General features: G+C 70.4%; 46 protein-coding genes, 1 tRNA gene and 4 pseudogenes. 16 read left to right on the top strand and 35 right to left on the bottom strand.

Annotated elements, in window-relative coordinates:
• Nucleotides 1-1,036: 1,036 nt before the first annotated feature.
• From ABD794_RS19010 to ABD794_RS14750, 3 genes are all read right to left on the bottom strand, one after another.
• Nucleotides 1,037-1,270, bottom strand: coding sequence for a DUF397 domain-containing protein (locus ABD794_RS19010; RefSeq protein ID WP_425586026.1), 234 nt, complete (start codon nt 1,268-1,270; stop codon nt 1,037-1,039).
• Between the two features lie 160 nt (nt 1,271-1,430).
• Nucleotides 1,431-2,303 (bottom strand): NAD(P)-dependent oxidoreductase, encoded by an 873-nt coding sequence (locus tag ABD794_RS14755; RefSeq protein ID WP_344963722.1) that lies wholly within the window; start codon nt 2,301-2,303, stop codon nt 1,431-1,433.
• 8 nt (nt 2,304-2,311) lie between these two features.
• Nucleotides 2,312-3,874, bottom strand: coding sequence for an FAD-dependent monooxygenase (locus ABD794_RS14750; RefSeq protein WP_344963720.1), 1,563 nt, complete (start codon nt 3,872-3,874; stop codon nt 2,312-2,314).
• 661 nt (nt 3,875-4,535) lie between these two features.
• Between ABD794_RS14750 and ABD794_RS14745 the strand changes: the two genes are divergently transcribed.
• Entirely contained in the window at nt 4,536-5,573 is a 1,038-nt protein-coding gene (locus tag ABD794_RS14745; RefSeq protein ID WP_344963718.1) for a rod shape-determining protein, read from the top strand.
• A 78-nt stretch (nt 5,574-5,651) separates the two neighbouring features.
• Entirely contained in the window at nt 5,652-6,107 is a 456-nt protein-coding gene (locus tag ABD794_RS14740) for a tellurite resistance TerB family protein (protein WP_344963716.1), read from the top strand.
• A 76-nt stretch (nt 6,108-6,183) separates the two neighbouring features.
• Here ABD794_RS14740 and ABD794_RS14735 read toward each other — a convergent pair whose 3' ends face one another.
• The 7 genes from ABD794_RS14735 to ABD794_RS14705 form a co-directional block, all read right to left on the bottom strand.
• Complete coding sequence (locus ABD794_RS14735) at nt 6,184-7,329, bottom strand: type III polyketide synthase (protein WP_344963726.1); 1,146 nt, start codon at nt 7,327-7,329, stop codon at nt 6,184-6,186.
• A gap of 3 nt (nt 7,330-7,332) precedes the next feature.
• A complete protein-coding gene (locus ABD794_RS14730) occupies nt 7,333-8,541 on the bottom strand; it encodes a cytochrome P450 (protein WP_344963714.1) in 1,209 nt (402 codons plus the stop codon).
• A gap of 345 nt (nt 8,542-8,886) precedes the next feature.
• Entirely contained in the window at nt 8,887-9,168 is a 282-nt protein-coding gene (locus ABD794_RS14725; protein WP_344963712.1) for a DUF1876 domain-containing protein, read from the bottom strand.
• Nucleotides 9,169-9,810: 642 nt separating this feature from the next.
• Nucleotides 9,811-10,293: a DUF1453 domain-containing protein gene (locus ABD794_RS14720; RefSeq protein WP_344963710.1), complete on the bottom strand. Its 483-nt coding sequence runs from the start codon at nt 10,291-10,293 to the stop codon at nt 9,811-9,813.
• Between the two features lie 13 nt (nt 10,294-10,306).
• A complete protein-coding gene (locus tag ABD794_RS14715; protein WP_344963708.1) occupies nt 10,307-10,939 on the bottom strand; it encodes a TetR/AcrR family transcriptional regulator in 633 nt (210 codons plus the stop codon).
• 103 nt (nt 10,940-11,042) lie between these two features.
• Nucleotides 11,043-11,318, bottom strand: coding sequence for a DUF1876 domain-containing protein (locus tag ABD794_RS14710; RefSeq protein WP_344963706.1), 276 nt, complete (start codon nt 11,316-11,318; stop codon nt 11,043-11,045).
• Between the two features lie 69 nt (nt 11,319-11,387).
• Nucleotides 11,388-11,567 carry a DUF6255 family natural product biosynthesis protein gene (locus ABD794_RS14705; protein WP_344963704.1) on the bottom strand — a complete coding sequence of 60 codons (180 nt, stop codon included), beginning with the start codon at nt 11,565-11,567 and terminating at the stop codon, nt 11,388-11,390.
• A 259-nt stretch (nt 11,568-11,826) separates the two neighbouring features.
• Between ABD794_RS14705 and ABD794_RS14700 the strand changes: the two genes are divergently transcribed.
• From ABD794_RS14700 to ABD794_RS14685, 4 genes are all read left to right on the top strand, one after another.
• Nucleotides 11,827-12,348 carry a helix-turn-helix domain-containing protein gene (locus tag ABD794_RS14700; RefSeq protein WP_344963702.1) on the top strand — a complete coding sequence of 174 codons (522 nt, stop codon included), beginning with the start codon at nt 11,827-11,829 and terminating at the stop codon, nt 12,346-12,348.
• On the top strand, nt 12,297-12,635 hold the full coding sequence (locus tag ABD794_RS14695; protein ID WP_344963700.1) for a DUF5753 domain-containing protein: 339 nt from the start codon (nt 12,297-12,299) through the stop codon (nt 12,633-12,635). The genes ABD794_RS14700 and ABD794_RS14695 overlap by 52 nt, the downstream gene beginning before the upstream one ends.
• A complete protein-coding gene (locus ABD794_RS14690; RefSeq protein ID WP_344963698.1) occupies nt 12,632-12,814 on the top strand; it encodes a DUF397 domain-containing protein in 183 nt (60 codons plus the stop codon). Before ABD794_RS14695 ends, ABD794_RS14690 begins: the two co-directional genes overlap by 4 nt.
• A gap of 260 nt (nt 12,815-13,074) precedes the next feature.
• Nucleotides 13,075-13,893 carry a hypothetical protein gene (locus tag ABD794_RS14685; RefSeq protein WP_344963697.1) on the top strand — a complete coding sequence of 273 codons (819 nt, stop codon included), beginning with the start codon at nt 13,075-13,077 and terminating at the stop codon, nt 13,891-13,893.
• A gap of 94 nt (nt 13,894-13,987) precedes the next feature.
• Here ABD794_RS14685 and ABD794_RS14680 read toward each other — a convergent pair whose 3' ends face one another.
• Both ABD794_RS14680 and ABD794_RS14675 read right to left on the bottom strand, forming a co-directional pair.
• The gene (locus tag ABD794_RS14680) at nt 13,988-14,266 is read right to left on the bottom strand and encodes a hypothetical protein (protein ID WP_344963695.1); all 279 of its coding nucleotides are present in this window, start codon (nt 14,264-14,266) and stop codon (nt 13,988-13,990) included.
• A gap of 104 nt (nt 14,267-14,370) precedes the next feature.
• Nucleotides 14,371-15,147 (bottom strand): alpha/beta fold hydrolase, encoded by a 777-nt coding sequence (locus tag ABD794_RS14675; RefSeq protein WP_344963693.1) that lies wholly within the window; start codon nt 15,145-15,147, stop codon nt 14,371-14,373.
• A 256-nt stretch (nt 15,148-15,403) separates the two neighbouring features.
• Here ABD794_RS14675 and ABD794_RS14670 point away from each other — a divergent pair.
• From ABD794_RS14670 to ABD794_RS14660, 3 genes and pseudogenes are all read left to right on the top strand, one after another.
• Nucleotides 15,404-15,484, top strand: a pseudogene (locus tag ABD794_RS14670) (peptidase inhibitor family I36 protein); the annotation flags it as partial.
• Between the two features lie 91 nt (nt 15,485-15,575).
• Nucleotides 15,576-15,710, top strand: coding sequence for a hypothetical protein (locus ABD794_RS14665; protein ID WP_344963727.1), 135 nt, complete (start codon nt 15,576-15,578; stop codon nt 15,708-15,710).
• Between the two features lie 518 nt (nt 15,711-16,228).
• A complete protein-coding gene (locus ABD794_RS14660) occupies nt 16,229-16,657 on the top strand; it encodes a hypothetical protein (protein WP_344963692.1) in 429 nt (142 codons plus the stop codon).
• A gap of 32 nt (nt 16,658-16,689) precedes the next feature.
• On the opposite strand, the gene ABD794_RS14655 is transcribed toward ABD794_RS14660, so the two are convergent.
• The 6 genes from ABD794_RS14655 to ABD794_RS14630 all read right to left on the bottom strand — a co-directional run bounded on the left by ABD794_RS14655 (nt 16,690) and on the right by ABD794_RS14630 (nt 26,185).
• Nucleotides 16,690-16,884, bottom strand: a complete 195-nt coding sequence (locus ABD794_RS14655) for a glycine zipper domain-containing protein (RefSeq protein WP_344963690.1) — start codon at nt 16,882-16,884, stop codon at nt 16,690-16,692.
• A 511-nt stretch (nt 16,885-17,395) separates the two neighbouring features.
• Nucleotides 17,396-18,013, bottom strand: a complete 618-nt coding sequence (locus ABD794_RS14650) for a hypothetical protein (RefSeq protein WP_102918208.1) — start codon at nt 18,011-18,013, stop codon at nt 17,396-17,398.
• Nucleotides 18,014-18,353: 340 nt separating this feature from the next.
• The gene (locus ABD794_RS14645; RefSeq protein ID WP_228773265.1) at nt 18,354-18,647 is read right to left on the bottom strand and encodes a hypothetical protein; all 294 of its coding nucleotides are present in this window, start codon (nt 18,645-18,647) and stop codon (nt 18,354-18,356) included.
• A 40-nt stretch (nt 18,648-18,687) separates the two neighbouring features.
• The gene (locus ABD794_RS14640; RefSeq protein ID WP_102918209.1) at nt 18,688-22,728 is read right to left on the bottom strand and encodes a glycosyl hydrolase family 18 protein; all 4,041 of its coding nucleotides are present in this window, start codon (nt 22,726-22,728) and stop codon (nt 18,688-18,690) included.
• 842 nt (nt 22,729-23,570) lie between these two features.
• Nucleotides 23,571-25,067 carry an alpha/beta hydrolase gene (locus ABD794_RS14635; RefSeq protein WP_102918210.1) on the bottom strand — a complete coding sequence of 499 codons (1,497 nt, stop codon included), beginning with the start codon at nt 25,065-25,067 and terminating at the stop codon, nt 23,571-23,573.
• Nucleotides 25,068-25,225: 158 nt separating this feature from the next.
• On the bottom strand, nt 25,226-26,185 hold the full coding sequence (locus ABD794_RS14630; protein WP_311775599.1) for a hypothetical protein: 960 nt from the start codon (nt 26,183-26,185) through the stop codon (nt 25,226-25,228).
• A gap of 216 nt (nt 26,186-26,401) precedes the next feature.
• On the opposite strand from ABD794_RS14630, the pseudogene ABD794_RS14625 reads away from it, so the two are divergent.
• Nucleotides 26,402-26,542, top strand: a pseudogene (locus tag ABD794_RS14625) (MerR family transcriptional regulator); the annotation flags it as partial.
• A gap of 91 nt (nt 26,543-26,633) precedes the next feature.
• Here the strand turns inward: ABD794_RS14625 and ABD794_RS14620 are convergent.
• Nucleotides 26,634-26,978, bottom strand: coding sequence for an EthD domain-containing protein (locus ABD794_RS14620; protein ID WP_170127665.1), 345 nt, complete (start codon nt 26,976-26,978; stop codon nt 26,634-26,636).
• A 563-nt stretch (nt 26,979-27,541) separates the two neighbouring features.
• On the opposite strand from ABD794_RS14620, the gene ABD794_RS14615 reads away from it, so the two are divergent.
• Nucleotides 27,542-27,940, top strand: a complete 399-nt coding sequence (locus tag ABD794_RS14615; protein ID WP_170127666.1) for a DUF3592 domain-containing protein — start codon at nt 27,542-27,544, stop codon at nt 27,938-27,940.
• Between the two features lie 170 nt (nt 27,941-28,110).
• Here ABD794_RS14615 and ABD794_RS14610 read toward each other — a convergent pair whose 3' ends face one another.
• Nucleotides 28,111-28,320, bottom strand: a complete 210-nt coding sequence (locus ABD794_RS14610) for a hypothetical protein (RefSeq protein WP_102918213.1) — start codon at nt 28,318-28,320, stop codon at nt 28,111-28,113.
• Here ABD794_RS14610 and ABD794_RS14605 point away from each other — a divergent pair.
• A complete protein-coding gene (locus ABD794_RS14605; RefSeq protein WP_102918214.1) occupies nt 28,319-28,588 on the top strand; it encodes a hypothetical protein in 270 nt (89 codons plus the stop codon). The two genes, ABD794_RS14610 and ABD794_RS14605, sit on opposite strands and share 2 nt — an antisense overlap.
• A gap of 424 nt (nt 28,589-29,012) precedes the next feature.
• Here ABD794_RS14605 and ABD794_RS14600 read toward each other — a convergent pair whose 3' ends face one another.
• The 7 genes from ABD794_RS14600 to ABD794_RS14570 form a co-directional block, all read right to left on the bottom strand.
• A complete protein-coding gene (locus tag ABD794_RS14600; protein WP_102918215.1) occupies nt 29,013-30,164 on the bottom strand; it encodes a protein-L-isoaspartate O-methyltransferase family protein in 1,152 nt (383 codons plus the stop codon).
• 8 nt (nt 30,165-30,172) lie between these two features.
• Nucleotides 30,173-30,598, bottom strand: a complete 426-nt coding sequence (locus ABD794_RS14595) for a lasso peptide biosynthesis B2 protein (RefSeq protein WP_102918216.1) — start codon at nt 30,596-30,598, stop codon at nt 30,173-30,175.
• Nucleotides 30,595-30,852, bottom strand: a complete 258-nt coding sequence (locus ABD794_RS14590) for a PqqD family peptide modification chaperone (protein ID WP_102918217.1) — start codon at nt 30,850-30,852, stop codon at nt 30,595-30,597. Before ABD794_RS14590 ends, ABD794_RS14595 begins: the two co-directional genes overlap by 4 nt.
• Nucleotides 30,853-30,873: 21 nt before the next feature.
• Complete coding sequence (locus ABD794_RS14585; RefSeq protein ID WP_170127667.1) at nt 30,874-32,694, bottom strand: asparagine synthase-related protein; 1,821 nt, start codon at nt 32,692-32,694, stop codon at nt 30,874-30,876.
• Nucleotides 32,691-32,870 carry a lasso RiPP family leader peptide-containing protein gene (locus ABD794_RS14580; RefSeq protein WP_170127668.1) on the bottom strand — a complete coding sequence of 60 codons (180 nt, stop codon included), beginning with the start codon at nt 32,868-32,870 and terminating at the stop codon, nt 32,691-32,693. The genes ABD794_RS14585 and ABD794_RS14580 overlap by 4 nt, the downstream gene beginning before the upstream one ends.
• 145 nt (nt 32,871-33,015) lie before the next feature.
• On the bottom strand, nt 33,016-33,345 hold the full coding sequence (locus ABD794_RS14575) for a hypothetical protein (protein WP_102918219.1): 330 nt from the start codon (nt 33,343-33,345) through the stop codon (nt 33,016-33,018).
• On the bottom strand, nt 33,338-33,808 hold the full coding sequence (locus ABD794_RS14570) for an ATP-binding protein (protein WP_102918220.1): 471 nt from the start codon (nt 33,806-33,808) through the stop codon (nt 33,338-33,340). The genes ABD794_RS14575 and ABD794_RS14570 overlap by 8 nt, the downstream gene beginning before the upstream one ends.
• 200 nt (nt 33,809-34,008) lie before the next feature.
• Between ABD794_RS14570 and ABD794_RS14565 the strand changes: the two genes are divergently transcribed.
• Nucleotides 34,009-34,884: a helix-turn-helix domain-containing protein gene (locus tag ABD794_RS14565; protein WP_102918221.1), complete on the top strand. Its 876-nt coding sequence runs from the start codon at nt 34,009-34,011 to the stop codon at nt 34,882-34,884.
• Entirely contained in the window at nt 34,881-35,099 is a 219-nt protein-coding gene (locus ABD794_RS14560) for a DUF397 domain-containing protein (protein WP_102918222.1), read from the top strand. The genes ABD794_RS14565 and ABD794_RS14560 overlap by 4 nt, the downstream gene beginning before the upstream one ends.
• A 513-nt stretch (nt 35,100-35,612) precedes the next feature.
• Here ABD794_RS14560 and ABD794_RS14555 read toward each other — a convergent pair.
• The 3 genes from ABD794_RS14555 to ABD794_RS14545 form a co-directional block, all read right to left on the bottom strand.
• Nucleotides 35,613-36,329 carry a zinc finger domain-containing protein gene (locus ABD794_RS14555; protein ID WP_102918223.1) on the bottom strand — a complete coding sequence of 239 codons (717 nt, stop codon included), beginning with the start codon at nt 36,327-36,329 and terminating at the stop codon, nt 35,613-35,615.
• Entirely contained in the window at nt 36,326-37,159 is an 834-nt protein-coding gene (locus ABD794_RS14550) for a hypothetical protein (RefSeq protein WP_344963664.1), read from the bottom strand. Before ABD794_RS14550 ends, ABD794_RS14555 begins: the two co-directional genes overlap by 4 nt.
• Before the next feature lie 287 nt (nt 37,160-37,446).
• A complete protein-coding gene (locus tag ABD794_RS14545; RefSeq protein ID WP_376697827.1) occupies nt 37,447-37,698 on the bottom strand; it encodes a hypothetical protein in 252 nt (83 codons plus the stop codon).
• Nucleotides 37,699-37,768: 70 nt separating this feature from the next.
• Between ABD794_RS14545 and ABD794_RS14540 the strand changes: the two genes are divergently transcribed.
• Nucleotides 37,769-38,539, top strand: coding sequence for a hypothetical protein (locus ABD794_RS14540; protein WP_344963662.1), 771 nt, complete (start codon nt 37,769-37,771; stop codon nt 38,537-38,539).
• 13 nt (nt 38,540-38,552) lie between these two features.
• Nucleotides 38,553-40,170 (top strand): annotated as a pseudogene (locus tag ABD794_RS19345) (tyrosine-type recombinase/integrase).
• Between the two features lie 19 nt (nt 40,171-40,189).
• On the opposite strand, the gene ABD794_RS14525 reads toward ABD794_RS19345, so the two are convergent.
• The 5 genes and pseudogenes from ABD794_RS14525 to ABD794_RS14505 form a co-directional block, all read right to left on the bottom strand.
• Nucleotides 40,190-40,263 (bottom strand) — tRNA-Thr (locus ABD794_RS14525).
• Nucleotides 40,264-40,391: 128 nt separating this feature from the next.
• A pseudogene (locus ABD794_RS14520) lies at nt 40,392-41,983 on the bottom strand (alpha/beta hydrolase).
• 332 nt (nt 41,984-42,315) lie between these two features.
• Nucleotides 42,316-43,536: a DNA polymerase III subunit delta' gene (locus tag ABD794_RS14515; protein ID WP_344963655.1), complete on the bottom strand. Its 1,221-nt coding sequence runs from the start codon at nt 43,534-43,536 to the stop codon at nt 42,316-42,318.
• Nucleotides 43,537-43,655: 119 nt separating this feature from the next.
• Nucleotides 43,656-47,207: a dTMP kinase gene (gene tmk / locus ABD794_RS14510; protein ID WP_344963653.1), complete on the bottom strand. Its 3,552-nt coding sequence runs from the start codon at nt 47,205-47,207 to the stop codon at nt 43,656-43,658.
• Nucleotides 47,208-47,352: 145 nt separating this feature from the next.
• Nucleotides 47,353-48,888: topoisomerase C-terminal repeat-containing protein (locus tag ABD794_RS14505; protein ID WP_344963651.1), on the bottom strand; the 1,536-nt coding region annotated here is incomplete at its 5' end.

The raw sequence follows: 48,888 nt of genomic DNA, 5'->3' as shown, positions 1-48,888 counted from the left end.
TATGCGCCAGAACTGGGAGCACTACTGAGACGGGGTCGTAGGGAAGATATTGTCTCCACCAATTCCCCTTCCTTTCGTCCCCCAATCCCGCCCACTGCACGTGCATCTGCCCCTTTCGCATACCGCCCTGTCGCCATTGAGTGAACCAGAGTGCGCGCATACGACTTGTACTTCACTGTCCGACGTTTGCTCAGTGTTAGTTAGCTCTCTTGTGAGGGGTGCTCGTGCAAGTGTGGTTTGTTCGCGTATTCTGTGTCTTTCTCCCTACGCTCCTTGTTGTCTGATGGGTTGTCTGCTGCCTAGGGACTGGCGGGACTTTTCCTCCGTCCCGTGCAGTCGTTAATGTCTCTGCCTTTATGTCTCCTGCTTCCTGTCTCTCGGTCGCCCTTTGGTTCGCGATAGGCCGTGTTCGCACGGGCCCGCCGTCTTCCATCACGCGGTTGAATCACCTTGAACCGGTGGGGTGGTTTCAGGGACTTCATGACGACCGTGGCACTTGTGCCGTTTCTCGGAGCTGGTGACCAATAGCTGCCATGCTCTACCCGCCCACCGGGGATTTCCTCCCGCCCGGACGGGATATCGAAGCCGCCCATACTGCCCATTCCATCTTCGTATTGCGGTTGAGTCGCTGTGTGGGGTCGCGTGTCTCTTGGTAGTGTTGTCGCTGGTTGCGCGTGACTCCCGAGCGACGTAGAGCCTGCGTCGCGCGCGGGACGGACACGTGCGACGAACACGGGCTGCGGCCTGCTCTCTGAGTGGAGCTAACTACTTCAGCGTGTACGCTGTGGTCCTGCGGCACCCCCTGGTGGGTCTTGGCGCCCGTTGTGCGTCGTGTGCAGAGGTGGTCTGTGGCTAAATGTGTTTCCATGGCTATGCGCCCGTGCAATGACAGGGTCGGCGGCCGTTGGCACCCGTCGGCCGATCGTTCACTTCCTGGCGATCGTGTCGTTGTGGAGTCACCTCGCGGTCGTGTTCCGAATCGTACACCACTATCGTGCGACGATAGTATCGAATTTTACCGTCCTTGTCTCCCTAATCAGCATATTGGCCTCGTATCGTATCCGTCCGTGCGCGGGTATGTGTCAATGAGTGAAGCCGGCTGTTCGCATCTGCAATCATCTGTGGTGTGGCGGGAGTTGCGAACGGCAACCCCGCCACCCGGCAACTTCGCGAACTCCACGCAGGATCCCTGCGAGTTGGAGTATCTGCTCTTCCGCCAGACGACGTCATCGATGCCCGACGCGACCATGCCGTTGTGGACGTGTGGCACTGGAGACTCCCGGATCGCCGCAGGGGGATGCAACTTCTCCGGATCATAGCCGCGGTTCACATGCTCCGGCACGAGCAGATGCACGTGCACTGACGGTGTTTGCCCTGCTACGGAAGAGGTTTCGCCGCTTCCGCAGCAGCCCGGCGAAAGCGAAGCGGGGTCACCGCTTCCGCAGATATCCGATCAACCGCGCATAACTCTCGGCGCCGTGGCCGTCCGCCACGGCCTTTCGCACCAGCCCCCGGAGGAGTTCGGGAAACTCCGGGTCGATCCCGCGGAGCTCGCTGGCGTGCACGAGGATGTCCATCGTCATCAGATGGAGATCCAGCGGAAAATCCCCGCCCGCCGCCGACCCCGAATCCACCTGGCGGGCACAGTCGTTCATGAACACCCCGACCGTATTCATCCACCGGCGGGCGACGTCCGTGAACGCGGTCGCCGACACCCCGCCGCCGGAGTCGGCCCCGACGATCGCGGTGCTGTGCAGCCACCCGGTGAGCGTGCCCCACATCAGCCCCAGCAGTGCCGTGTCGTACACGGAGGGCAGCCCGGGATCCTCCGCCACGTGCACCGGGTCGCCCAGCGCGCCGAGGACGGAGCAGTGGGCGTCGAAGACGGCCCGCGGACCGCCGTAGAGCAGGAGGGCGCCCGGATCGCCGATGCGGCCCGGCGTCGACATGACCACCCCGTCCAGGTAGCCGGCGCCGCAGCGCCCGGCCCACACCGCCGTCTGCCGCCCGTCCCCCGGCGGCCCCGAGGTCAGATTGACGACCGCACGCCCCTTGAGCGCCCCGGACACCGGCTCCAGAACCTCCAGGACCGCGTCGTACGTGGACACGCAGATCACCGTCAGCGGGCTCGCCGCCACGGCCTCCACGGCGGTACGCGCCACCGCCGCTCCCCGGGCGGCCGGCGCCTCCGTCTTCCCCGGCGTGCGGTTCCAGACGGTCGTGCCGTGGCCGGCCGCGAGGAAGGCCCCCGCTAACGCCGCCCCCATCGACCCCATCCCGAGCACACTCACTTCCGATCCCATAATTCCCCCTACTTCCCTCGGAGTTGCACGGACCAGCGATCCAGGTACGCCGTAAGTGCCCGCCGGTCGGTCGCCCGCGCGCGCAGCCCCACGTGTCCGTCGGGCCGTACGAGCAGCAGCGTGCCGTCCGGCAGCGCGTCGGTGCGGATGCGGAAGGCCGCGACGGGCAGGGCGTAGCGCCCGGTGATCCGCCGCAGGTCCGCGGTCCCGTCACCGGTCACCAGGGCCGACCACCGCTGGTAGGACAGCAGCTCGTGCAGCCGCCCGGGACCGGTCTCGCTGACGACGTCCCAGTCCGGCACCCGGTCCCCGGGCCGGAGCCCGCCCCCCTTGGACCGACCCTTGAACCGCCCCTCCGCGGACAGCTCACTGCCGCGGTGGTTCCTCCCGAAATCACTGAGCAGTTCGCCGCCGCGGCGGGTGAAGCGCTCGCTGCGCAGGACGTGCGGCAGGATCAGGCGTATAGCGGCCAACGTCCGCCGGTCCGGGGGCAGTTCGAGAATGTTGCGCCGCATGTGGCGCATGACGCGGAGGGCTGTACGGCGCTGTTCGGCGTCGTACGTGTCGAGCAGCGCCTCCGGGCACCATCCGTGGTGGACGGCGGCGAGCTTCCAGCCGAGGTTGTGGGCGCCGAGCAGCCCGGTGTTGAGGCCCCGGCCGCCGATCGGGGCCCACAGGTGGGCGCTGTCCCCCAGCAGCAGCGCGGGCCCGCTGCGGAAGCGGGCGGCGATGCGGTCGTGGAAGCGGGCGCGGTTGGCCCAGTGCGGCTCGGTGGGCCGGAGCCGTACGCCCTCCTCGCCGGTGGCGCGGGCGACGACCTCCTCCATCTCCGCCCGGCCGGGCGGCTCTTGGCGACCGGGGTCCGGATCCGCGAGGAAGGCGAAGAGCCGGATGGCACCGCCGGGAACGGGGTCGCAGATGAGGGAGACGCCGTGGTTGATGAAGATCCGGGTGACCTCCGGGCGGTACGGGTGGCTCCACTCGGGGACGGCATTGAGCTGCACGCACTGGAGGTTGACGCGGCGCTCCCCTTCGAAGGCGGCGCCGATGCTCTTCCGTACGAGGCTGTGGGACCCCTCGGCCCCCACGACCCACCGGCACCCGACGGTCCGGGTACGCCCTTCCGGCGTCCGGAGATCGACCTCGGCCCCGCCCTCCCCCACCCGGACCCCGACGGCCTCCGTCCCCCACTCCACGTCCGGCCCCCACAGCCGCATGCGCCCGCGCAGGATCGTCTCGATGGCGTCCTGCTCGATCCCGAGCGGCACCGGGAACGCGGTGTCCTCCATCGGCATCTCCTGCGCCCCGACGCACCGCCCGGCCACGTGGAACTCCCCCCGCGCGAGCGGCAGTCCCTCCGCCATGAACCCGTCCGCGCAGCCGAGATCCCGGAGCGCCTCCAGGGCGCGCTGCCATACGACGCTGGCGCGCGGCTCCTGCCTGCTGTCCGCCCTCTTGTCGACGACGACGGCGTCGACCCCGTACCGCCGCAACGCGACGGCGAGCGCGAGCCCGGTGGGGCCTGCGCCGATGACGACGACGTCCCGAATATCCCTGATGGCATGATCCATCGGGCCTCCCCCTGTTGGGGTTGATTGTGGGGTATGGGCAAGGTCGGCCTCAATGGCGCGTGTTGGGTGGGTGGGGGTGTGTTTTTGCCCCAGCCCCGCCCTTTCACCATTTCCTCCGGGGCAAGCCCCGGACCCGACAGACAGTCCTCCGGCCTCCGGGGCGGGGGCTGCGCCCCCCCTGCACCCCGCCGCATCGCCCTACGGGCGGTGTCCTCAAGCGCCGGGCGGGCTGGCTGACTCGGTCTGTCCGGAGGTTGCCCCCTCGGGGCAGCTTGAGGGGGAATGCGGCGTAGCCGTGTTGAGGGGGGTGCGGGGGCGGAACTCTGGCGGGGGCACAGGGGGCGAAGCCCCCGCCGGGGTGCAGGGGCGGAGCCCCGCCACCGCGCGGAGCGCGGTTCGGGTCCGGGGCCCCGCCCCGGGGAAACGGTGAAAGGGCGGGGCTGGGGCAAGCAAAACGCCCAGGCCACCCCCGTTGTCAGACCCCCCTGCCAAACTGATGCGCACCGGCCGGCGGAGACGGACCACGGGGGTGCCCGTCTCCGCCGCACCGGCAAAAAACCACCCCCAAGTGGCCCACCACCGCGAGCGATCACCCCCCACCCCCACGCACCATTACGGCAGGAAAGCAAGCCACCACACCGCCGCCGGGGAGTGACCCGTGATGACCCTCAGCCTCGCCCAGCTGAGCCGCTGCACGATCGCCGTCGACCTCGGCGCGTCCCGCACCCGCGTCTACGCCCGCAGCACCGGCCTGATCGTGGACGAGCCGTCCATCGCCGCGGTCAACACCAGGACCGGCTCGCTCATCGCCGTGGGCGCCCTCGCCGAGGGCATGGCGGGCCGCACGCCGGCCCACATCCGTGTCGTCAGACCCGTATCCGGCGGCACGGTCGTCGACATCGACATGGCCCAGCGCATGCTGCGCCACCTCATCAGCGACAAGATCCGACGGGCCTGGCGCCGCAAGCCCCTCCTCCGCGCCGCCGTCTGCCTGCCGCATGACGCGGAGCCGATCGCCCAGCGCGCCGCCGTGGAGACGCTGACCGGCCTCGGCGCCCGCCGCGTCGAGCTGGTGGACACGCTCGTCGCCGCCGCCGTCGGCTGCGGGCTGCCCGTCCAGCTCCCCGAGGCGACGATGATCATCGTCTGCGGGGCGGCGTCCACGCAGGTGGCCGTCCTGTCGCTCGGCGCGATCGTCGCGGCGGAGAAGGTCCAGGTCGGCGGCGACGCGATCGACTACGCGGTCGTCCAGCATCTGCGCAGCGAGCACGAGCTGATGCTCCCCACCCAGGGCCTCTACCCGCTCCACATGGCCCTGAGGGCCGACCGCCTGGCCGGCGGCGGCACCGAGACCGAGGTCCGCGGCCGCGACGTCGCGACGGGCCTGTCCCGCACCGTCCTCGTCAGCACCACGCACGTGCGCAACGCGATCCACACCCCGCTGACGGCCGTTCTGGACGCCATAGGGCGCGTGCTCCGCGACTGTCCGCCCGACCTCGTGGCGGACCTGGGCACCCGTGGCGTGATGCTCGCCGGCGGCAGTGCCCTTCTGCCGGGACTGGACACGATGATCGAGGACGCGACGGGCATGACCGTGCACATCGCGGAGAATCCGGACCACTGCTCGGTCCTGGGCCTGGGGATGATGATGGAGGGGAAGGTCAAGCCGATGACCATCGACCCCTTGGTCATGCGCTGACGAACCCCTTGGGAACTTCTTTAACTCCAGAGCAGTTCAGCCTGTGCAAGCACGTTTTCCACAAGGAGAGACACGCACATGGCGCTCTGGGACCGGCTCAAGGAATCCGCCACGACGATGCAGGGGCAGCTGGTCGCGAAGAAGAACGAGCTCAAGAGCGGCGCGTTCCGCGACGCGAGCATGGCGATGTGCGCCCTCGTGGCCGCCGCCGACGGCTCGGTGGACGCCTCCGAACGGCAGCGCGTCGCCTCGCTGATCGCCACCAACGAGGTCCTGCAGAACTTCCCGGCGGACGACCTGCACGCCCGCTTCACCGACTACTGCCAGAAGCTCGCCGTCGACTTCGACTTCGGCAAGGTGAGCCTGATGCAGACCATCGGCAAGGTCGCCAAGAAGCCGACCGAGGCCCGCGCGGTCATCCAGATCGGCATCGTGATCGGCGGCGCCGACGGCGACTTCGACAAGGACGAGCAGGCGGTCGTCCGCGAGGCGTGCTACGCACTGAGCATCGCCCCGTCGGAGTTCGACCTCTAGACAAGATCCGATAGACGGAAATCCGGAAGCGCGGGCCGCCCAGAGGATGTTGGCGACCCGCGCTCCCTTGGTCCGCTCAGGCCGGCAATGTCACGGAAGAGTTCCGGCCGGCGGACGCTTTCTTGTGGCCGTTGCTGCTGCCGTTCACCTGGCCCGACCACGTGCCCAGGGCGATCTCCGCGGTGATGCCCGGCCCGAACCCGGCGATGACACCGCGCGCGGAGTGCGCGGCACCGCCGTCCTGGAACAGCCTCTCCAGCGCGTCGAAGACGACCGCGCTCGCGATGTTCCCCCGCTCGACCAGCGTCTGTCGGCTGTAGCGGAACATGTTCTGCTCCAGCTCCAGATACTTGCCGAGGTCGTCGAGGATGCGCGGCCCGCCCGCGTGCACGATGTAGAAGTCCAGGTCGGACACGTCCCAGTCGTGCGGTTCGGCCATGTCGCGCATGGCGGGCGCGAGCATCGCCATCGTGCCGGGGACGCGCTTGTCCAGGAGGAAGTGGAACCCGGTGTCCTTCACCGCGTACGAGATCCACTCCTCCGTGTCCGGGACCAGGTGCGACCCGTTCGCCTCCAGCTGCACACCCGTCCCGCCCTCGCCCCGCACCACGGCGCAGGCGATGGCGTCCCCGAACAGCCCGTTGGACAGCAGGTTGCCGACCGCCAGGTCCGTCGGCTGGTACAGCAGGGAGCAGAACTCGCACGCGACGATCAGCACATTGGACCCGGGGTAGGCATTGCAGAAGTCATGGGCCCGGTTGATCGCCGCGCCCCCCGCCGCGCAGCCGAGCTGCGCGATGGGCAACTGCCTCGTCTCGTTCCTGAAGCCCATGGTGTTGATCAGCCAGGCGGTCATCGACGGCATCATGAAGCCGGTGCACGAGACGTACACGATCATGTCGATGTCCCGGACGGTCAACTCCGCGTGCTCCAGGGCCCGGTCGATCACCGCGGGAACCCGCGCCTTGGCCTCCGCCTCGTAGATGTTGTTGCGGGTGGTGAAGCCCGGGTGCTGGAGCGTGGTCTCGATCGGCTGCACCAGATGCCGGGTCTGCACACCGGTGTTGCCGATCAGCCGCAACGCCAGCTCCAGTTGCGGGTGGTTCGCGTGCAGGGTCCGCGCGAGCTCCAGGGTCTCCTCCCGGGTGATGATGTGTTCCGGGACGGCGATGGCCGGTCTGCACAGTGTCGCCATGGTCGACTTCCTCCTTGCCCTTGCCAGGACTTACCAGGCGACCGGCAGGGTGAGGGGATAGCGCCAGATCGACACGGTGTTCCACTGCACCTCCTCCGCCGGTACGGCCAGGCGCAGTTCGGGGAACCGTTGGATGAGCGTCCCGATGGCGATCTGGAGTTCCATCCGGGCCAGATGGGCACCGAGGCAGTGGTGGGACCCGTGCCCGAAGGTCATGTGCGGCGCGGGCTCGTCCCGGTCGAAGTCGAGCTCGTCCGGCCGGTCGTACGCGCCGCCGTCGCGGTTGGCGCAGAGGTACGAGACGTGGACGATGTCGCCGGCGGGGATGGTCACGCCGTCGAACTCCACGTCCTCCAGGGCGACTCGGGGGATCCCGACGCCCTGCCGGAAGGGGATGAAGCGCAGCAGCTCCTCCAGCGCCTGCGGCATGATCTCCGGCCGGTCGCGCAGCTGGGCGAGGTGCTTGGGGTGGGTGAGCAGCGTGTAGACGATGTTGCAGATCTCGTACGTGCTGGTGTCGTGGCCCGTGACCAGCAGGAGCATGCCCATGACGGCGAGCTCCTTCTCGTCGAGCTGCTCCTCGCCGACCCGCGCGGTGGCGAGCGAGCTCAGCAGGTCGTCGCCGGGGTCGCGGCGGCGCGCCGCCGTCAGCCGGGCGAAGTACGCCCGGAGCCCGGCCTTGGCCTCGGCCGCCGACTCCTTGTCGTCCGGCTTCATCGACATCATGGCCATGGCCCAGGCGCGCAGCTGCGGACGGTCCTCGTCGGGGACCTGGAGCAACTCGCAGATCGTCATCAACGGCAGCTTCCCGGCGAGGTGGTGGGCCACGTCGGCGGGCTGCCCGTGCTCCTCCATCTCGTCCAGCAGGCCGTCCACCACCTGCTGGGTCTTCGGCCGCAGGCTCTCGACCATCTTGTTGCTGAACCCCGTCGTCACCAGCCTGCGCAGCCGGCTCAGCGCGGGCGGGTCCATGAGGTTGATCGCCTCGGACTGGGCGATCGGCGCCGGTGTGATGCGCGGAAAGTCCTTCCCGATCAGCGCGGCCCGGCTGAAGCGGCGGTCCTGGGTCACCGTGCGCACGTCGTCGTAGCGCGTCACCAGCCAACAGTCGCCCTCGCCGTACGGCATGCGGATCTTGGCCACCGGGGCCTCCGTCCGCATCCGCGCCATGAACGGGTCTGGTTCCAGGGCTTCATCGTGACGGAAGGGACAGGCCCGTTCGGATTCCTCAGTGGTCATACGAAGCACTCCCCATACCCATCGGGCACGGCCTTGGTGGCGCGCCGGTATCTACGGATCAATTCCGTAGGGGCAAGCACGCCACACCTATACCCGGATTGTTCACTCGATTTGTGGACTTACCCGTGTAAATGAAACAGCATTCTTTCGAACACACCAGAGGTACTCACCCAATCGGGTGAACTGCTGCGGAAGCATGCCAGGAGCACACAACAAGTCCGTGCGCCCCCTCATCCGACATGAAGCGACATGTCCACAGGAAAGGACGCACGAACAGCCCCCGTTACCTCCTCTGCGCACCGAAATCGGCCGAATCCCGTCGCCCGCCGCGCCGACCGACGCCGCCTAGCCCTGCTCGATCCCGTGCACCCGCTCGTGCGTGTGCGACTCGATGTCCTTGATCGAGATGTCCAGCAGCTGGCCGGCCAGCACGTTCAGCGCGCGGGACGCGGCGAGCTCGTCGCCGATGGCGGGCACGTTCTCGTCGGCCGGGTGGCAGCGGGCGGTCCCCTCGCCGACCATCGGCCCCGGGGCCCGCCCGGTCAGCCGCGCCTCGGCGGTGACGGTGTGGTCGTGCTCCTCGATGACGACCTCGACGGTCCAGACCTTGCTCTTGCTGCCGCTCATTCGGCGACCTCCTCGGCCTCCCCGGCAACGGTTGTCCCCTGGGACCACGCTGACATGGGTGGAGGTGGGGCGCACGCCGGGGGCGCGAGAGAAAGGGCAATGCCCCTACGGTCGCGCCGCGAAGTCAGCTTCACAGAACGGCACTTGGTGACCGGCCGGACACGCTACGCTGAGCGCGCTGATGGTCATCGGCCGCTGGGACCGGTGCTGTTCCCGCTGCAAGCAGTGCCCCCCGTTTTTCAGGGGGTGCGGTTAGGACGCTCTCCCTGACGGGGGGCTCGCCTACAGCGGGTTACGCACCTGCAGAAAGGCGGCCGTACATGGGCCGTCACGCAAAGGACAGAGAACCGCTCATCAGGTGGCCCCAGGTCCGCTCGTACCTGAAGCGCGCCCTCTGGGCGATCTTCGTACAGGCGGTACTGGAGGTGATGCGCCGGTTCCGGTGACGGCCGACCCTCACCAGCAGGATTAGTGAGGGGAAACCGTCACAGGACCCTGTCCTGCCGGAGTCCGCCACTTGCCACTTGATGGCGGGCTCCACCTTCAAGCTAGCACCTCCGGCAGTGCCCGCGCCCGGGATACTCCCGAAATCGATTTCGGGAAATCGGTTGGGGAAACTGCGGTTGAGCCTCCCCCGACGGCTCACCGACGGCGCCCCGCCTCGGGCGCGAAGGGCACACCGCTCGCCAACGCGCGCCGCCCGACGACCAGCGCCTCGCCCAAGAACCCGACACCGATGGACAGTTGTACGGGCCGCGCCCCCTCGTGCATGCCCATCGCCGACGCGAACAGCCCGAACCCGGCCGAGACCGCCAGCGAGGCGACGAGGACCAGGAAGGTGCGGCCCGTGTAGCGATGCCACAGCACGCCGTCCCTCTCGAAGATCCGGATGGTCGTCCCACGCACGGCGCCCAGCGCAAGCCCCAGAACAGCACCCACGGTCGCCCAGGCCGCATCCGCGCCGGTCAGCCCGTCGGCCTCGCACAGCGCCCAGACGCCCAGGCCGGTCAGCACGACCGGCGGCGCGAACAGATCGCGTGCATTGAGAGGTTCACCGGTCAGCCGTTTGACCACCACGACGACGGCGACGACCGCGATCACCACCACGAGCAGCCATGTGCTCATCCCCCGGCCCCCCTTACGCCCTTGTCGCCCGCGCGAACGACTCCGCGAGCTCCCGCGCGTGCCCCTCCAGATCGTGCTCCGGGTGCACCCCCCAGTACTCGAACATCGCGTCCACGGCCGCCTGCAGGCTGACCGCCATCACCCGCACGTCGAACTCCCGGAACGCCCCGCTCTCCTGCCCCTCCCGGAACGTCGCCTCCAGAAACGCGTACAGCGCCTCACTCGTCCCCACGCCATAGCGCAACGTCCCCTCCGCGTCACGCATGTTGTGGAAGACCTGGCCGAGTGCCGCCAACTGGGCCCGATGACCGCGCATATACGCCGCCAGCGACTCGACATAGGCCCGCAGCCGCGCCCCCGGATCCTGCTGCGCCGCCATCCGCGGCTCCAGGAACACCCCCATCCGCTCGTAGACCTGGTCCACGAGCCGTTCCAGCAACTCCTCCTTCCCCGCGAAGTGGTACGAGATCACCCCCTTGCTGATCCCCGCCCGCTGGGCGATCCGCGCCAGCGACGCCTTCGCGTACCCCTCGTCCGCGAGCGTCTCGACGGCGGCGTCGATGATCTGCGCCCGCCGCGCCAGCTCGATGAACGACCGGTCCGCGTCCGACTTCGTTTGTCCACTCGGTTGACTTTCTGACCGCATGGCCAAAATCTTAGACATACGGCCAACGCGCTGTAAAGATCAGCGCAGAGACCGAGGCCCGGGCGCCGGCCGGACCTCGGTCTCCGTTCGTTCTCTGCGCCCCTCAGACCACAAGCCGCTCCACCGGCTTGTGCGTGTGTTGCTCGATGTCCGTCGCCGCCTGGTGCAACAACTGATTCGTCAGCGACGACATGGCGCGCGCGGCGGCGAGCTCGTCCCCGATCGCCGGGACGTTCTCGTCCGCCGGGTTGCGACGCGCCACCCCTTCACCGACCATGGCGCTGCCGGAGGCGGCCCCGCTGAGCCGCGCCTCCGCACTGACCGTGTCGGCGTTCTCCTTGATGCTGATCTGGACGTTCCAGCTCTTCATGGAGGTCATCGGAGAGCCCTCCTCCTGCTCCGGCCACTTACTCTCCATGGTCACACCGGCGCGCGCCCCCTGCACGCGCTACCGCCCCTCGCGGCGGCGGGGGCGGCGTACGGGCCGGGGCGCCCGCCCGTCCGGCGGCCCGACGGCCGGCCCGAGCGCGCGGTAGTCGACGACGCGCCGCAGCCCGCAACGACCGCAGGTGGCCACGCCGTTGTCCGTCGTCCACTCACCCTCGGGGTGTGGACAGTCGTCCCTCATCGGACCGGTCCGGGTGGTCCCGGCGCCGGTGCTCGGCGAGGGCGTTGATCGCCCGCTGCGTGGCACGGAAGTCGCGCAGGCGCCAGGCCGCCGCGCGCTCGATACGGAGTGCTGCGCACAGCAGGCAGGGGGGATCACTCGGTCGCGGGGAGATTGCGTTACTCACGGTCCAAGCGTGGTCAGCGGCGCGTAGCCTCGGCAGTCTCGTTTTCGGGACATGACGCACTGTCCCGTATCCACCCACCGGGAGGGGCGCGCAATGGCGGAGCAATCGCCGCCCACGTGGCGGTACTGCGGGAGCCAGGTCAAGCTCTGGCGCTACAGGGCGGGCGTCAGCAGGGAGAAGCTGGCCCAGGAGGCGAACTACGCCGTCGAGACGGTGAGGGCGATGGAGCAGGGCCGACGAAGGCCGACGCCGCGCCTTCTTCAGGTCGCGGACGACCTGTGCGGTGCCGGGGGACTGCTCGTGGCAGCGCTCACTTACCTGAAGCCAGAGCGATACGTTCCGCAGGTGGGCGAGTTCATGGATGCGGAATCGCAGGCGATCGCCCTGTCCTCGTACCAAACGCTTTACATTCCCGGGCTGTTGCAGACCGAGGCCTACATGCGCGCGTTGATGACCAAGGCCTGGCCACCCATGGAGGACGAACTCCTTGAGGAACGCGTGACCGCACGGCTTCTGCGACAAAAGCAGCGCGCTGACAAGGCGGCCCGACGCCCTTCAACTTCGTGCTCTACGAAGCGGCGTTGCGCACCTGCGCCGGAGGACCGGAGGTCATGAGGGGGCAGCTACAGCGTCTGCTCGACGCCGGATCTCTACGAAACGTCTCCGTCCAGGTACTGCCATTTGCCGCAGGCGCGCATTCCGGACTGAGCGGCCCCTTCGTGCTGGTCGAAACCCCTGACCACGAGCACTACGGGTACGTAGAAGGGCAGGGGACCTACGTCCTGCACTCCGACGGTCCCACCGTCAGCTCCATGGAGCAGTTGTGGGGCCACCTCCGAATGCACGCGCTGAACATCGAGGATTCGGCGCAGCTCATCAGAAAGGTGATGCGAGAGCTATGAGCAGCGAACCTCGCTGGTTCAAATCCAGTTACAGCGACGTCCACGGCCAGGAATGCTTGGAGGCCGCCCTCTCCTACAGCACCATCCGCGTCCGGGACTCGAAGCTCGGCCCCTGCGCCGAGCTGTCCTTCCCCCAACACACCTGGGCCGCCTTCGTATCCTCCATACCCGACGCTTGAGACCCGGGATCCGGGGGCCGAGACCCAAGCGCTCTATCCAAGGAATGGATGGTTGGCTCAACCCACCCACCCTCCCAACTCGCCTGCGTGCACGCACGAATGACCGATTCTGATCGACTCGCGGCGCCCAGCCGCGCCCGTGTAGCGTGCGCAGCAACAAACGACCCCCGCCGGTGTTCGCAGCACCGAACGGGGGTCTGACCACGCAAGATCGAGGCTGTAAGGCGATCTCCATGGCTGTAACCAACCTTACTCCCCCCATGGCCGCTCCCGGCTACGGAAAGCGCTCGGCGCCCGACCAAACCCCGCGCACCCGGGCCGACTTCGCGCACCTCCCGCCCCGCGAGGCCGCGATCGCCGCCTACATCGACCGCCTCCCCGAAGGCGCCGCGATGGACGTCAAGACGCTCGCGAAGCAGATCGCCGGGTACGGCCAGCAGGCCGTGGCGTCGGCCCTCAAGAACCTCTCCCTCGCAGGCTACCTGCGCCGCAACCGCGAGCTCGCGAGCGAGGACGGCACGCAGTGGGTGACCCGTACCCACTTCTCCCGGACGGCGCGGGACGACGCGTGGTGGACGACGTACCTGAACGGCGACGTCCCGCCCGAACGGCAGGAGCCGGAATCGCGCCCCGCCGCGTACGAGGTGCTGGCCTCGGTGGGCCGCACGGAGCCCCAACTGTCGCTCTCAGCGGCCGAGTGCGCGGAAATGACGCCGCTCGTCGACGAATGGCTGGCACGCGGGGCGACGGCCACGGACGTCATCCGCGCGTTGACGACGGGCCTGCCGCCGGAGGGGGTGCACAGCCCGGGCGCGTTCGCCCGCAGGCGACTGCGGGACAAGATCCCGCCGGAGCGGGTGGTACGGACACGGTCCGTGCCGCGGCGCATCTCCCTGCTGGAGTGCACGTCGTGCGGCATGGAGGGCCGCCCGGAGGAGTTGCCGGGCGGCATCTGCCGGACGTGCAGTGCCGCGCCGCAGGAGCCGGACCGGACGGAAGTCCCCATGGAGCTCACGGACTTCGTCCGGAACCTGAGGGCCGAGATCCGCGAACGCCGCGCGCAACGACCTCGCCGGTAAGGGGATCCGCGCGCGGGTCCGCCGCGCGGAAGCCGCCGCGACACCGGCCTGGGCCTGCGGGAGTCCGGCCACCGAGGCGCCGGTGGTCGGCGCCTTACCAGCCGCCACCTCCGTCGGAGCCACCTCCGTCGTGGCCGCCGCCGTGGTGACCACCGCCGCTGTCGTGGTGACCGCCGTGGTGGCCGCCACCTTGGTGTCCACCATGGTGGTGATGGCTGCCGCCGCTGTCATTACGGCTACCGCTGTCGCCGTCGTCCACGGCGTACACGTCGCCGCCACCGCCACCGCCCCCGGAGCCCGTCCCCCTCCCACGCTTCTTGGGCTGCTTACGACCGAACAGCGAATCGACGATCTTCTTCAGTCGTCCCGCCATCGTGACCTCCCCCGTATTCAGGTTGTGCGTCGGTGCCGCCCGCCGTCATCGTCCGCCGGGCGGCGCGTCGTATCGCGCGGGAGCGCGCGGGGCGCGGGGCGCGCTCAGTCGTCGTCCGCGCGCAGGAAGTCCTCCACCACCCGGACCAGCTCCAGCGGCGTCTCGTCCATCGGGTAGTGCCCGGCCGAAACCAGCTCGTGGAGCTGCCCGTTGGGATACCAGCGCAGCCATGTGGACCGCGTCAGCGCGGCCGTGATCGCGGGGTCCAGCGCCCCGACGACCGCGAGGGCGGGCACCGTCGAGCCCTCGATCTCGGCGTGGAAGTCGTCGCGGCTCCAGGAGTCGAGCCAGGCGCGGAAGGCGGTGGGGTCGCTGCGGTCCAGCGACCGTTGCACCATGCGCTCGATCCAGCGGTCCGGGCGCCGTCCGCCGGAGGTGGTGTCGATGATGGCGCGCCGATTGACGGGCAGGTGTGCGGAGTTGACGAACAGCTCCCACTGTTCGGCCGGGAGCGGCAGTCCGGAGGCGGGCACGGGCGTGATGCCGACGAGCCGGCGCACCCGGTGCGGCGCCAGGGCGGACACCCGCTGGACGACGCTGCCGCCCATGGAGTGCCCGACCAGCGAGAACCGTTCCCAGCCCAGCCTGTCGGCCAGCGCCAGCACGTCCGCGGCGCCCTCGGCCGTCGCGTACTCCCCCTTCGCGTCCCGGGCCCCGCCGTATCCGCGCAGGTCGGCGACGGCGTACTGGAAGGCGGCCCGGTCGACGTCCGGCTTCACGGCGTCGTAGGCAGAGCGGTCGGCGAACCATCCGTGGACCGCGACGACCTTGTGGGGTCCCGCACCGTGCAGGGCGTGGGGCAGGACGAAGGGGAGGACCACGGCGACTCCCGGGGCGATGACTGGAAGAGCCCGACATTTCACGGTAGTTGGCGGACCCACACTGACGGGAGTACGCAATCCGGCCACGGCGCGCGCGTGCACTCTGCGCAACCAGTCGCTCACCGTCGGCGCATGGGCCCATGGGGGCGGGGGGAAACGCTCCTGGTGAGCACCACGTCACCAGCAACACGGAGGAATCCGCGTGAAATTGCGTTCCTGGGCCGCCGCCGCGGCCCTGTCCCTGACGGCGCTCCTGATGCCGGCCACGGACGCGGCGGCCGCCCCGCCCGCCGGCCCGCCACCCTGCCCCGGCGGATCCGTCTGCTTCTACAGCGGTGAGGACTACCACGGCTCCAGCTGGGAGTGGACGGCCAACAGCGGCTACCACGACCTGCCGCCCAAAACTCCACGACAGCGTGGGCTCCTTCGTGGCGAGCACCGACGCGTGCTTCATCAACTGGCAGCCGAAAGAGACCCGGACGGTGCACAACGGCGACTGGCGCCGTTCGTACAAGGGCGACTTCGGCGGCAAAATCGACGGGGTGAACGCCGGGCACTGCTGACTCCCACGGGCCCGGGCCCGGTCAGCCGCCCCGGGCCCGGCTCGCGGAACGAACGCCCGGGCCCGCACTTCAGCCCGTCCGGCGATTGAGGACAGCGCCCGCAGGGCGCTTCGGGAGCGCAGGGGCACAGCCCCGGTCGGAGCCCAACGGGCTCACCCCCCAAGGGGCCAGAGAGCGCAGCCCCGAGCAGGTGTCCAAGGGACGCAGCCCCGGCCAGGGGTCCAGGGGGCGAAGCCCCCGGTGGGGTGCAGGGGCGAAGCCCCGCCACCGCGCGGAGCGCGGTCCCGCGGCCCCACCGCGCGGAGCGCGGACCCCGCGCGCGGCAGCGCGCCGCGGGGTGGCGCAGGGGCAGCAGCCCCTGCGGGAAACGGAGAAAGGGCGGGGCGGGGAGCAAACCCCAGCAACGTCACCCCGGCACGCCCCCTCCCCCACGCGGATGAAGTTCGCATTGCCACACCCAAGCGCAGGGCAGGGTGACGGGCGGCAACATCCGACGCGACACGAGGTGAGCGACAGTGATGAAGACTGCCCGTCTGCTGACGGCGGCCCTGACCGCGGCCCTGGCCCTGACCGCAACAGCGACGACCTCATCGGCAACGCCACAAACGACATCACCGAAGATCGCCGCGAAGCGCCTCAACCTCTCGAACAAACACAACAGACAGTCGGTCACGGCCCACAAGGGCGACGAGATCACCGTCCACCTCACGGGCGAGCAGACGGAGTCGTCGACGTGGGGCTGGACCGCCCCCACCGCCGCCAGCACCGCCATCCTCCGCCGCGACGCGGTCGGCTCGTCCTCGACCGGCGAGACCACCGCGGTCTTCCACGCCCAGGCGGCGGGAACGACCACCCTCGACTCCCAACTGCGCTGCACACCACGCAAGTCCGGTCACACGTGCTCGGACACGGTCGTCCCGTGGCAGGTCACCGTGAAGGTGCGGTAGCGGAGGCCACGGCCTCGACGCCCTCCGCGGGCTCACCCCTCCCGCGACGCGTCGGTCCCTTTACTCCGGTTCTGCGCCAACACCCCGAGCATCGCCCCCACCCCGAGCCCGAGGGCGATGCCCAGACCCAGGTTGTCGAAGAAGAGCAGCCCGGCGACCACACCCACCAAAGGGCCGAGGGAGACCCCCATGACCAGCGCGTTGTTGTCCCGCCCGTTGTTCGCCATCCGCACATTGTGCCGTGACGGCGTCGGGACCCCGCAGGCCCTCCCGGCCCCGGACACACGACAGCCCCCGGCGCTCCGTACCGTCCCGCGAGCCTTCGGTCGTCGCCGACTGCTCCGTTCCCGGTAGGTGCCCTCCGGGGGCCTAGCCAGTTTGCCGAGATGGGTGTCACTCGGATCGATGAACGTCTCCACCGATGGGTGCGGCTCTCACCGGTTGTCTGGTGTATTTGCCAGTGTGCTCCCGATTTGCCCAGAGTCAAGAGGCCGTCGGAGAAAAAGCAAAGAGCCCAGATCACGTAGTACGTGACCTGGGCTCTTCCTCTGAGCCGCCTTCGGGATTCGAACCCGAGACCTACGCATTACGAGTTCAAGATCACTCGTGTTGAGGCGGTTCGCGTCATGCCGCCCGGTGGCTGTCTGTGCAGGTCAGCGCCGGGCGGCGGTGCGTGGAGGATCACGCGGTGACGACCTGTCCGAAGGCGTCCGGGCTCACACGGGGCTCACCCAGGGCTCACGGCGACAGCCACTGTGACCTGCATCGACAGGGGTTCTGAATGGGGTCTTCCGCCCCGCCATCGGCCATCGAGGCGCCGTCGACCGACAGATCCCCCGCCAGCCCGATCAGACGCCCCAACTCATCCAGACTCCCGACCCCCGCCTGCACCGGAGTGTCGCTCGGGCCGGACAGCTCCGTGCGGACCGGCTGGTCCAGGCCGAGGAGCCGACACTCGCGCTCGATGATGCGCACCGCCCGATCCGTGGCCCGGTAGTCCCCCGATCGCACCGCCAGCTGGTACATGGGAAAGAACAGGCGTTCCAGGCGCTTCATCATCAGCTGCCGCAGCTCGTCGGTGCTCCGGCTGAGCTCTGCAGCACGCTCCTTGAGAGCCTTGGAGACGTCCCTGCACGCCAGCTCGATCAACCGCTTGTCGCTGGGCGGTGCCAGCCCTTGCCTGTAGCGGTCGATGCCGTACCCCTGCGGGTAGGCGCGTTCGTCGGCGTTGATGGACGGGTCGGCGGCAAGCTTTCGGCCGATGGCCGGCCAGCCGACGCCCGCGACCCTGAGATCGACGGCGTCGGTGCGGCGCTGCGTGATGGCGGCTTGCACGGCGCGGTTGGGGCGACCCATGAACAGACTCCTGAGCCCCGCACCCGCCACCAAGGATCTCGCAACACGACAGGGAAGCCGACACATACGCCTTCGCCCCAGTTGGAGGAACCCGATCGGGGCGAAAGGATGCAGGCCCCAGGCCGTGTGGGACTCGAACCCACAACCAATGGATTAATAGTCCCGAGGAATCTGTCCAAGAGGACGAGCCGTAATCCAGTTCGGTGACTCAAGCGCAGGTCAGCAGGGGTGCAGCGTCCATCTGACGCAGGCTTATCCGGGCCCGTCCAAGGGCGTCCGTGGGATCCCAGCAGTACTCGCCGAAAAACAACGAAGTAGCCCCTGACCTGGGGATACTCCGTCAGGTGCCGTTGCTGAGGGCGTTGACGCGGTTCACGTACTCGCGCCGGGCCTTGCGCTGGGCCGGAATCGCCGCGGCGCCGTCGAGCGGCTGGCAGCGTTCGAGGAGCCGGCGGTGGACCGGGGGTACGGCGGTGACGCGCAGGGTGTATCCCTGGCCGCGGCGCACGGTCACGCCGTGGTCGAGCGCGGTCCGCTCGGGGGGTATCGAACTGGCATACGCCGGAAACAGGCAACAGGGCGTGCTCCGGGTGATGAGGGTGCCCAGGACGGTCGGCAGGACCGTCCTGGGCACCCTCATCGTGTTCTCGCAACGGGAACGGGACCGGCGGTGGTCAGTCGTTGGGGCTGATGTTCCGCCAGACCGGGGCGACGCCCGGTTCATCGCCCTTGTCGGCCCAGTACTGGGCGAGCCAGCGTTTGCCCTTGTGGGTGACCACGTCCCCCTTGTCGTAAGTTTTCTTCGGGTCCCACTTCACCGCAGAGCATTGAGCCGAGCCGGCGGGCGGCGCCACTGTTTGTGTGCCGTGGCGCCGGTCACCGGTGATGCCGAAGGTCTTGCCCTCGCTGGTGATCGTGACGTTCGCGGGACCGGTGGCGGGCAGGTAGTACTTGACGGGGATGTCCATGCTGCGCCCGGCCGGGATCTCCTGGCATTTCTCCAGGGTGATCGTGACCCGGTGGAACTCCCCCTTCAGGCCCCCGACGTTGGGCCCCAAGTGGCCGGGGTTGACATCCTTGTACGGCTGCCAGTTGCCGTCCTTGATGACGGACGGCGCTGACGTCGGAAGGTCGAAGGAGACCTTGGCGCCCCCGGCGATGGTCTTGTCGCCGCGGTTGGTGATCCGCAGCTTGGGCTGGAGCGGCCACAGGTCCTTGTTGTCGGTCGGGTACTTGGCGAACGTCATGTCCGCGTCCAGGACCTGGCTGGGCAGCTCGGTCTTCCCCGCGCGGGTCGCGCCGTAGGGCCCGGCACCGCGTTGGGCGTCGTCGAGTTGCCTGGTCAGGGTGTAGCCGGGCACGCACTGCCCCGACGTGTCGTCCGGGCACTCGTAGTCCCCGGCCAGTTCCCAGATCATCGCGCCGCCCGCGCCCTTGTTCTTGATGTAGTCGGCCTTGGCGGCAGTGTCCTGGGTGTCGTGGGTGGAGAGGAACACCTTCTTGTCCTTGTGCCACAGCCAGGACGCCTTGAGCGTGCCGTTCCAGTGGCGGGTATAGCCGTCGGTCCGGTTCGCGGGGTCCTTCGGGTCCAGACCGAACCGGGGCAGGTAGCTGGTCACAGCGCCCCGTTCCAGGTTCTTGGCGTGCCACATCGGGTTGGATCCGGCGGCCAGCTCATCGCCCGCGGCGGTCTGGTCGTGCCACAGGTTGTCGATGCCCGAGGCACCGGAGCCGCACTCCGTCGTACCGCCGTTGGGGCCGGTCCCGTCCGGGCACTGGGACTGGTCCTTGAGTTTGGAGATGCCCCACAGCCCGTTGCCCTGACCCCCCTGTACGTCCTTCCAGCCGCGTGTGTAGTACGGCACGCCCATGTTGATGCGCCCGGCCTGCAGTGCGCCGCGGAAGTAGTGGTAGGACCAGTCGGTGTTGAAGAAGCCCTCCTGCTGGTACTCGGGGTTCTTGGCCTTGTCGTAGATCCCGGTGGCGGCCAGCTCCACGTCCTTGCCGTCGTCGTAGAGCGGTGCCTGCGGGCCGACGTAGTTGTTCCACGAGCCGTGGTAGTCGTAGGACATCGTGTTGACGAAGTCCAGGTACTGCAGAGCGCGGAAGTCCTCCTGGCCGCGCAGCAGATAGCCGGACGCGGAGGCCGCCGCGGTGAGCTGGTAGTACTTGTTGTCCGCGGCGGAGGCCGCGTCGAGCTTCTCGCGCAGGGTCTTCATCAACGCGGTGTTGCCCGCGTTCAGGCCCTTGCGGCGGGGATTAGCGACGGGCCAGTCCTCCGGATTGCCCGCGTCCTTGAGAGAGGTGGGGTACTCGTAGTCGATGTCGACACCGTTGAAGCCGTAGGTGCGCAGGAACTCGACGACGGAGTCGGCGAAGGTGTTGATGGCGGCCTGATTGACGCTGCCGTCCGCCCTGTTGGTGACGGTGTACAGGCCACCGGACTTCTCCCGGCTGCCGTCGGGCTTCAGGATGCCGCCCGTCTCGGCCCAGCCTCCCACGGAGATCAGGGTCCTGACCCTGGGGTGCTGCTTCTTGTACTTGTTCAGGAGGTTGAAGTTCCCCTTGTACGGCAGGCTGGCGTCCATGTCGGCGCCGGGCACCTGGGGCCAGGTCATACCGGTGGCCGGGTTGTCCGGGTCGTTCACATCGCCCACCGAGATGCGGTTGTTCTTGTCGACGTGCGCGAAGGCGTAGTTGACGTGGCTCAGCTGACCCCAGGGGATGCTGCGCGGCAGGTACATGGGCTGCCCGTTCCGGCCGGTGCGCCAGCCGGTGAAGTACCCCACCGTCCGCCGCGGATGCCGTTCGCCCATGATCTCCCGACCCTGGTCGTCGTAGATCAGGCAGTACGGGGTGTCGACCCCCTTCGTCGCCGTCATCCCGTCCGGACGGCACGTGGCATGGTCCGCCGCGGCGGAGACGGACCGCGCTGCCCGGCCCTTGATCACGGGCTCCGGGTCGGGCGGCGGCGTGGGGCCATACCGCAGGGACCGTTGGAGCGGGTCGTTCTGGTCGGTCGCGGTGGAGTACGGAGCGAAGGACCAAATCTGCCAGCCAAGCGGGGAGGCACACTCCGTGGCCACCACGATGTCCCAGCGGTCTCCCGGATCGTCGTCCGCAGGCAGGGACAGGCACAAACCGTCCTGCCCCCCGGCCACCCTGCTCTGCAGCCGGAATGCCTCCCCCTTGTACGGGAGCACCTTCCACAGCTGCGCGGAGGAACTCGTGCAGGGCTTCAGGTCGACGCCGGCCGGCGCGTCACTGCCGGCAGGCGGATCGTCGATCTCGACGCACTCGCCGGCGGCGGGGCTGTGCAGCCGCAGGTACTCGCCCCGCCAGTCCATGGTCCACTCCGCCCTGGTGGGGGTGGGGAACGGTTCGCGCTGTTCGGCGCGGACCGTGGTGGCCGGCAAGCCGCGCGGGTCGCCGGTCAGCATCTGGCCCGTGTAGAGGTTCTGCAGGCCCTCCGATCCCGGGTAGGCGACCGGCAGATCCACCGTCTCGAAATCGGGTTCGCTCAGGTCCTGGTGGGTCTGCGGAAAGGTCCAGTGCTGTCCCGCGCCATCCCCACACGGATACAGGCCCGCCATGGTGCTCTCGCTGCTGAAGACTTCCAGGCATCGCCCGTAGCGCAGGTCACGGATCTGGTACTGGTCGTTGCCGAGCGAGACAAGGTCGAACCGTTGGTTCGAGGAGTTGGAGCAGTCGTACAGGGACACGGATTGCGGCACATTTTCGCTGACCGTTGCGCACTTGCCGCCGGGCTCGCGGATCCGGAATCCGACCTTATCGTCGAACTCGATGTCGAACCGCTGGGAGCTGTCCTCGGGATCACGCCTCTTCGGGTTGAGCCATTCGCCGCCCCACGGTGCCTTCTCGGGGGCCATCACCAGGCCGTACGGCACGCTCTCGATGTAATGGGGGTTTTCGAACAACGGGCGGGGCTCGGCCTGCGCACGCAGGCCGCCGACCGCGACGGCGAAGTGGTCGGCGCTGGCCCCGGGCTGCCGCGTCACCGGATGGTCGGCGATGTTGGCAGAGGACACGGCGTAGTCGAACTCCTTGCGGCCGATGTGCGTGGGCAGACCCGTGTTGTAGATGTACGAGCCGGCCGGGATGACGAGGTCGCTCGGCTCCCGGTTGAAGTCGCCGAGCACGGTCCACTCTTCGTTGCCCGGCCGCTGGCTCACGAAATCGTCGACGCGGGCCAGCATGGTCCGCGCGTCATTGCCGCCGCCGCTCATGGCGTGGTAGCTGAAGTACCAGGCGGTGCCGAAGCGGACCCCGATCATCGCGCGCCCCCCGCTGTAGGGGTTGGGGATCGCCGTGACTTCGTCGGCCTCCCGCTGGGTGACCAGCGCGACGTTGTTGCGGTTGCCGACGTAAGTGCCGCCGTTCTGGTCGGTCTGCAGGAAGTAGACCTCGTAGCTCTCGTGACTGAACCTCCAGCGGTGGTGCTGGATGTAGTTGGCCCGCCCGATCGCCGGCAGGCCCGGAATAGCGGCGCTGCGGTTGACGAACTCTCCGATCGGGATCGCTCCCGCCTCCTGCACCGCCACGATCTCAGCGGCCCTGAGGTAGCGGCCGATATTGGTGGTCCACTTACTCCCGCCGTCGGCGCCCAGCATGTTGTACGCGAGCACCGGCGTGCTCCGCAGCGGCGAGGCCTGGGCAGGGCCGGCCGGGAGCACCACGAGCGCCGCCGAGGCCACGAGTGTGGCCAGCGCGATGAATACAGCGGTGACGGCGCGCCGGCGCGGCCTGGTGCCGGCAGCCGGCAGCCCGCAGCTCCCTGGCGGGGCGCTACCCCGCCCTAAGGTTCTCCTCAGTCTCCTCATGCGTCTCCCTTGGATCGAACGGATCGGATGGTCCGGCTGGGCGGGCGCACCCGGGCGCAGTGCTCACCCGGCACACATCGGCCTTGGGGTGCCGTATGGACCACCCGGACACGGCCGGGACACACGCCCCAGTACTGATGCACATTGCCTCACCTTTACCCGGAGCCGGTTTCAAGGTTCCGTGTTCTGTGCGGTGCGCCGACAGGGCCCCTTCAGCCAAGTCCGCGTGCACTCTGCTCGTCGGGGTCCTGTCCCGGGTGCGCGTAGGCGTAGTCGGCGGGATCTTGCATGCCGTCAGGAACGCACGGCCGCCCGGTGGATGGCCTGCGCCGCGCTCTGACGGCACCCGAAGAATCGTTCCCCTTTGGGTCACCCGCACAAATATCCACCCTGCCGGCGCGAGGTTCCGCGTGGTCGATCGCGTCCATCTATCGACAGCTTGAATGAAGTGCAAGGCGAGCAGACCCGGCGGCGGGGCCAGTTCACCCGGCCGGAGTACGGGGCAGCGATGAGAGCCCGGAAGGCGCGAGGGCCACCACCCGGCGCCGGGCTCTCCGGCCTTCGGTACTCGGTACAGCGGTTATCGGCGAGATCGATCTTGGTCAGGGCGTGAGGGCGCTGACCCGGTTCACCAGGCGTGACTCGCTCCACCGCCCGACGGTGGGTGCTACTCCTTGATCAGGCATGTACTCCCGTTAGTCATGACTGCGCTCCCGTTACTTGGTCGGCTCGGCCGCGCAGGCGAGGTCCTTGGCCGGGCGCCGTCCGGTGGTCAGGAACGCGGTCGCTGTGTCGTTGGCGCAGGTGTTGCTGCCGAATGGGTAGACGCCGTGCCCGCCCTGGTCGGCGGTCACCAGCCTGGCCCGCTGGCCGAAGGCCTGCCGTAGCTCCTGAGCCCCGACCAGGGGTGTCCCAGGGTCGCGTTCGTTCTGCACCATCAGTACGTTCGACGGGCCTTGGTCATCGATGTGCACCGGCGGCTCGGGTCGCTCGTGGGGCCAGAACGCGCACGGGCCGATGGATCCCGTGGACCCGCCCACCAACGGGTACTTCGCCCGGTCGATCGCGGCATTGCGCTGGTACGTCCCGATCTTCGTGGGCCAGTGCGAGTCACCGCAGATCACGAGGAAACGGCTGGCCAGCAGGTTCTCCGAGACCGACGGGGGCGGCACCGGCTTGCCCTTGTCGAGCGCCTGCCAGGATTCGGCCAGTGCGGGCATCAGGACCTCGACGTAGAGGCGGTCGAAGGTCATCCCGCGAAACAGCGTCCCGTCCATGCCGCCGACCGGTTCGGCATCGAGACGCTTGGCGAGTTCGTGGAACTTGGCGGTCACCTGCTCCGCAGTGGTGCCCAGACCGTACCGGGGGTGCGCGGCCGCGAACTCGGCGAAGTCCGGGAACCGGTCCTCCATTCCGCGACCGAGCCGGCGGAAGGCCTCGAGGTCGTAACCGCCGGGACCAAGGTTGCTGTCGAGCAGGATCCGGTCGCCGCGCTCGGGGAACATCGAGGCGTACGCCGCGCCGAGGTAGCTGCCGTAGGAGGTGCCGAAGTAGGAGGCCTTCGTCTCGCCCAGCGCCGCGCGGATCAGGTCCATGTCGCGTGCGGTGTTCGCGGTGGTGATGTGCGGCAGCATCCACCCGGTCCGCGAGGTGGCGCACTGCCGGGCGACGGCCTGCGCGTTCTTCGCCTCCCGGGCGACGTCGACCGCGGTGTGCGCGTACGGCGGGAAGTTACCGCGTTGCTGCTGCCACGGTGTCAGGTCACAGGTGACCGGTGTGCTGCGGCCGACGCCCCGCGGGTCGAAGCCGATCACGTCATAGGAGTCGACGACGTCCTTCGGCAGCCCCGCATGGGCGAGGATCGCCGGGTAGGCGAGTCCCGCGGCGCCGGGGCCGCCCGGGTTGGTGAAGAGCACACCGCGGCGCTTGGCGGGGTCCTTGCTCGCCATCCGGGAGACGGCGATCTCGATCTGCCGGCCGTGGGGATGGCGGTAGTCCAGCGGTACGTCGAGCGTCGTGCACTCGAGACGGGGGGACGCGGCCTCCTTCGGGCACGGGCCCCATTTCAGGGATTGCGGCGTGGCCGCCACTGTGCTCGCGGTCGTCATCGTGTTCGTGGTCGCCCCCGGTGCCCCGGGAGCCACGACAGCGGCGACCGTGGTGGCGGCGACTGCGGTGCCCGCGAGGGCGAGGGACAGGGCTTTCCGGTACATGCGATGTCCTCCTGGGGGCGCACGAGGTGTCGGCAGGGGCGGGCGGGGTTGGCCGGTCGGCCGCGGGTTCCCCCGGTGTCACCGGCCTGGTCCGCGGGCTGTTCCGGGTGCGGTGCTTCTGCCGCTTCCGCCCGGGCGGAACACGCAGCTCCACGGCGCTAACCCCGCCACCGCATCCCCTGCCGTCGCAGCCGGTGGATTTCCCACCAGACCAGTGCCGTCACCGACACCGGGCCACCGAGGAACGCGCAGAGCGCGAGCGGCACCGGGCCCGGCGGCAGACCGCCCGACGACAGGCCAAGGAAGGCGAGCACCCAGACCAGGACGGCGGTGACCAGCGCGGGCAGCGCCGCGTGCACGGCGGCCAGGTTGAAGGCGTGGCGCAGCGCCGGGCCGGAGGCGAAGCAGAGGAAGAAGATCACCCACCAGAACGGCGCCCAGCACACGAACATCACGGACACCCAGAGCAGCACCCCGGACAGCCCGTTGGCGCTGCTGGGCAGCAGCCCCATCCCCTCGGCCGCGGCCACAAACAGCAGCGGCACCAGCGCCCAGGCACCGCAGTACCACAGGGCCGACCGGCCGGCCGGCCACAGCTCCGTCCGCATGGCCCGCCGCGTCTCGGGCCTGGCCGCCCAGAAGAGCAGCGCCACTGCCACCGCCGCACTCAACAGCGCCAGCCAGGGCGCGAACACCAGCTTTTGCAGAACATCCCCCGGCACGTCCTGCCAGCCACCGAACACGGCCAGCAGCACCCCCGTCATGGCGAGGGCCACCCAGGCCCGCACCCGCTGCACCCGGGCTACCTCGGGATCCTCGACGTGCCCGGCTGGGCGTACGGGGAAAACCCGGCGCGCCACACGGCGGGCCGTACGGGCCAGCTGGTAGCCGACCAGCAGCGGCACGGTCAGCCACCACAGGAACGGGAGGAGCAGCACCAGCAACATCCAGTGGGACATATACTCCCGCCGTCCCCGCAACACCTCGCCCAGCGGCGGCCATTCGTCCTCCCGCAGCCGTCGCCACAACGGCGTGTACGGCCGCGGCGGGTCACCCGCGGGCCGTGGCCCGCCGTTCGCGGGCGGCAGGCCGGACGGGCGGGGTGGGTCGATGCTCATGGGCATCCCTTCCACGGTCCCGGAAAAGGACGCGCCCCGACCCGGCCACGGTTCCCGACCGGACGCCCGTGCTGCCGGGGCGCTCCGCGCCGGCCCTGGTACCGGGCATGAGGCCCCGGTCCAGTCGCGCTTGACCATGCCGCGGCTGCATGATTTCGAATGGAGTGAGCCGGGCGGTGACGCCGACGCCTGAGCAGCCGGACGGAGTGCGAGGCGATGGCGTGGAGTACGCGTGAGGTCGCCAAGCTCGCGGGTACCAGCCTGCGGGCGGTACGGCACTACCACGAGGCCGGGCTGCTCGACGAGCCGGAGCGCCGTGTCAACGGCTACAAGCAGTACGGCGTGTCTCACCTGCTGGCGCGCCGTCACATCTTCGAAGCAGTCATCCGCCCACGGCCAGCACGAGCGCCCCGAACCCTGCGCGGTCGATATACCTCGGCGGTGGTGCTCAACCGACGATCGGGGTTTCGGTGGTGTAGAGGAAACGGGTCAGGGAGCGGTCGAGGAAGTTCTCCTCGTCGGCGGCGACGGTCGTGGTGAAGATGTCGGAGGTGAACCAGCGGGTGGCGTCGGCAATGTCGTCGAACCAGACCTCGACGACGCCGTCGTAGTAGGTGCTGCGCAGGCCGGGGATCTCGTCGTCGGTGGGCAGGAGCAGGACATGGCGCCGGACCGGTACCGCTCCGTCGGTCACGCTCGCGATCAGCGGCAGGTGCTTGTGCGTCCAGTACTCCACGAACTCCTCGTGGGTCAGGTCCGCGCGCCGGGTCAGGAAGATGCTGATCTTGATCACGGGACTCCTCAAGGCAGGTATGGCCTTCCTCAGTAACTCCTATGCTACGCACGCATCTTGCACGGCAGCGTATAGCCCCGGACGCAAGGCCACTCGGCCGGGACGGTACCCGTTGCGTCACCCATGGCCGGGCTGAGCGTGTATCCCCGAAGTGCTGCACGTATCGGGAGCTGAGGCTGGATGATGCAAACGTCGTCAGTGAGATCCGGCATATGCTCGCGGAGGACTTCGCGATGCCCACACCGGTGAGGTACCGCTCGACCGCCGCGGTGTAGGACGAGCGCGGAGCAGACAGGTACGAACCGGGCGCGCGTCAGCCGGAGCACGCCCCCGCTGACGGACTCGATCACCGGTTCGGACATCACGTCTGGCCCGCCCCTCCGGTGCTGCCGCAGTACGACCGTGTCCTACGCAGTGAGGCGTATGTCGGACCGTTACGGGCTCGTCGGCGTCTGCGCACTGCCCAGCGTTTTCACCGGCAACCGCCTCCAGCCGATGTGGCGTCCACCCCTGCGACAGAAGGTACCCGAAGAGTCGGGCACAGCAGGGAAGGGGAGGCAGCGGTGTGGGTTGCGATCACGCTACTGGCAGGTCTGACCTGCCTCGGGTTCGGTACCCATGAGGCCATGGTCCAGCACCGCCTCCAGCGCGAGGGGATCCGCGTCAGGGGCCTGGTGGTCCGCCACCATGTGGAAGGCTCCGAAATGGATGGTGGCCTTGTCTACTTCGCGGTGGTCGAATTCGTTGATGCGCAAGGTGGTCGGCACACGTTCCAGGCCGGGTCATCCGGAGTCAAGGGCCTTCCCGTGGGCGGTGAGGTCCCGGTGCGCTACCTTCCCCAGGCCCCGAACAGCGCGCGAATCGACCTTCGCAGGAGACGGATCGGAGAAGTCGCGGCTCGCTTCGCGGGCGGCACCCTGTTCACAGCCATCGGGATCTGGATGCTCGCCACCGGTCGTTGAGCTTGCTCCTCAGAGTCAGGCCGTGTGCTGCATAGTCGCCTAAGGAATCGCTTGCCCGCGTCGTGCATCCCGCCCGGCTGGGTACCCGCAGCCGGTTAAGAGGGGAGAGCCCACTGAGTGTTGACTGTGCCGTAAGGGCACGGTTTGCACTGGGGCACGGGGGCAGATCCCTAGTGCTGCCGCTGCACGCAGATCACGTACTGCCGCGTGCGGAAGTCCGTACGTTCAACGAGGACGGAGTAAAGCGTGCACACGATGAGAAAGTCTGTTCGGGGCGTTGTGGCCGTGATGGCCGTGGCGCCGATGCTTTTCCTGGCGACGCCGGCGGCAACGGCCTCGTCGGGGAAACCCGCCGCGGTGTCGGCGGCGAACGTGGACATGAAGATCGGTCCCGGATGCGGGGACCACACTATCTGCTTCGGTGACGACGTGCGCTGGCTGTTCTACATGACGGCGGGCGAGGCCCGTCCACAGCTGCCCGACAAATACAACGACAAGGTCGTCACTGCCAAAAACTGGTCGGACGCCGCGGTCTGTCTGTACGAGCACTCGCAGTTCGCGAAGCTGCTGGCGAAGGTCGAGCCGAAGGGAGGCGTCAAGCTGCGCGGGGAGGACCGGAAGAAGACGAGCAGCATCCGGCCCTGCTGACAGACCGTCCTGTGCCCGGTCAGTCGCAGACGACGGCGCGCCCAGGGCTCAGGAGGTAGCGGCGTAGTCGCCGGTCTTCGTACCGTGGCAGTCGGGCTGCCGTCACGCGGGGGTTCAGTCTGCGTCTTGGGGCGCCGGCGAGGTGCGTGCCGCGGGCGCCCTCACTGTCTGCGGCAGATTGCCGACGAGGAGGCAGAGCGAGTGCAACCGTCGCAGTGCGAAGTTGTCTGATGCGGCACTGGCTGTTCGGCGGTACGAATCCCAAGGCCAGACCCACGTCAACTCTGACCGTGTCACTACCCCTTCGAGACCAAGCTGGAGAAGCTTGGTAAGGCGAGCCAGGCACCTCGTCAAGAGGGGACTGGCTCCCGGCGCGTGAGTAGGGGGCACCGACCCAGGTCGGTGCCCCCTCTCGCTGTGTCGGTCAGTGCTGCCGGTAGTCCTCGCGTAGATGCCACTCGACCGGGTAGAAGACCGTCTCGTCATCGCTGGCGCGTTCGAGGATCGCGCGGTGGTCGGCGATGCCCGGCCGTCCGAGGTCCACCCAGCTGTGCACCAGGGCCTTCAGGTCGTCGGCGACGGCCTGGTCGCCGACGTGGTGCAGGTGGCCGGTCCGCTGAATCCAGGCGGTGCCGCGGCTGGGCTCGTGGAGGCAGGCCATGCCCTGGGCGGGGTCGAGGCCGTCGACGTAGGCACGGGTGGTGCGGCCGGTCCGGGTGCCGAGGTGGAACCACAGATCGTAGTAGGCATCGTCCTCCAGGACGGGTCCGACGTTCTCCCATGTGGTCATCGGCTGCGGCGGAAGCGGTTCGGTCAGGGCCGGGGTCTGTCCGTCCTGCCACGCGTAGAGGGGGCCGGCGGCGGACATGAAGTCGCTCGACATCACCCCGCGGCCGATCAGGCGGGTGCCGTCGCGGGTGACCGAGAGGGTGGGGTGGAAGCCGCCGTGTGCGACGGGGACGACGATCTGCCCGTCGTCGGCAAGCTGGTCGAGCCAGTGCGGGGAGATGCCGGTGACGCCGCAGGTGACCACGATCCTGTCGTAGGGGCCCTTGGCGGGATAACCGAGATAGCCGTCGGCCGTGAGGGCGGTGACGTTCTTCTCCCCGGCCCGCTCGGCGGCTTTGGCGGCTTCGGTGACGATGACCTCGGAGACGTCGATGGTGACGACTTCGGCGCCGGTGATGGCCGCGATCAGGGACGCGTTGTAGCCGGTGCCGGCGCCGATCTCGAGGACCTTCATCCCGGGTGCGAGCTGGAGGGCTTCGAGCATGGCGGCGATGACCCGGGGCTGAGAGGTGGAGCTGTAGCGGCCGGCCGCGTCGTCGCTCTTGGGGACGTGGGTCATCAGGGCGGTGTCGGAGTAGATGCGGTCGAGCAGGTCGTCGCCGGGGTCGGCGGGGACGGGGATGAAGGTGCCGCTGGTGTAGTAGCCGCCGGGCAGGAACAGGTGCCGGGGGACGGTGGCGAAAGCCCGCTCGACCGGGCTGGTGCGGATCGCGCCGCGCTCGCGCAGGGTGGTCGCGTAGGCGGCCATGCGGGCGGTCAGGGACGGGCTGGTGGTCTGGTCGGTCATGAGGCTCCTTAGGGTTCGACGGTCAGGGCCGTGGTGAACGTGGCGATGTAGTGCGGGTCTTCGCCGACGGGCTCGCCGTCGGCTTCGACCCACGCGTGGGAGGTCAGGGGCGGGAAGCGCACGCCGCTCTTCCAGGTGGGCCAGGTGCCGGCGAGGCGGCAGAGCAGGGCGGTGGCGATCGATCGGGGCAGGCAGCCGTAGCCGCTGCCGCAGTGGGGGCTGACCGTCGTGACCACGTCCCTCGCTCGCGAGGCCTGCTCGGCGGTGGCGGGTGCGGCCCGGCGGGCGAGCACGTCCAGCAGCTGTTTGAGCCGGGCCGGGCGGGATCCGAGGGCGGTGGTGATCAGGTGGGCGGCGGTGACGGCGAGGTGTCCGGCGGCCTGCTCGGTGCGGGTGAGGTGGACGCGTTCGGGCAGGGCGACGACCGTGCTCATCGCGACTCCAGCAGCCGGTGGCCGGTCAGTCTGGCGGTCAGGTCGCGGACGTCGGCCGCCGCCCGGTCCGCGGTGATGCCGTAGGTGTCCACGAGGGCGGTGGCGGCCTCCTGTTCGCCGTGGCCGACGAGTGCGTCCAAGGCTGTGGCGGCGGAGTCGTTGAGGGCGAAGTAGCCGCCGGTGCGGGTGTTGAAGAGCATCGGCGAGCCGTCGGCGTCGATCCGCTCGACGCCACGAGCGAGGCGGAAGGGCATGGCGATCGGCCTCCTGGCGGGTCAGGGGCGGGCACTGCGAAGCCACAGCTCCACAGCGACCGTCTCGGTGATGAACGCGGGCGGGATGCGGCGGGTGGCGGCCTCGGCCAGGGCCTGGCGTACGGCCCCTTCGTCGATCAGCCCGGCCTTGCCCAGGGCCGAGCCGGTGAACAGCTCGGCGAGCTCACGGTGGTGGGCGGCGAGGCCGGTGTGGATCTCGTGGTTGTAGTGACCCTTGTCCCGCCGGACGAGCAGGCCCGGCGGGGCCAGCGGGGCGACGGCCGCAGTCAGCAGGGGCTTGGGCGACCACGGGTCGGTCCGCTCCTCCGGCCAGGTCGCCAGGGCCGTCTCGATGACCGCCCGGTCCAGGTAGGGGAAGTGGCCGGGAACTCCGGCCGCTTCCATCGCATCCCGGTACAGGCTCGCGCGGCGGGCGACCGAGCGGATCCGCATCACCGCCCCGTGTGTCGCGATGTCCTCCGAGACCGGCTCGGCCGTCTCCGCGACGGCCAGCAGCTCGTGCCGCAGGTCGCGGACGACCTCGGGCACGGTCCAGGGCGGGAGGCGGGGAGGAGCCTCCCACCCGGCCAGGGCGGCGGCCGGGCTGGCCGGGAGGGTGAGCCGGTCGGCGGCCCGGATCAGCCACTGCCGGTAGGTGCCGGCCGAGGCGGCGGCCTGCGCGAGGCTCAGGCTGCTGGTGCGGTTGAGGGCCGCGTGGCCGCGCAGATGCCACCACGCGCGGTACGGGCTGCGGCCGGCGGCCTGCGGCAGGTAGGACAAGGGGGCCACCAGGGTCTCGTCGCCGCCCTGGCCGTTGAGGTGGGCACCGCTGCCGTGCTCGGCCAGCACCCGCAGAGTCTGGCGGAAGCGGGCCGCCGAAGACGCGAACGAGGCGGGCTCGTCCAGCGCGAACTGCGCGTCCTGAAGGTCCTGGAAGATCCGCGGGTAGGCGCCGGGGCCGAGGACCAGGTGGTCCACCCCGTCCAGCAGGCGGGCGGTGCGGCGGGCCCACCGCTCGTCGGGGTTGTCCGCCGCCCGCGAGCCGACGGTGATCAGCAGACTGGTGGAAGCCGGGCGGGCCCGCGCGGCCAAGGCCGCAAGCGCCGCGGAGTCCAGGCCGCCGGACAGCTGCACGCTGGCCACCGGTGGCGAGGCCACCCGGCTGGCGACCGCCTTGGCCAGCACGTCCCGCAGCCGTTCCGCCGCCATCTCCAGCGGGAGGACGGCCGTGGGCGGCGTCCAGGAGCGGGTGACGGCCAGCCGGCCGGAGGCGCTCAGCGTGGCCGCGTACCCGGGGGCGACCGGCTTGACGCCCTCGTACGGGGTGCGGCTGAACAGCAGCGGGGCGGGCGCGTGCGGGGCAAGCAGGCGAAGGGCTGCCCATCGCTCGTCCACTCCCTTGCCCACCTCGTGGGCCAGCTGGCGCGGGCTGCTGGACAGCACCCACACGCCGTCCACGGTCGCGTAGTACAGCCGGTTCAGGCCCGCAACGTCCCCACGTGCGCTACGGACGCCCCGGCGAGATGTGACCAGGTAGTAGCTGCCCGGCAGCGCGGCCAGCTCCTCCTCGTCACCGGTCTCGGCCGCCCTGTCGGCCAGGACCCGCAGCCGGGCGGCGCTGACCGGGCAGGACCCGATCAGCACCACCTTCAGCGGACCGGCCGCGACCGTCCGCAGCCTCTTCCCCCACCCGAACGCGATCAGCCACGGGCGTCCCGAGCTGTGCTGGAGGGTGCGGGCCGCGTCCTGCCGGGCGAGCCGCCGGGCCACAGGCCCGGCGGCGTCGTCATCGGGCAGAACACAGAACCACGGCGGCCTGAACGCACCGGCCGCCTCGGTCACGAGCGGCTGGTCGGGGCGAACAGGGGCGCGTAGTACTGGCCCGCGTCGGAGTCGTCGCTCTGGCCGACGCTGACGTCCCCGAGGGTGTCGGCGGCGAACGAGCCCACCGCCATCACCTTCGGCGCCTCGTACGCAGGCGAGCATGTCTCCGTCCCGCCGCTGGCTACCTTGCTCATAGGGCACTTCCCTTCTTCCGGTGCCGGACGCCGTTGTCCGGCCGCGGTGACCGCCCGGCCGGCTGGCCTGGCGGATGGTGCAGGGTGGTGCGGCCTGCCCGGCCGGGTCCCAGCGGGATGTCACCGGCGGGGCAGGAGCCTGGGGTCACGGCTGCCGTTCGCCTCGCAGGATCGAGCCGACCGGCACCGTGTTCGTCGGGTCGGACAGCGCGCGGACGGCCTTCTGGAGCCGCACGGGGTCCGCTCCGAGGTGGTTGATCGCGGCGGAGGCCAGCACGTTGGCCAGCCGGGCCTGGAGGAACGCTTCGTGGTTGTGCTCGGCGATCGCGACGGCCAGGGCCTCCTGCGAGGCGTATGTCTTGCGGCGCATCGTCTGCCGGGGCGGGTTCCCGTAGGTGATCATCACCACGACCTCGCCTGAGCCGGCGTCGAAGCGCACGTCGAACGGCAGCTCGTCGGCGTCCTGCTCAGGCACGAACTCCACCTCTTCTGTAAGGCACGCGGCAGCGGATCTGCTTGCCCACCGGCGTGATGACGGTGTGCCAGCCCGGGGCGAGCAGGTCGAGCAGGGGCAGCCCCCGGCCGGACTCGGCGTCCGGGTCGTCCAGCGGGGCCGCAGCCCGGTCGGGCAGGTGCTCGCCGTCGGGGTCGTGGACCTTCACCAAGACCGCAACCGGCTCCGCGACGACCTCGACGACCAGGGGCACGAAGGGCCCGCAGCAGGTCACGGCGTTGCCGATCAGCTCGCTGGTCACCAGCTGGGCGTTCTCGGCGACATCCGCGGTGACTCCGGCCTCGCACAGCGCCTGGCCCGTCATGTGCCGGACACGGCGTAAGTGCTCGGCGGAGGAGTGCATGTGGACCGCGAATCCGCCGGGCCTCTCGGTGAGGTAGAAGCCCGGGACCGCCGGTGCCCTCTCGTCCGCCATGGTGACCATGGCCCCTCCATCCGCACAGGCTTCCGCCCGCGCAAGATCGACGCAAGTGCCCCCGGGATACCGCCAGTTGGCAGACCCCTCTGGCCTTTCCGACGAGGATGGACCCAACCGCCCACGGGTCGCAAGGTTTCCACCAAACTCGTTCGGATGGTCCGGCGAAGGGGCTCCCGCTCTCCCGGCGGTGGTGAAACACTGCGCATATGCCCAACAGCCCCGTGGTACCGACGATCCGGCGCCGCCGACTCGGCTCAGCCCTGCGCAAGCTCCGCAACGACGCCGGGCTGACCTTGGATGGTGCCGCCGGGGCCGTGGGCTGGAAGGCGCCGAAGATGTCGAAGGTGGAGAACGCGGCCGCCGGCATCCGCCCGGCCGAGGTCACCGACCTGCTCAAGGCGTACGGCGTCACGGACCCCGAGGTGTTCACCGCGCTGGAGAACCTGGCCCGCGACGCCAGCAAGAAGGGCTGGTGGCAGACCTACAGCGGTGTAGTCGCGCCCGCCTACGCGGACTACCTCTCGCTGGAGTCCGACGCCGAGCGAGTCTTGGAGTGGTCACCGACCCTCGTGCCCGGCCTGTTGCAGAGCGCCGCGTACGCGCGGGAGATGATCGCAGCCTCCGCCGTCACCCGCACACCAGAAGAGGTCGCCGCCCTCGCCGAGGTCCGCATGGCCCGCCAAGCCGTCCTCTCCCGCCCCGACGGCACCGGACCCCTGAACGTGTGGGCCGTGATCTCCGAAGCGGTCCTGCACCAGCGGTTCGCCGTCCGCCCGGCCACCATGCGCGAACAACTCCGCCGCCTGCTCGACGTGGCCGAGCTGCCCAACGTCACCCTCCAGATCATGCCCCTGGGCGCCACCCCGCACCCAGGCGTCGCCGGAGGCTTCACCGTGGTCAACTTCCCCGGCCCCATGCCGGACGTCGTCCTCGTGGAGAACCTCCGAGGCAACTCCTACGTCGAGGGCAGCGAGGACGTCCGCGTCTTCGCCGGCGCCTTCGAACGGATCGTCGCCGCCGCCCTCCCGGTGGACGACTCCCTGGCATTGATCAAACGCATCGAAGAAGGCAGCCCAAAGTGAACGGACCCAAGGCGGAGCTGTACGCGCACGACCTCTCCGCCGCCACCTGGCGCAAGTCCTCCGCCAGCGCAGGCGAAGGCAACTGCGTCGAAACCGCCGACCTCCCCGGCGGCATCGCTGTCCGCGACTCCAAGAAAACCCACCTCGAACCACTCCGCTTCACCACAGCGGAGTGGGACGCGTTTCGCACCGGGATGCTGAGGGGAGAGCTGTAAGCCCTCCCCTCGGAAGAGCACAGCAAGTGCTCGACGCGGCGCGAGCGGGATCTGGATCTCTCATGCGCCACGGTTGCGTGCGTCTCCTGCGGTGGAGCCCGGGCACGACTGACGACCGATACAGGAAGGGCCGGGCGGCCTCGGCGAACGCGGCCTCCATGCGGGCCCGTGCGGGCTCATCCGGCGGCGCATACATCAGTGACCTCCGTCAGTCGTTGGGCGTCCAACGGTAAGTCGAGTGCGGCAGTGGCCTCAGCCCAATGCCCGGAACAGCGACGGTACCCGCGAGACCAGGGAGTGGGGCCGTCCCCCCAGCCACCTGCTACACGCAGGTGGCGGCTCCTCGGCGCGTGGCTTGCGCGCCAGAGCTCGTCGAACGCGCACGCGACTTCCTCACCGCCCACCGCTGACCCATTCCCTCTTGACCACGTGATGGGCCGTCCGGAGCTGTAACCGAGTTGCGCGTTTTCTCCCCTGGCCGTTTCCGGCCGGGAAAGCAACAACCTGGCGGCTTCACGCGGCGGCTTCCCCGCCATGCTGCGCGGTGGCGAGCTCGACGCGGGAGGGGTGCGGGGTGGCACGGCGGGCATTGCTGCGGACGCTGCCATCAGGGCGAACACGACGACTGCGGCACGGGCGGCCTTCGGGTGCCTGGCACCAGTCGCAGCGAACATTGAGCGGGTCTGGCTGTCCAGCCGCGACGGCGGCCTCGCGAACGGCACGTACGGGCCTGTAGCGAGCCAGTTCCGCGCGAGCCGGCGAGGGGATGCACGATCCGATCGCGCGCAGCCGCGCCTCGATGGCCGGGTGCGGCCCGCTGGTCAGCGCGCGGTACTCGATGGGCGCGGCCCGCCCGGTTGCGACAGCGGTACGGGTGGTGCGCATCTCGGTGAGGAAGGCAGGAACGTCGTCGGGGTCGGCGGCCGGGGTGGGGTCGGTGTGGCGCTGCATCAGGGCATCGCGGTGCCGGGCCCAGGCAGTGAGGATGTCGTAAGGCTCGACGGGGTGGTACTGCGCGCTGTTGTCGCCCCCGCGGCGCTCGTAATAGTTGCGGACCACGCGGCCCACGTCCCACGAACCGGCGGGGAGTGTAGCGGGGACATCCGCGAGGGCGGTGGTCCATCGGGTGACGACGCGCTCGGCGCTGCTTGCGTCATTGAGCTGTCGGTCGATCCGGCCGTCGATGGTGGCGACGCGGTCGAGCAGTGCGACGATTTCACGGGGCGTCATCGGGCGTTCTCCCGGTTCTCCAAGTTGTCCAGGGCGGCGAGCAGGTTCTGCCGCGCTGAGGCGGCGGGGGCGGTGGTCGCACGGCCCCGGAAGGGAACGACGGTGGCGCCGGGCCCAGCCGGGCTCAGGTGGTCGAGGTCGGACCAGACCTTGAGCCAGTACCGGGCCGACCTGGGCGCCTCACCGGGCACGGTGCGGTGGACGGCGAGCTCGACGAGAGCAGAGACGCCGTGACGCTGAACGAGACGCCAGACGGCCTCCTGTTCGCCGAGGCCGAGGCTCCAGCGCACGCCGACGCCAGCGGCGTCGAGGGCGGCAGCCAGAGGGCGCAGTGCCTCGGTGACCACGGAGGCGGAGAGGGCTCTCGCGCGCGGCTGCTGCTGTTCCTCTTGGTGCTTGCGTTCTCTTGCGTTCTGGGGTGCAGATTCCACACCCCTGGGGGTGCAGTTCTCGCACCCCTCCGTTGCAGACCCCGCACCCCCTGGGGTGCAACTCTCGCACCCGTGCAGATTCGGCACCGGTGCAGAATCTGCACCACCAATCCGGGGTCTATCGGACGACATGGCGCGGGCGTGACCGACCGCGCCCGCGAGCCGGTACACGGTCTCGCCGCGCGGCCCCTTACGGCCCTCGACGACAGCCAGCTCACCGGACGCGAGCAACTTGTCGACTGCGCCGACGACACACCGCCGGGACGCGTTCGTGCGCTGCACGAGCATCGCGGTGCCGGCATAGGCGGTGCACTCCGGGCCCGAGCACTTGTCGGCGATGGCCAGCAGGATCATGCGGGCAGTGCCCTTCGCGGCGGACCGGGTCCAGACCCAGTCCATGGCGTCGAGGCTCAACGGGCCGCCCCTCCGAATCCGTGCGGGGTGGAGGTGAGGCTGCTGCGGGAGCGGATTGAAGGTATGGGGCGTATCACGCTGCGGCCTCCTGCCTCTCGGCGGAGACAGGGAAGTCGGTAGGCTTCACGAAGAGTCCTTTGACCGACGGTGCGGGGTGGGCAAGACCTCACGCCGTCGTGCTGTTCATGGATGGATGGCGTTGTGGGCTTCGAGGGCTCCGGCTGGCGTTGCGATCGCCAGGCCGGGGCCCGTTCTCGTTGTGGCGCAGGCCGTCACGCAGCCACGGCCACGTCACCGCCTGCACTGTCGGGGGCGATGACGGGCAGGCCCAGGTAGCTCCACAGGTCGTAGCGGGTGACGCGGTAGGCGCGGCCCAGCTGCCGGACGCGCACGGGGTACGTCCCGGTCTTCGCCATGAAGTAGCCCTGTGTGCGGCCGATGCCCAGGGCGCGGTTCGCGGTCTCCAGGGGGAAGCTCACCGGAAGGGCCGTCAGTTCGGCGTGGGTCATCTGGCGGGGGTGCATCCAAGCTCCGGTTTTGTCGATTTGCACAGCCGACGGTTCGAATCGACCTTGATCAACCTAGCGTCACAGAATGGCACGGCGCAAGTTGATGCGCTACCGTGTCGATATGCACAGTCACGAGATCTTGAGCGACGTGGTCGCCGAGCAGGTCCGGGCGCACCGGACTCGCCTCGGGCTCAACCGCGAGCAGCTCGCGGAGGAGTGCGCGCGGATCGGTGCTCCCGAGCTGACGTATGCGGCCATCACGAACATCGAGACCGGCCGCCGGGACAAGGACGGCAAGCGCCGCCGCGAGGTCACCGTCGACGAGCTGATGACCTTCGCGTACGCGCTCGGCGTCCCCCCGCTGCTTCTGATGCTGCCGCTCGGCAGCATGGACAGGGTCCCGTCGCCGGCCAAGTGGGGCGGCCTGCACCCGCACTACGCGTGGCAATGGGTTACCGGTGAGGAGCCGCCGGCCTTCCGTGACGAACGAGGGCGGACGGTCGTCGACAGCTCGGGAATCGGCGGCGAGGAAGGGCCGAACCGCACGGGGGTCTGGCGGCAGGTGGCCGTGCCTACCGAGGTGTACCGCAGCCTCCAGGCGACCCAGGCGGCGCTGAGGCATGCGAGCGGTCAGCTCCACTTCGCCCAGGCGCGTCACGGCGAGGATGCCGACGCGACCCGCAAGGCGCGCGGAGCCTACCTCGACCGGCTCCAGGAGTTCGCTGTCGTACTCAACGAGATGACCGATCTCGGGCTGAACATCCCGGCCTGCGACGCCAGATGGGTCGATGACATGCGGCAGTTCGACATGCTCAAGCGCCCGGAGGCTGTGCAGATCCTCGACACGAAGGACTAGAAGGAGAACAGGATTGACCGGCTCAACCTTCAAACGATGCGCCTGCCGCAACCCGGAAACGGTCAAGCAGTACGGCCAGTCGTGCCCCAAGCTCACGCAGAAGCGGCACGGCCTGTGGAACGTCCGGCAGGAGCTACCGCTCCGTGAGGACGGGAGCGCGACGAACCTTCCGCCGCTCCGGCTACACGTCCAAGAACGACGCTCAGGCCGACCTGGACCAGATCCGCACGCTGCTCAAGATCCCCAGCACCGACGACGCAGAAGGCCGCGTGCGCATCGGCGATCGTCCTCGAATCCGTCGCCTCCGGCAAGGAGCCGATACCGGACTACGAGGAGACGAAGCGGAAATTCGGGACCGGCCAGTCCCTCACCGTGCACACACACGGTCGGCGAGTGGCTCGAACTCTGTGCTCGCCGGCAAGAAGCGGCTCCGCAAGAGCGGCAAGGACCGGTACGAGACCGACATCCGCGTGCACCTGGAACCACGCATCGGGCACCTTCGCCTCGACCGGCTGCGGGTGCAGCAACCTCGACGAGATGTTCGCGGGCATAGCCGAGACGAACATCGAGATCAACGACGCGAACATCATGCGTCGTGCCGCGATCGACGAGCTGGCCGCGATCCCTGGAAGGGCGCGGAGAGCCGCGCCCGGCGCAAGGCGCTGAAGGAGACCATCGCGGCGATGCCCCCGTTCCGGCGGATCACCGGACCCTCGACGCAAAGCCACATCAGGGCAACGCTGCGTGCCGCCCTGAACGACGCCATCGCCCAGGGCTACATCACCTTCAACCCCGCCCAGCACGTCGAGCTGGAGGCGGCGAAGCGGCGAAGGCTCGTCTGGACCGGGAACGCGTCGAAGAATGGATCAGGACGGGCGAGAAACCGTCCCCGGTCATGGTGTGGACCCCGGAGCAGGCCGGGCCAGTTCCTCGACTTCATCGCCGAGGACCGGCTGTACGCCCTGTTCCACCTGATCACCTACCGCGGACTACGTCGTGAGGTGAGGCATGCGGAGCCCGCAAGCAGGACCTGAACCTCCAGGCGATGACGCTCACCATCGCCACGCAGCTGGTGCAGGACGGGTTGGGGAGGTCCTGGAGAGCGACCCGAAGACCGACAGCGGCGCGCGGTGGTCCATCTCGACGAAGACACCATGGACGCGCTGCGCACGCACCTAGCGAAGCAGGCCGCTGACCGGCTCAGCTGGGGTGAGGCGTGGCAGGACACGGGCCGCATCTTCACCCAGGAAAATGGCGAGTGGCTCCACCCGGGGTGGCTGACCGATTACTTCGAACGGCTCGTCGAGGCGAGCGGACTCCCGCCGATCCGACTGCATGACCTGCGTCACGTTGCGGCCTCGCTGATGCTTGCCGCCGGCGTCGACGTCAAGATCGTGTCCGAGACGCTGGGCCACAGCGACTCCCGGATCACGCGGGACATCTACCAGTCGGTCCTGCCGAAGGTCGGCGCCGAGGCAGCAGAGGCCACTGCCCGCATGGTCCCTCGGGCCGCGTCCTCGAAGATCGCGCGCACCGCCGGGCTCACCTCGGGCTCACACGCTCCCGCAGAGATCATCGCAATCTCGGGGCCAGCGACCCTGGACAAAGAAAAAGCCCAGGTCAGCGGGTAACTGGCCTGGACTTCAACTGAGCCGCCTTCGGGATTCGAACCCGAGACCTACGCATTACGAGTGCGTTGCTCTGGCCAACTGAGCTAAGGCGGCGCGCTGCCTGGCCGAGAGATGTCGTCGGCAGCGCGCCCAGTCTACACAGTTCCGGAGGGTGCTCCGCACCACGGCTTCGCACGGGGGTACGAAGCCGTGGTGCGAAGAGGCCGAGGTCAGGAGCAAGGTCAGGAGCAGCGGCGGGAGGCGGGCGGCGGCGTGCGGGTGAGGAGGTAGGAGTCGACCGCCTCGTCCACGCAGTCGCTGCCGCGGGTGTAGGCCGTGTGGCCGTCGCCGTCGTAGGTCAGGAGACGGCCGGAGGAGAGCTGGGAGGCGAGGGCGCGGGCCCAGGGGTACGGGGTCGCGGGGTCGCGGGTGGTCCCGACGACGAGGATCGGGGCGGCGCCGCGGGCCGTGATGCGGTGCGGGTGGCCGCTGGGACGGACGGGGCCAGTAGGCACAGCCGAGGGAGGCCCAGGCGAGGGCCTCGCCCAGGACCGGGGACGCCTTGCGGAAGGCGGGCAGGGCCTGGCGGACGCCGTCGGGACCACGGAAGGCGGCGGGGGGCGTCGAGGCAGTTCACCGCGGAGTTGGCGGCCATGAGGTTGGAGTACGAACCGCGCTCGTCGCGCTCGTAGTACGCGTCGGACAGGGCGAGCAGCACCGTGCCGTCGCCACCGGCCGCGTCCGCGAGGGCCTTGCGGAGCGCGGGCCAGGCGCCCTCGTCGTACATCGCGGCGATCACCCCGGTGGTCGCCAGGCCCTCGGTGAGGCGGCGGGAGCCACCGGCGGGGAGCGGGTGTCCGCCGAGGCCGGCGAGGAAGGACCGCAGGTGCTTCCCGGCATCGTCGGGACCCTCGGTGCCCAGGGGGCAGTCGACGTGGCGGGCACAGTCGCGGGCGAAGGAGGTGAACGCGGTCTGGAAACCCGCCGCCTGCTCGCGGTTGACGCGCTCGGCGCCGAGCGAGGGGTCGAGCGCGCCGTCGAGGACGAGCCGTCCCACCCGGGCGGGGAAGAGCTCGGCGTAGGTGGCGCCGAGGAACGTGCCGTAGGAGGCGCCGACGTAGTGCAGCTTGCTGTCGCCTAGGAGCCCGCGGAGGACGTCCATGTCGCGGGCGGCCTCGACGGTCGAGACGTGCCGCAGGACGCGGCCGGCACGGGTGGCGCAGCCCTGGGAGAACTTCTTGAGGTTCGCGACGTAGCTGCGCATCGCGGTGGCGGTCCGCGGGTTCGGGTCGGCCGCGGCGTAGCGGTCCATCTCGCCGTCGGAGAGGCAGTTGACCGGACTGCTGCGGCCCACGCCGCGCGGGTCCACCGCCACCAGGTCGTAGCGGGCGCGGACCTCGGCGGGGTACTTCGTGGCGGCGTGGCTCTGCAGGTAGTCGATCGCGGAGCCGCCCGGGCCGCCGGGGTTGACCAGCAGCGATCCGAGGCGTGCGGAGGCGTCCGTGGCCCGCTTGCGGGAGAGGGCGAGGGCGATGTCGCCGCCGTGGGGGGCGGCGTAGTCGAGGGGGACCTTCATCGAGGCGCATTCGAAACCCGCGCCCTTGCCGGTGCAGGAGTGCCAGCGGAGCTTCTGCGCGTAGTACGGCCGCAGGGGGCCGGCGGAATCGGCTCCGGGGAGGTCGGCGACGAGGGTGCTGCCGGGTTCGTCCCGGTCCTGCGGTCTCGCCGCCGCGGACGCGGCCGGCGCGGCGTTGCCGGCGGTGAGCGCGGAGAGCAGCAGGGCCGCGGTGGCGGCCAGGGTGCCGGAGGTACGGAGCAGGCGACTGGTGTCCATCGGCTGGTCCCTCTGTGTGGCAGACAGGTGGGCTGTGGCAGACAGCTGGGCGTACGGCATGCGAAGGCGAACGGGGCTGCGCGCGGCGGATGCGGCCGCGCACGCCGATTCCACGAGGGAGGATCCACGGATCGGATCGGGCTCGGGTGTACGGAGCGTATCTGTACGCACACCCGATTTCGCCGGGCCGGGCCTACAGGTCGGCTCATAAGGGTGAGGATTCACCCGGGCTGTGGTGTTCCCGTCGCCGCTGTGCCTACCGGCGTCGCCCACCGAGGTCGCTCACCGTCACCCACCGGTGCGCCCACCGGCGTCCGGGGCGCCCGGCGGCCTCAGCCCGCCCGCAGGGCCACCGTCATCGCCTCGACCGCCAGCAGGGGCGCCACGTTCCGGTCGAGCGCGCGGCGGCAGGCGGCGATCGCCTCGATCCGGCGCAACGTCGCCTCCGGCCGCGAACCGGAGGCGATCCGGTCCAGGGCGTCCCGCGCGTCCGCGTTGGCCGGCGCGACGCGCGAGCCGAGCTGTATCGCGAGGACGTCGCGGTAGAAGCCGGTGAGCTCCGTGAGGGCGAGGTCCAGGCTGTCGCGCTGGGTACGCGTCGAGCGGCGCTTCTGCCTGTCCTGGAGCTCCTTCATCGCGCCGGCCGTGCCGCGCGGGAGCCGCCCGCCCGTGCCGGCCGCCGCGCCGAGGGCGGTGCGCAGCTCCTCGGTCTCCTTGGCGTCGACCTCCTCGGCGACCTGCTTCGCGTCCTCGGCCGCGGCATCGATCAGCTCCTGGGCGGCCTTGAGGCAGCCGCCCATGTCATCGACGCGCAGCGGCAGCTTGAGCACGGCCGCGCGCCGGGCGCGGGCGCGCTCGTCCGTGGCGAGGCGGCGGGCCCGGCCTATGTGGCCCTGGGTGGCACTCGCCACGCGGGCGGCGAGCTCGGGCTCCACGCCGTCCCGGCGGACGAGGACGTCAGCGACGGCGGCCGCGGACGGCGTGCTCAGGGTGAGGTGGCGGCAGCGGGAGCGGATCGTCGGCAGCACGTCCTCGATGGACGGCGCGCAGAGCAGCCAGACCGTCCGCGGGGCGGGCTCCTCGACGGCCTTGAGGAGGACGTTGCCCGCGCCCTCGGTGAGGCGGTCCGCGTCCTCCAGGACGATCACCTGCCAGCGGCCGCCGGCGGGCGACAGCTGGGCGCGGCGGACGAGCTCGCGGGTCTCCTTGACGCCGATGGACAGCAGGTCGGTACGGACGATCTCGACATCCGCGTGCGTCCCGACCAGGGTCGTGTGGCAGCCGTCGCAGAAGCCGCAGCCGGGGCCCGCGCCGTACGCCCGGTCCGGACTGACGCACTGCAGCGCGGCGGCGAAGGCGCGCGCGGCCGTGGCACGGCCGGCGCCGGGCGGGCCGGTGAACAGCCACGCGTGGGTCATCCGGGAGCCGGCCGGGGCCTCCACCGGGCCGTCCGCCGACTCCGCCGCCGTGACCAGCGCGTCCGCGTCACGGGCGGCAGCGGCGAGCTGCTCCGTGACCCGGTCCTGCCCGACCAGGTCGTCCCATACCGCCATGGCTGTCCTCCGCGCCGATCGTCCTGCGGTCTGCCCCGGTCACCCATTGTGAGGCACCCCACTGACAGCGAGGCCCGGAACCGGCGGCGGGGCCCCCGGACGAGGGCCCCGCCGTTCTCTCACTTGCCGCGTCGCCGCGGCCCCTTGCCGCCGGCGTCACCGCCGTCGTCGTCGCGCCGGCTGCCGTCGTCGTCGCCGCGCGGGCCCAGGAGGTCGTCGGCGAGCGTCGCGTCGTCGGCCCACTCGGGACGGCGCCAGGGCTTGCGGGGGCTTCCCCCGGAATCCCCGGACGTCGAAGCGGGCGTCGAGGCGGGCGTCGAAGCTGACGTCCCCTCGGGGGCGTCGTCGAGCCGCGGCATTTCGCGCGTGCGCGTGTTGTCCGCCTCGTCCGCGGCGGGCCCGGCGGACGGGGACGCGTCCTCGGCCGCCGGCTCCTCCGGGCGGAAGAGCCAGTCCGGGACCCGGTCCACCGGGTCTTCGCGACGGCCCGCGGCAGGCTTCTCGGCCGCACCGTCCGCCGCGGAATCCACGCCCCAGGTGACCCGCTGCGGCGCCGGTCCGGCGGACGGCGCGGCGGGCGACGAGGGCTTGCGCGGGGAGGACTTGCGCGGCGACGCCGGCGGCAGCACGGCGGTCTCGTCCTCGGACCGCGCGCCGTCGGTGACGGGCGGCAGCACCGCGGTCTCGTCCGCGGCGGACCCCAGCGGCAGCACCGCCGTCTCGTCGCCGGAACCGTCCGGAACGTCCGAGGCATCGGAGGCTTCCGCCTCGCGCGGGTCCGCACGGTGGACGATCGGCGACTCGACGGTCAGCGTCTCGTCCGCGTCCCGCATCCGCACGGTCTCCCGGGGGTCGGGCCGGTGCACGGACGGGACTTGGAGCCGCTCGGTCCGCTCGGCGTCGTCCCGCACGGACGCCTGCTCGACCGTGGGCACCTCGTCGGACGTCTTCGCGGCGGGCTCGGGCTCGGACGGTCCGGGCTCGGCAGCCGCGGACCCGGCAGGCTCGGACTTGGAGAGATCCGGCTTGGAAAGGCCCGACTCGGAGAAGCCCGGCTTGGAGAGACTCGGCTCGGAAAGGCCCGGCTCGGCAGGCTCAGGAGCCGCCTCCGCCGCCATCCGCGCCGCCTCCGCGGCCAGCAGCGCCTCCTCCGCCGCACGCTGCTTCTCGCGACGCCGCTCCTCGGCCTCCGCGCGCAGCCGCGCCTCCTCGGCGGCCTGCTTGCGCAGCCGCTCCTGCTCCTCGGCGCGGACCCGCTCCTCCGCCTCGCGGCGCTTGCGCTCCTCCTCGGCGGCCCGGCGGGCCTCCTCCGCGCGCTCGCGGGCCTCCTCGGCCTGGCGCTCGGCCTCCCGGCGCGCCTCCTCCTCGGCCTCGCGGCGCTTGCGCTCCTCTTCCTCCGCGCGCAGCCTGGCGAGCTGCTCCTGGCGCTCGCGCTCCAGCCGCTCCTCCTCCGCCTTGCGCGCCGCCGCTTCCTCGGCCTTGCGCCGGGCCTCCGCCTCGGCGAGCCGACGGGCCTCCGCCAGCGCCTTCTCCTCGGTCGCGGACAGCGGGAGGTCCTGATCGAGCCGGTGGCGGACGACGGTGGTGACCTCGTCCGGCTCCTGGCCGGCGTCCACGACCAGGTAGCGCGCCGGGTCGGCGGCGGCCAGCGCCAGGAAGCCGCTGCGCACCCGCTGGTGGAACTCGGCCGGCTCGGACTCCAGCCGGTCCGGCGCCTCGGTGAAGCGCTCGCGCGCGGTCTCCGGCGAGACGTCCAGCAGCACCGTCAGATGGGGGACGAGCCCCTCGGTCGCCCACCGGTTGATGCGGGCGATCTCGGTCGGCGACAGGTCCCGGCCGGCGCCCTGGTAGGCGACGGAGGAGTCGATGTAGCGGTCGGAGATGACGACCGCGCCGCGCTCCAGGGCCGGCCGTACGACGGCGTTGACGTGCTCGGCACGGTCGGCCGCGTAGAGCAGGGCCTCGGCCCGGTCCGACAGGCCGGCCGACGCGACGTCCAGCAGGATCGCGCGCAGCCGCTTGCCGATGGGCGTCGCGCCGGGCTCGCGGGTGACGACGACCTCGTGGCCCTTGGAGCGGATCCATTCGGCGATGGCCTGCACCTGGGTGGACTTGCCGGCGCCGTCGCCGCCCTCGAAGGCGATGAAGAAGCCGTTGCGCGCCGGGGCCTGGGCAGGGTCGCCGTCACGGACGGCGTCCAGCAGGTCGCGGTGGAAGGGCACGCCGTGCCGGTCGTCGGTCCTGCCGAGCACCAGCGCGCCCACGGGCAGCAGCAGCGCGCCGATGAGCATCAGCGTGAACGCCGCCCCGCCGTGCGCGAAGACGAAGCTGCCGCTCTCGGCCCGGTGCGGACCGATGAGGGCGGCCAGCACGGGCGCGACGACCGCGCCCAGCGCCACGGTGACGCGGACGACCGCGTGCAGGTGGGCGGTCGTGCGCTCGCGCGCCGCGTCCTCCGTCTCCTGGTCGAGGAGGGTGTGGCCGGTGTTGGCGACGACGCCCGCGGCGACGCCCGCCAGCAGGACGAGCAGCAGCACGGTCGTGGGGTCGGGTACGAGCCCGGCCGCGAGCAGGGCCAGGCCGGTGACGCCGAGCGCCAGGGCCAGAAGCCGGCGGCGGGAGAAGCCGGGCAGGATCTTCGCCGCGGTGCGGATGCCGACGACGGGGCCGCCGGTGAGCGCGAGGGCCAGCAGCCCGAAGGCCACCGGGCCGCCGCCCAGGTCGTACGCCTGGAGCACCGCGACGCCCACCGCCGCGGCGACGGCCCCGGCGACCGCGGCGCAGGCCAGGACGAAGACCGGGATGCCGCCCGTGCGGCCCTTGTCGGGACCCTGGGCGTCCTTGGGCCGGCGCAGTCCCTCCAGCGGGGAGCGCGGGGCGGGAGCCTGCGCGCCGGGGAGCGGCAGGAAGTGGACGATCACGCCGGACGCGTTGAACAGCGCCGCCGCGAGATACGAGCCGAGGGCCGCCTGGTGCAGGTGGAACCAGTCGATCCCGGACCCCAGCAGATTGCTGACCAGCGTGATGGCGATCAGCGCGGCCGCCGCGACGGGCACGGCGACGAAGGAGGTGCGCAGCGAGAGCCGGCGCAGCGCGTCCCGGTGGTCCGGCCCGGGCCGGACGGGGTCGGCCTCGGGGGGCGCGCCGGGCAGCAGCGAGGGCGCGATGCCGTCCTTGGCCACGCCCCACACCCGCTCGGCGGCACCGAGGAGGAACGCGGTGATCAACAGCACCGCCAGTGCCTTGTGCTCGGTGAAGTCGATCCACACCGGCGCGACGGCCAGCAGGAGCGCGCGGACGGCGTCGGCGCCGACCATGGTCCAGCGGCGGTCCAGCGGACCGGCGGGGGCGAGCAGCGAGGAGAGCGGGCCCAGCAGAACCGCCCCGAAGAGCACCGTGGCGAGCAGCCGCGCGCCGATGACGGCGGCGACGGCGAGGGCGGCCCCGCGGTAACCGCCGCCGAAGGAGCCCGCGGTCACGGCCGCCTGGAACGCCAGGAGCAGCAGGACCAGCACACCGAGGGCGTCGCCGACCCCTCCCGCGGCCTGGGCGCTCCACAGCCGCTTCAGCGACGGGATGCGGAGCAGGGCACGGACGGCGCGCTCACGGGAGTCCGCGGCCAGTGCCCCGGAGGGGGAGGTGACCGGTGTTGGATGCTCGGCTCGCGTCATCCTGCCAGCCTATCCGGAGCGTCTGAATACGGACCGCCACGACGAACAGGCGCTCGAAGCGCGTGCGCGAACGGCCCGAGAAGGGCCCGGAAACGAGCGGGCGGCGGAACCGGAATCCGGTCCGCCGCCCGCTCGTACGACGAGGTCACTCCGCCTTGGCGGCCGCGGCCTTCTTGGCGGTGGTCTTCTTCGCCGCCGTCTTCTTCGCGGTGGTGGTCTTGGCCGCCGTCGTCTTCTTGGCGGCCGTCTTCTTCGCGGCGGTCTTCTTCGCCGGGGCCTTCTTGGCCGCCACCTTCTTCGCGGTCTTCTTGGCCGGGCCCTTGGCGCGCTTCTCCGCCAGCAGCTCGTACCCGCGCTCCGGCGTGATCGTCTCCACGTCGTCGTCCCGGCGCAGCGTCGCGTTCGTCTCGCCGTCCGTGACGTACGGGCCGAAGCGGCCGTCCTTGACCACGACCGGGCGCTCGCTGACCGGGTCGGTGCCCAGCTCCTTCAGCGGCGGCTTGGCCGCGGCCCGGCCGCGCTGCTTGGGCTGCGCGTAGATCGCGAGGGCCTCCTCCAGCGTGATGCCGAAGAGCTGCTCCTCGCTCTCCAGGGAGCGCGAGTCCGTGCCCTTCTTCAGGTACGGGCCGTAGCGGCCGTTCTGCGCGGTGATCTCCACGCCCTCGGCGTCGGTGCCGACGACGCGCGGCAGCGACATCAGCTTCAGCGCGTCCTCGAGGGTGACCGTGTCGAGGGACATGGACTTGAAGAGCGAGGCCGTCCGCGGCTTGACCGCGTTCTTGCCGGTCTTCGGGGTGCCCTCGGGCAGCACCTCGGTGACGTACGGGCCGTAGCGGCCGTCCTTGGCGATGATCGCGTGGCCGGACTGCGGGTCGGTGCCCAGCTCGTACTCGCCGCTCGGCCTGGCGAAGAGCTCCTCCGCGTACTCCACGGTGAGCTCGTCCGGCGCCAGGTCGTCCGGGACGTCCGCGCGCTGGTGGCCCTCGGTGTCCTTCTCGCCGCGCTCGACGTACGGACCGTAGCGGCCGACGCGCAGCACGATGCCCTCGCCGACGGGGAACGAGGAGATCTCCCGGGCGTCGATCGCGCCGAGGTCGGTGACCAGCTCCTTGAGACCGCCGAGGTGGTCGCCGTCGCCGTTGCCCGCCTCGGCCGCCTTGCCGGAGCCCTCCGGGCCCTCGCCGAAGTAGAAGCGGCGCAGCCACGGCACGGCCTGGGCCTCACCGCGGGCGATGCGGTCGAGGTCCTCCTCCATGGAGGCGGTGAAGTCGTAGTCGACCAGCCGGCCGAAGTGCTTCTCCAGCAGGTTGACCACGGCGAAGCTCAGGAAGGAGGGGACGAGCGCGGTGCCCTTCTTGAAGACGTAGCCGCGGTCGAGGATGGTGCCGATGATCGACGCGTACGTCGACGGACGGCCGATCTCGCGCTCCTCCAGCTCCTTGACCAGCGACGCCTCGGTGTAGCGGGCCGGGGGCTTGGTCGCGTGGCCGTCGGCGGTGATCTCCTGGGCCGTCAGCGCGTCGCCCTCGGCGACCTGCGGCAGCCGGCGCTCGCGGTCGTCGAGCTCGGCGTTCGGGTCGTCGGCGCCCTCGACGTAGGCCTTCATGAAGCCGTGGAAGGTGATCGTCTTGCCGGACGCGCTGAACTCGGCCTCCCGGCCGTCGCTCGCTCTGCCCGCGAT

The organism is Streptomyces thioluteus (genome assembly GCF_039535865.1).
This window is presented reverse-complemented; position numbering and strand designations above follow the sequence as displayed.

Bases quoted from the DNA above. Each gene is read 5' to 3' on its own strand.
- ABD794_RS14650 (WP_102918208.1), bottom strand. From the start codon at position 18,013: ATGGGTCGCCCCAACCGCGCCGTGCAAGCCGCCATCACGCAGCGCCGC.
- ABD794_RS14630 (WP_311775599.1), bottom strand. From the start codon at position 26,185: ATGAGCATCGACCCACCCCGCCCGTCCGGCCTGCCGCCCGCGAACGGC.
- ABD794_RS14745 (WP_344963718.1), top strand. From the start codon at position 4,536: ATGACCCTCAGCCTCGCCCAGCTGAGCCGCTGCACGATCGCCGTCGAC.
- ABD794_RS14540 (WP_344963662.1), top strand. From the start codon at position 37,769: ATGGCACGGCGCAAGTTGATGCGCTACCGTGTCGATATGCACAGTCAC.
- ABD794_RS14690 (WP_344963698.1), top strand. From the start codon at position 12,632: ATGAGCAGCGAACCTCGCTGGTTCAAATCCAGTTACAGCGACGTCCAC.
- ABD794_RS14750 (WP_344963720.1), bottom strand. From the start codon at position 3,874: ATGGATCATGCCATCAGGGATATTCGGGACGTCGTCGTCATCGGCGCA.
- ABD794_RS14660 (WP_344963692.1), top strand. From the start codon at position 16,229: ATGAAGACTGCCCGTCTGCTGACGGCGGCCCTGACCGCGGCCCTGGCC.
- tmk (WP_344963653.1), bottom strand. From the start codon at position 47,207: ATGACGCGAGCCGAGCATCCAACACCGGTCACCTCCCCCTCCGGGGCA.
- ABD794_RS14740 (WP_344963716.1), top strand. From the start codon at position 5,652: ATGGCGCTCTGGGACCGGCTCAAGGAATCCGCCACGACGATGCAGGGG.
- ABD794_RS14700 (WP_344963702.1), top strand. From the start codon at position 11,827: ATGGCGGAGCAATCGCCGCCCACGTGGCGGTACTGCGGGAGCCAGGTC.
- ABD794_RS14635 (WP_102918210.1), bottom strand. From the start codon at position 25,067: ATGTACCGGAAAGCCCTGTCCCTCGCCCTCGCGGGCACCGCAGTCGCC.
- ABD794_RS14515 (WP_344963655.1), bottom strand. From the start codon at position 43,536: ATGGCGGTATGGGACGACCTGGTCGGGCAGGACCGGGTCACGGAGCAG.
- ABD794_RS14715 (WP_344963708.1), bottom strand. From the start codon at position 10,939: ATGCGGTCAGAAAGTCAACCGAGTGGACAAACGAAGTCGGACGCGGAC.
- ABD794_RS14755 (WP_344963722.1), bottom strand. From the start codon at position 2,303: ATGGGATCGGAAGTGAGTGTGCTCGGGATGGGGTCGATGGGGGCGGCG.
- ABD794_RS14555 (WP_102918223.1), bottom strand. From the start codon at position 36,329: ATGACGCCCCGTGAAATCGTCGCACTGCTCGACCGCGTCGCCACCATC.
- ABD794_RS14605 (WP_102918214.1), top strand. From the start codon at position 28,319: ATGAAGATCGGTCCCGGATGCGGGGACCACACTATCTGCTTCGGTGAC.
- ABD794_RS14655 (WP_344963690.1), bottom strand. From the start codon at position 16,884: ATGGCGAACAACGGGCGGGACAACAACGCGCTGGTCATGGGGGTCTCC.
- ABD794_RS14580 (WP_170127668.1), bottom strand. From the start codon at position 32,870: ATGAGCAAGGTAGCCAGCGGCGGGACGGAGACATGCTCGCCTGCGTAC.
- ABD794_RS14595 (WP_102918216.1), bottom strand. From the start codon at position 30,598: ATGAGCACGGTCGTCGCCCTGCCCGAACGCGTCCACCTCACCCGCACC.
- ABD794_RS14710 (WP_344963706.1), bottom strand. From the start codon at position 11,318: ATGACCTCCATGAAGAGCTGGAACGTCCAGATCAGCATCAAGGAGAAC.
- ABD794_RS14720 (WP_344963710.1), bottom strand. From the start codon at position 10,293: ATGAGCACATGGCTGCTCGTGGTGGTGATCGCGGTCGTCGCCGTCGTC.
- ABD794_RS14680 (WP_344963695.1), bottom strand. From the start codon at position 14,266: ATGGCGGGACGACTGAAGAAGATCGTCGATTCGCTGTTCGGTCGTAAG.
- ABD794_RS14705 (WP_344963704.1), bottom strand. From the start codon at position 11,567: ATGAGGGACGACTGTCCACACCCCGAGGGTGAGTGGACGACGGACAAC.
- ABD794_RS14570 (WP_102918220.1), bottom strand. From the start codon at position 33,808: ATGGTCACCATGGCGGACGAGAGGGCACCGGCGGTCCCGGGCTTCTAC.
- ABD794_RS14565 (WP_102918221.1), top strand. From the start codon at position 34,009: ATGCCCAACAGCCCCGTGGTACCGACGATCCGGCGCCGCCGACTCGGC.
- ABD794_RS14550 (WP_344963664.1), bottom strand. From the start codon at position 37,159: ATGGACTGGGTCTGGACCCGGTCCGCCGCGAAGGGCACTGCCCGCATG.
- ABD794_RS14600 (WP_102918215.1), bottom strand. From the start codon at position 30,164: ATGACCGACCAGACCACCAGCCCGTCCCTGACCGCCCGCATGGCCGCC.
- ABD794_RS14730 (WP_344963714.1), bottom strand. From the start codon at position 8,541: ATGACCACTGAGGAATCCGAACGGGCCTGTCCCTTCCGTCACGATGAA.
- ABD794_RS14545 (WP_376697827.1), bottom strand. From the start codon at position 37,698: ATGCACCCCCGCCAGATGACCCACGCCGAACTGACGGCCCTTCCGGTG.
- ABD794_RS14725 (WP_344963712.1), bottom strand. From the start codon at position 9,168: ATGAGCGGCAGCAAGAGCAAGGTCTGGACCGTCGAGGTCGTCATCGAG.
- ABD794_RS14610 (WP_102918213.1), bottom strand. From the start codon at position 28,320: ATGTCCACGTTCGCCGCCGACACCGCGGCGGGTTTCCCCGACGAGGCC.
- ABD794_RS14590 (WP_102918217.1), bottom strand. From the start codon at position 30,852: ATGCCCTTCCGCCTCGCTCGTGGCGTCGAGCGGATCGACGCCGACGGC.
- ABD794_RS14685 (WP_344963697.1), top strand. From the start codon at position 13,075: ATGGCCGCTCCCGGCTACGGAAAGCGCTCGGCGCCCGACCAAACCCCG.